This window comes from Myxococcus sp. XM-1-1-1, assembly GCF_020037095.1.
Classification (GTDB): domain Bacteria; phylum Myxococcota; class Myxococcia; order Myxococcales; family Myxococcaceae; genus Myxococcus; species Myxococcus fulvus.
The window spans coordinates 57,672-104,603 of the sequence record NZ_JAIQDH010000030.1; the positions used below are offsets into that span (position 1 = coordinate 57,672).

Here is a 46,932-nt window from a genome sequence, read left to right on the forward strand (position 1 = left end):
GGAAGCTCCACTGCCGCTCCCCGGCCGTCACCCACGCGTGGTCCAAGAGCCAGTCCGCCGCGATGCCTCCGGTGTTGCCGAAGCGCAGCAGCACGAGCTCCCCCACGTCGTCCGGGGCCTGCACGGAATAGACATCCTCCGCGCCCGCCTCGAAGTCGTTGTGGAAGGGCTTGTCCAGCACGTGCGGGCCACTCTCACCTCGCGTGCCCACCAGGACGACGGAGATGTTCGCATCGGTTCCCGCGCCGAGCTTCGTGCTCGTCCGAATCCTGAGCTTGTACTCGACAGTCATGAACTCCCCTATGGAACGGGTAGGACCGTAGGACGCGTAAAGCAGGAGCTCAAGCAGTGGTACCCTCCCTGGAGAACGAAACCGGCGTCGCGCAGCGCACGGATGGTCCTGGGCGTGTGGCGAGTGGGCGTGCGAGCGACTCCCGGAGAGGTCGGGCTGATGACAGACACGTGGCCTCGTGGGCCCGTGACATGGGGATGGGGATGATGTTCGCGGTGCTGCGCCGATGGATGGGTTCTCTCGGATTCAAGGGACGCGAGAGCCCACGCAACGAAGTGCTCGACGCCCAGGAGCTGTCCCGGTGGTACGCGGGGCTGGCGCTCGAGGAGCGTCTGGCCATCAGCCGGGAGCTGGGCCCGCGCGTGCGCGCGAGCCATCCCGCGCGGGATGAGGCCGCGCTCCCGGCGGTCGCCGTGGGGCGTCTGGTGTTCGAGCAGGAGGGGCCCGGCGGTCCCAAGGCCCTGCACCACATCAAGGTGGAGCTGTGGGATCGGGACTTCGGCTCGCCGGATGACTTCCTGGGCGAGGGCTTCACGGACCCGGAGGGGTATTTCCGTGTGCGTTATGACCCGGCCGACGCGGGCGAAGGGGACCTGCCGGACCTGGAGGTGCGTTTCTTCGAGCCCCAGCACAGCTTCCGTCCGGATGGGCAGGTGGTGGAGACGTGGCGGCGCATCGGCTCGGAGAAAGGGCCGGATGACCATGGTGGGCTCCACCACGACTTCGGCACGCTGAAGCTGCCGTACTGGGAATACGACACCTCCACGCCGCTGGCGCGGCTGCTCGTCACGGAGGAGGGCACGCCGCCCACGGCGTACGCGCCGGGCCGCGCGCTGGCGATGCTCAAGGCGGTGGCGCCCATCGAGCTCGTCAAGCGACGCCACCTGCTCCAGGGGAAGCTGGGACAGGCGCCGGGGCTGGACAAAATCCAGGCGGACTACCCGGAGGCGATGACGGTGCGGATGGAGCGCGAGTCACCGGGGTCCACGCGCACGGATGCGTTTTTCGGTGAGCGATTGCTCAACGGCATGTTCTCCACGCTCATGGATGGAGACCCGGAGGCGCCGGGGGACAAGGCGGCCTTCCGGCTGTACTTCCCATGGAACGCGTACGAGCAGGATGGCGAGCACTGCCTCCCCGACGTGGACGTGCGTCTGCGATTGGAGGAGGGGCGGCTTCTGCCCACGCGCATCATCCTGGGCATGCGTGAGCCGGGCGTGAAGCAGGCGGGCGCGCCGGTGACGCGGCGGAGCTACACGCCCGCGGATGGCCCGGGCTGGGAGGCCGCGAAGCGGATGGCGCGGGTGAGCGCGACGCTGGAGACGGAGCTGGGCAACCACCTGGGCCAGTGCCACTTCAACGTGGAGCAGTACGCCATCGCCGCGCATCGCAACCTGCGGCGCAGCCCGCTGCGCTGGCTCTTGATGCCGCACCTGCGGGAGGTGGTGCTCATCAACCACTCCGCCAATGGCTTCCTCGTGGGACCCCGGGGCTACATCACCCGCGCCAGCGCGCTCACCGAGCGGAGCGTGGAGACTCGGCTCCTTCACCTGATGGGCAGCTACGACTGGAGGGGCTTCGCGCCCGCGCCGCCCATCTGCGAGTCGCACCGCTACGCCCGCGCGGCGAACCTGTTCTGGCGCTTGCTGGGCGAGCACGTGAGCGCCTTCTTCGCGGAGCATGCCCAGGCGCTCGCGGCCGAGTGGCTCGAGGTGCGGCGCTTCTCCGACGACCTGGTGGCGCACTCGGCCCCCGCCTTCGTGTGCCGCTACCTGCGCGCGACGGTGCCGGGCAAGAGCGCGCCGTGGTTCGTGCGCTCCGAGCGCATGGACCTGGACGCGAAGGCCGCCGAGCCCGTGGCGAAGGCCGTCAGCCCGGTGACGCTCACGGACACGCCCCAGTCCGGCGAGCTGGAGGCGCTCCAGCAACTGTGCCGCTACGTCATCTTCTTCGCGACCTTCCGCCACGCGTGGGCCAACAACCTCCAGTGGGACGACGCGGGCGAGGTGCTCTACGCGTGCCTGGGCCTGCGCTGGGGCAGGGACGGCGCGCTGTCGACGGAGGCGGACCACGACGTGGCGCCGCCTCCCGAGGAGGCCACGGAGATGCTGTGGATTTCGTGGATGCTGTCCAAGACGAGCTACGGCTACCTGCTGTCGAACGAGGAGGCGGACGTGCATCCGCGCTTCGTGGAGCTGTTGCGCGCGCACGCCGCCGACTTCGCCGCGCTGGGCCTGGACATCCGCACCGTCAGCTCCCGCATCAACATCTGAGCGGGCGCCGACGGGGCGGGTGGCCAGTCCGGCTCACTCCTCGGGGGTGAGCCACTCCATGGTCTCGTCGGACGCGAACTGGACGTAGCCATAGATGGTCATGCGGGCGCCGAACCTCCCGAGCATCACTCCGAATCGGGAGAGGCGACCCATGGCATCGGCGACCCCGTCGGCGAGGGTCCCAGCCCCACCGGCGAGGTTCGACGCCGTGCTGAGGGGACTGGAATCCTCGGTGATGATCTGCGTCCCGACGCCGACCCCCACGCTGGAGAGCCCGAAGCCGAGCGCCAGGAGCCCTCCTCCGGAGCCCACGCTGGCGAGGCCCAGGCCCAGGCCCAGCCAGCGCGTTCCGTGCGCGAATTTGCGATTGAACCGTCGGCGCTCCCGGGCCCGCTCCTTCTGCCGGATGGCGCGCTCCTCCCTCGCTTTCTCCTCCCTGGCGCTGAGCTGATGGGCCGCGCCCTGGAGCTCGAGCACGCGCTCGTCGAACCGCTCGACGTCGAGCGTGAGCCCCCGCATGGATTGCTCCAGCCGCGCCTGTGCGATGGATTGGTCATACACGCTCCGGGTCAGGTCATATGCCCGCCGGGCCAGCGCCAGCGCCGCGGAGGCCTTCCGCTGGCGCTTGGACGACGACGTGTCGCGCTGGACCTGCACCGGCCCCGCCGCCGCCTCTCCGGAGGGCACGGGGACCGAATCGACGTTCGGGCTCGACCCGGCGTACTCGTGCTCGGGGTTGCCCGGCGTGAGCGAGGGGGAGCCGTTGCCGCCACCCCCGCCGCCCGAGCCGGGCCCGCCGTCGCCGCCGTGCTCGGGGATGAGGGGGTCGCTGCTCCCGGTGCCCGCGCCGCACCCCCAGGGGATGGAGAAAGGGACGGCAATCCCAGCGCCTCCGGAGACGCCCGGTCCGCTCCAGTCACCGCCGCCCTTCTCGCACAGGCCCGTGGGGTCGGTCACGCTCACCGGGTTGTTCCAGGCGTAGCTGTAGCGGTTGAGGTCCGCGAGCATGAAGGGCGCCTGGACGATGGGGTCGGGGCTGATGAAGCGCCCCACCGACGCGTCGTACATCCGCCCTCGCATGAACGTGAAGCCGCCGTCGTCGCGGCCCTCATGGCCCGTGAAGCCCTGGGTGACCAGGGAGGCGGTGCTGAACAGCGTGGACTGCGTCCAGTCGAGCGGGTCCCTGGGCTGGCCCCAGGCGGTGTAGCTGCGCCGCTCCACCACGGCGCCCGTGTGGTCCGTCACGACCGCTGTCGACCCCAGCTCGTCCGGCAGCAGGAAGTGCTGGGTCGAGGTGACGACGCCGCCCTGGCCGTTGTAGGTGCGCGTCAGCTCCGCGATGGTCTCGGCGCCGACCTTGACCAGGTGCGTGTGCCGCGCCGGCGTCAGCGGCGTGTTCACGTTCCGCTCGCGCCGGTACCACCCGCCGAGAGTGAGTGTCTCCAGCCCGCTCTGGGCGTCGAAGCGGCGCACCCGCTCGCCATCCGCGTCGTAGCCGAACTTCAGCTCGTAGGTGGGCAGGCTGAAGATGGACGTGACGCGGCCGTGGGGGTCATGCGTCAGGGCCGTGTTGATGCCATTGACCGAACGGGCAATCAGCGCGCCGTTGTCGTTGTACCAGAACGCGGTGGTCCCGGCGGTCTGCAGGCGCTCGTCCTGATAGGTGTAGGTGCCGACGTCCGGGCGGTCCAGCAGGTTGCCGAAGGCGTCATAGACGAAGGTCGCGTCCTGGGTGACGGCGCCCTTCTTGGCCTGGGTGCCGAGGAGCTGGTGCTTCGCGTCGTACCGGAAGGACTCGCTCTGGTTGTTGATGGCGTCCAGCCGCTTGCGCAGGTCCAGGGCCTTCGTCCACTCCAGCCGCAGGTCCTGCACCGTGGTGGCGGCGCCCTGGGGTTGGAGGACGGAGCGGATCGACTCGAGCCTCCCCGTGTGCGTATCGAACGTGCGCGTGGTGACGATGCCGTTGCCGAAGAGCGCCTCATGGACGCCGCCGTAGGGGTCCGCCCGGAGCTGCTCCCACAGGGGGAAGCCCACGCTGGCGTTGTCGAAGCCCGTGAGGCGCAGCAGGTTGCCGAAGTCGTCGTACTGCATTCCCACCGTGAGGCCCGTCGGGTATCTCAGGCTCTGGGGCCTGCCGAACGCGTCGTAGAACGTCTGCATCCGGAAGACCTCGCCGTTGAGGGTCCAATCCGTGGCGCTCGGCCTGCCGAACACGTCGTACACGTGGGTCTTCGCGTGTCCGTCGCGGGAGACGGACTGGTGCAGGAAGCCCGGGCGGCTCACGTCGTAGGCCCACGTCGTGCTCCCGCCCCCCGAGTCCACGATGGCGATGGGGCGACCCAGAGCGTCGTACTCGTACTGCAGCGTCTGGCCCTGCGCGTCGATGGAGCTGCGCAGCTGTCCGAGCGGGTCGTAGTCGAAGGTCTGCAACCCCGTCTGCTTCTCGTTCATCGCCAGCCGCCGGTTGTAGAGGTCCAGCACGAACTGGGTCGGGGCGCGCAGGGGCGTCGGTGTGCAGGGCTCCAGCCGGTTCAGGCCCTCGAAGTGGCCGTAGCGGTAGCACATCTGCGTCGCCGTGCCCGGGGCGTCTGGCCTGTGGCCATCCGCCGAGCGCACGACGTTGCCGCGCGTGTCGGACAACAGCCACGTCTGGTTGCCGTCGGGGTCGACCTGCGTCGTCTTCAGGCCCTCGTGAATCCAGCGCGTCGTGATGACGCCCTCGATGTCGCCGGGCGTGGAGCGCTCGATGAGGCGGTTGCGGACGTCATACGTCAGGTGGGTCCACAAGGTGGACTCGCCCGTCTTCACCGGCTGGGAGACGCGCACCAGGCGGCCGCGGTCGTCGTACTGGGCATAGTTGAAGACCTCGTATCCGCCCTTGAAGCCCTTGCTGACGGACTGGACCGGACGGCCCAGCGTGTCGAACGTGGTCTCCGAAATGCCCAGGCCGGGGGCCTCGACGATGACCCTGGGGGGCATGAAGGGCAGGGGCTCATAGGTGATGGACGTGCCCGGCGTCATCGCCGTGTTCTGGCTCCAGACCTGGCTGAACGTCGGACGTCCGAAGCCGTCGAAGTCGCTGATGGACTTCACGCCATCGGGTGAGGTGGAGGAGAGGACCAGCCCCATGCCCGGCTCCCAGCGGCGCGTGGCGGTGTGCCCCAGCCCGTTCGTGAAGGAGATGGGGAAGACGCCGTCCGGGCCATATTGGAGGGTGAGGTTGCGGTCATTGCCCTCGGCGTCCGACACCTGGAGGGCCGTCTCGTTGCCGAACGTGTCGTACCCATGGCGCGTGGTGTAGCGGTACTCGGCCTGGGTGGGCTCCACCGTGACGACGTCGGGCTCGCCCGTGGCGGTGTACGTGGTCTGGACCGTGCGCGTCCTGGCCTCTGGCAGGGCGCCGGGGAGCCGATGGGTGACCTTCTCCTCGAGCACGAGGCCCAGCTGCCAGACGCCGAGCCGGTGGTCGTACTTCAAGTCGGTCTCGTAGCGCGCCCCGGAGCTCACGTCCTCCGAGTAGAAGCGCGTCGGGAAGCCCATCTCGTCATAGTCGTGATGGATGTTAGGGTCCTGGGCGTCGGGGAACGTGGAGTAGCCCCGCCGGGTGTGCTTCAGCGGGAGGATGCCTTGCAGGGCATCCGCGTGGGCCATGTCCGCGAACTGCGCGGGCGTCAGCGCCGTCCACTCCAGCCCGCCATACGTCCAGAGCCAGGAGTTGAACTGCTCGAAGGCCCGCACCTCCGTGGAGCGCGTCAGGGAGGAGAAGAAGTAGGACGAGCACATGCCCTGGTTGACCAGGTAGCCGCAGGGGCCGAACCATTCGGGGCCGACCTGCCAGTCCGGGTCCCCATGGAAGTCCGCTCGGGGGACGAACGTGTAGCGGTTCTCGGTGAGGACCGCGAGCGCGCCGTCCTGGCTGTCTTTCAGTTTGCGCAGGGAGAGGGATTGGAGCAGCTTGCCGGCATGGGGCGCGACGCGGCCGTTGTGGTTGATGTTCGCGCTGCGCGTCGAATACGTCTCGAGGCGCAGGTCCAGGAAGTCCAGGGGCGGCGCGTCCGGGCCCGTGGCCGCGTCGTTCTTGATGTTGCGGTGCTCGAAGCCCAGGAACTGGTGTCCCTGGAGCAGCTGCTGCGCGTTCTTGTAGAAGTAATCGGTCTTGCGCGAGCCGACCGTCGGAGAGATGCCCGTGGGGGAGAGCAGGCTCGAGACCAGGGGACGGGTGTCGAAGACCCGTCGGCTGTCCACGGCATCCTCCAGTCCGGGGAACGCGACGAAGGCCTCGCGGTAGACGTCCCGGTCGGACATGGGCTTGTAGAGCGCCATCCAGCTCGCGCCGTTGCCGTTGGTGAGGCGCTGCATCAGGTCGGGCACGTCGCCCTGGCGGACGTGGAAGTCGAGCAGCCAGGGGTCGTTGAGCGGGTCGCCGTCGTTGTCGGGGTTGCGGGTGCGCACCAGCACGTCGAGCAGGCCGTCGGCGTTGTAGTCACCGAGCGACAGGCCGCGCTCGTCCATCGACCAGGGCAAGGGCGGCAGCGTCGTCATGCTCCACTCGAGCGTGCCTCCGCCCTGGCGTGGATACTCGATGATCATGGGCTGGGCGTTGCTGTCCGTCGGGACGCCGTTGCGAATCAAGAGCTCGTCGCTGCCGTCGCGGTCCCAGTCGACGAGGTGCGCGGACAGGAACTGCGCATGGAACGAGGTGGCGCCGAGCGTCTGCATCCAGTCATGGCTGCGCACGAAGAAGCCGCCGATGTTGAGCCACACCTCGATGCGCCCCGCCCACGCCGCGCCCACGTCCGGCAGCAGCGTGTCGCTCCCCGGCGTCACGAAGGGGCTCAGCCCGTTGGACTCGAGCGTGGCCTCGGACTCGAAGCGGACCACGTCCGGGAACCCGTCGCCGTTGACGTCACCGACCTTGTCGGCGCCGAAGCCATTGCCCCGGCACAGCGCGCCGTACTGGTCCAGGCAGGCGCGGTTGCCGCCGTTGCCCGCGTGCAGGCGCTGGTAGTAGTCGAACGGCAGGCCCGTGTTGCGCGTGTAGAAGTCCGACTCCTGGGCGTGCCCGCCGAGGCCCGTGTGGAAGATGAGGGCCTGGTAGGTCCTGCCTCGCAACTGCGCCGGGCTGAACCAGGAGCCGTTCTCCCACAGGGGAGGCCAGTCGCCCGGCGGGGAGACCTGGTGGGCGCCGCTGCGGTCATAGCCGCGGATGGTCAGCAGGTTGTCCGTGCCGTCGCCGTCGAAATCCATGACGTGGATCTTGTCCAGGGCGGAGCAGGGGTGCTCCGTCAGCGTCAGCGGCGTGAAGGTGTAGGGATTGAGGTAGCTCCTGTTCTCCAGATAGACCCAGTGGCCCTGATACAGGCTCGAACCCTCCAGGTCCGGGGGCAGCGTCTTGGAGCCGTTCTGGGGGTCGAAGAACCCATGGCGGTCCTCGTTCTCTGCGCACACCATCAGGTCGGAGAGCCCGTCGCCGTTGAAGTCGCCCGGGGCGACCAGCAGAGCGGAGTTGGGGTAGGGGATGTACGCGCCCGCGGTGGCGAAGCCCTGGGGCAGTCCCGGGGTCTGCTTAAGGACCTGGAGCCCCTGGCCGAAGCCCCACTTCAAGGGGAGGTCCGCGTGCTCACCCATGGGCACCAGGACGTCCGTGCGGTCGTCGCCGTCCAGCTCGAAGGTCGTGCTGGAGAGGGCATCTCCGGGCAGCAGGAAGGTGCGGCAGTTCTTGGTGTAATCACAGACCTCGACCGGGGTCTGCGGAATCGGCTGCGGGGCCCTCACGGGGATGCCGGTGTCGACGATGCTCGACTCCTGGGGCGACGGACGGATGGCCCAGAAGCTCCAGTTCTGGGCCTGGTTGCCGCCCTCCCACCAGGGGGCGACCAGGATGTCCGTGGTCCCGTCCTGGTTGCCGTCGAGCTCGAGCAGCTGGAAGACGGCCTCGTGGTCCTGCTCGGGGATGCCGTGCACGGGGAACAGCTTCTGGTCGAAGGCGAAGTCGCCCGCCTTGTCGTCCAGGAGGATGTTCCCGGAGAAGCCCCCGGCCTGCCAGGTGAACTCGGTGGCGCGCTTGCACACCGCGGCGCCGCTCTCCTGGACGCACTCCTGGAGGCTCTGGAGCAGGGAGCGCTTCGTCGTCGACGTGTTGTTGGCGTAGGTGAAGACATACTGTCTCACCAGGCGCTGGCCCTCGGTCGCGATGGCGGAGGGGGCGAAGGTCGAGATGCCCTTGAGCCGGAAGGAGTGACGGTAGCGGGTCATCGAGAAGAAGCCGTTGAAGACCTCGTGCTCCGGCAGGCGCTCGTACTGGAAGGTGACGCGGCGGGTGTTGTTGACGTACCGGATCTCAGTCAACCGGTGGTCCAGGCGCGAGTGCGTGCCCAGCGGGTCGGTGAAGTTGTCGGTGAAGGCATAGTGGTACGTCATCACGTTGCCGTGCGGGTCCCGGACCCGGGTCAGCTTCCATTCGTATGGCAGCTTGATGGGCGCCCCCGTGAGGTCCATGTCGAAGCTGTAGACGCGGCTCGGGTCGTCCGTGCCGTAGAAGTGGCTGCTGCCGTCCGGCAGCTGCAGCTCGAAGCCGGGCAGCCCGTCGGATGAGGCCTTCGCCAGGACGCGGCTGCCGTCGTCGTTGTACTTGCGGTAGACGCGGCCCACCTTCAGGCTGTTCTTCAAGCCGATGAGCCGCATGCCATCCAGGCAGAGCCAGTCCGCCGGGAACTGGGGTGGGCTCTCGTTCGCCTCGTTCCGGAAGGTGATGGGGTGGAGCGTGGCGTCGTCGCTCATGATGCGGCCACAGCGCTTGATGCTCGAGGTGGCGGCGAGTGAGAACCCCACGCCGAGCTCTCCGTTCTCGGTGTGGCTGCTGTAGTTGACGCTGAGGGAGGGGGACAGGGCCCCGATGCCAGGAGGGACCTGGAGGGGGATGGAGGTCACGGCCTGGCCCGTCGCCGTCACGGCCAGGGCTCCGCCGGTGTTGCCCGTGGGGGCTGTCTGACTCAGGTGCCCATCCGGGCCGTTGGCGCTGGCCGCTCCGACGGCCAGGAGCACGGGTAAGAGGAACAGAGGGTGTCTCATCGAGAAGTCTCCAGGCCCCCAGGGGGAGGGGGTGTGGAGATGACGCGCGAGGGGGACGAACTCCCTCACCCGCTCGCGTCGCTCCGCTGTCATCCAGCTGGTGTAGGGTCCCTGGACGCAGAGGCCGACAGCCCTGCCTCGATGATTTCAGTGAGGAAGAGACGCCATGTCTGGAGACGCGCCGAAGAAGGAAGCCACCGAGACCATCGTGGACCGGCTCAAGCGGGTGGAGTCCGTCCTTCCTCCCGAAGGGCAGGCGTACCATGTCCTCGAGGCGCAGAACGACGCGGGGGAGCGCGCCGGGTTGTGGATGACCGGGCCCAAGGGCGGCATCCCCGTGTTCCAGACCCGCGAGTCGGCGACCGACGCGCTCCGGTTCGTCCCCTCGCCGCAGGCGCTCGGGTACGCCGCGTCGGCCGTGCGCTGGGCGGTGCACTCCCTGTCGTCCGATGAGTTCCGCAACCTGTTCCTCAACCCGGGCCTGACGCTCTTCGTCGTCCACTCGATGAACGACGCTGGCATCGAGGCCCAGCCGCTGTGAGCTAGGGCGACAGGCTCCCCGTCTCCAGGGGCGGCAGCGTGAGCACCTGGATGGGCGGGAAGGCGCGGCGCTGCGTGCGCTCCGCGAGCGACAGGGCCCACAGCGGGAAGGTGCGCAGGTACGTGTCGTAGTGGATGCCGCCGGTGCGGTTGAAGACGCCCGCCAGCGGCTCCCGAGGCCAGCGGCCATCGGCGCCCTGACGCGCGCGCAGCCACGCGACGCCCCGGCGCGTGGCCCTCGAGTCGGCCTCGCCGCAGGCGAAGAGCGCCAGCAGGGCCCACGACGTCGTCACCGCGTGTCCGGTGGGGCCGTCCACCCAGCGCCGCTCCCGGCAGCTCTGGAGGACCTCACTCCAGGAGCCGTCCTCCCGCTGGTGCTCCTCCAGGAAGCGCACGGCCCGGCGCAGCGCCGGGTCCTCCGGGGAGGCCCCTCCGGCCACGAGTCCCGTCACGCCGAACCACGTGCCATAGCTGAAGCACACGCCCCACGCGCCCTCCCAGCTCCCGTCCTCGCGCTGCGTGCGCCGAAGGAACCCCAGCCCCCGGGTGATGGCCTCCTCCACGGGGGCCTCGGGCTGGACCTTCCTCCAGGCGACGAGGGCCTGGACACAGGCGGAGGTGCACTCGACGTGGCTCAGGTCCACCATCGTGTTGGCGAACACGTCCGAGGCGTTGATGCGCTCGAGCCACCGCGGCGCACGCGTCGGCTCATAGGTGGCCCAGCCTCCGTCGCGGTTCTGCAAGGAGAGGATGAACTCCACGGCCTGGGCCAGCCGCTCGCGCGGCACGCGGTTGAGCCCCAGCGGCTCCAGCAGGAGACACGCCTTGACGGCCTCCGCGGTGCAGTCGCTGATGGGCCAGCCGTGCTCGCGCGTGCTGAAGGGCCAGGCGCCGCGGCTCGGGTGGCGGTAGAAGCGCTCGGGCTGGGGCGAGTCCTCCAGCAGTTGCTGCGACGCCACGAAGCGGCTCGCGCGCGCGAGCGTCTCGCGGGCGTGGTCCGCGCCCGAGGCCACCAGCGCCTGGATGGCGAACGCGGTGTCCCAGAGCTGGGAGGAGTTGTAGCCGTTGAGCGTCACGCCCTCGGGGGTGCGCTGCAGATAGTCCGGCAGACGCTCCAGATGGGCGCGCACCTCCGGACCGTCGGGCCGGGCCAGATGCCAGACCACGGTGTCGAGCACCTTGTTGATGGGGGCGATGCAGATGAAGTGCGTGGCCACGTCCTCACCGCGAATCTGCTCGAGCGACTCCTCCAGCGCGCGGGCCCTCAGGCGCTTGGAGTGCAGCCGCTCATAGAGCCCGAGCACGCGGCTCGCGGCGCGCAGCCAGGGACTGCGCGGGGTGTACGCGTCGGTGTCGGCCACCCGCTGGCGCGCCGCCTTCCAGTCCACGTGCTCATAGGGTTCGGGATACAGCTCTCGCTTGAGCTCGGCCAGCAGGGGCGTCTGCCGCACGCGCGCCTTGCGTCCATAGAGCCAGCCCATGGGCAGGTACACCATGCGGCAGTGGCACCACATCCTGGAGGGGTGGAACGGCAGCGCCTTGGGCAGCAGCCACAGCTCCGGTGGGGTGGGGGTGAGCCCCTCGTATTCGTAGAGGCCCAGCAGCGCGAGGATGGCCTTGCCCCAGGAGCCGCTGCCCAGCGGTCCGCCGCGAGGCAGGAGCCAGGCCCGCGCGCGCACGAGGTCCGGGTCGTCGGCTTCGACGCCGAGCAGTCGCTGCGCCACGTAGGTGAGCACCGTCGTGAAGACCATGCTCGGTGATTCCGGCGAGAGCCCCCAGCCACCGTCCTCGTTCTGGTGGGCTCGGAAGTAGGAGAGCAGCCCGTCTGCCAGCGGCGCGTCGGGCGCCCGCTCCATCGCGTAAAGGCCGATGATGTACAGCGGGCTCAGGAACAGCGGGCCGCTGTAGTCACCCTTCCAGGAGCCATCCGCCTCCTGGGTCCGCATCAGCACCTCGCGCGCCTGTCGCGTCATCTCGCCGCCTCCACCTCCGAGGGCACGCGCGAGCACTCCGCGAAGAGCGCCCGCAGCGCCGAGTCCGAGGCCACCCGCTCCTGCGTGAGCAGCATGAGCCGCAGCACCACCTCCCGGCTGAGCTTCAAGGGCGTGGTGTCGAACACCGCGGGGTTGCCATCCACGAGGTTGAGCGTCGTCACCGCGAAGAACAGGGGATAGAGGCAGAACAGCCGGAGGCCCGGCTCGCTCTGCGGGAGCGCCAGCGTGTACTCGAGCGCCTCGTCCAACGCCCTGCGCGCTATCACCACCAGCTCCGAGTGCAGCGCCATCGCCTGGGCGCGCAGCTCGGGGCGGGCCAGCGTCGCGGGCTCCAGGCCGTGCAGCGCCATCCGGTCCAGCGGCAGCCAGCAGCGCCCCTGGTCCAGGTCCTCGCGCACGTCCTTCAGGATGTTGGTGAGCTGCAGCGCCTCGCCGAACATGATGGCCCTGGAGCGCAGCTGCGCCCGCGCGCGCTCGTCGAGGGTGGGGGCGTGCGCGATGAAGAGCTCCGTCAGCATCTCGCCCACCACGCCCGCCACGTAGTAGCAGTAGGCGAGCGTCGTCTGGAGGTCGGGCAACCCCAGCACCGACTCGCCGCCACCGTGCCTGCGCTGAACCTGGCTCATCCCGTGGGTCATGATGCGCACGCAGCGGCGCAGGGGCGCCTGGGCCCAGGGAGGGAGCGAGGCCAGGGTCTTCAGCACGGAGAAGGTCCCCGCGATGAGCTCCACCTCCGCTTCGGGCGCGTCGGGCAGGAACTCGTCTCCCGCCAGGCGGGCGAAGGCCTGGGCGCGAGCCTCCCAGCCCGGCTCCAGTCGCACCAGGTCCTCCAGCGCTGCGAACAGCTCCTCCTGCCGGGGCCGTTGGATTTCATCCTCCACCGTGTCCGCGATGCGGGTGAGCAGGTAGGCCACTGTGACGACGAGGTCCAGGGGAGGAGGTAGCAAGGGGATGTTCAGCGCGAACGTCCGGGAGACCCGGGGCAGCACCGCTCGGCAGAACGACTCTTCATGGGCGACCATGGTTGCTCCTCTGCGTCGGGCCGGGGCCATGCGCAGTTGTTGCGTCATGGGAGGCCCTTGGGACTTCGATGTGGTGGTGGTGGGCGGCGGCCCCGCGGGGTGCGCGGCGGCGGCGGCGCTCGCCGAACTGGGGCGGTCCGTCCTGCTGGTGGACGCGGGCGTGGACCGGCACCGACAACTGTCGGGGGAGCTCTTGCACCCCACCGCCGTGAGCGCGCTGCGGGAGCTGGGCTTCGGTGACGTCGTCGAAGGCTGGACGTCGCGCCCCGTGCGAGGCTTCGCCGTCTTCTTCGCCGCGCCCGCCCGCACCGTCGTCCTGCCCTATGCGCGGGGCGCCACGGGCATGTCGCTCGAGCACGCCGAGCTCACCGAGCCGCTGCTGCGGGCCGTGGCCCGGCGGCCGGGCGTCACCGTCCAGGCCCGCTCCCGCGTGACGTCGGTGGCGCACAACGACGCGCGCGGTGTCCGGCTGCGCTTCCTCCACGAAGGCGTCGAGCACGCGGTGGGCGCCCGGATGCTGGTGGCCGCGGACGGGCGCGCGTCGCCCGTGCGGCGGATGCTGGGCATCTCCGAGCGCTTCACGCGCATCTCCACCATGCTGGGGCTCACCGTGGACAGCGCCTGCCTGCCGCGTCCCGACCATGGACATCAGTTCGTCGGAGGGCCGCTGTACGCGCTGGCCTATGCCATCCAGCCGGACGTGGCGCGGGTGATGGTGGACCTCCCCCTGGGCAGCACCGCCCAGACCCTGCGGGAGCGCCCGGAATGGCTGGCCACGTTGCCATCCGCGCTGAGCGCGGAGGTCCGACGGGCGCTGGACGCGAGCGCGACACCCCGCATGGCCTCCAACGACGACCGGTTGTCGCGGACGGTGTGGAAGGGGAGCGCCGTGCTCGTGGGCGACGCCGCGTCCTGCTGCCACCCGCTCACCGGGAGCGGCATGGCCTCGTGCTTCGATGACGCGCGAGCGCTCCAGCGGGCGCTGCGCCACCACCCCGAGGACATCCCCCGGGCCCTGGAGCGCTATGCCTGCGAGCGGCGGCCCGCGCAGCGCACCCGCGTCCAGCTCGCCGCGTCGCTCTACGACGCCTGCGCGGGGCAGGACGCGGGCATGAGGGCCCTGCGGCGAGGGCTCCTGCGCTACTGGGAGCACAGCCCGCGAGGTGCCCGCGTCTCCATGTCCCTGCTCTCGTCCGAGGAGTCGCGCATGCGGGTGCTCGCGCGCGAATACCTCTGCGTCGTCGGCCACGCGCTGGTGACGTTGCGGCCGGGGCGGCGGCGGGACGTCCGTGCCCGCGCGGCCGTGCCGCTGCTTCGCTCCGCCGGGCCACCGCTGCGGGGCGCCGTGGCGAGTACGCTGGAGCAGGTGGGAAGTTGGTGGCATCGCCGCGTCCGCCGTTCCGCCTAGGGGCTCGTCCGCGCGGGCAGCGCGCCACCCAGGGCCGCTCGCGCGTCCAGCCGGTAGCTCCGGCCGCGCCAGTCCACGTCGCGTGACACCCTCGCGGACAGCGCCACGCCCGCGCCCAGCAGCGGCAGCACCGCCGGCACCCAGTAGTGTCGGGGGGAGACGCGCGGCCCATGGCAGGCCCGCTGCAGCCGCAGCTGGCTCCACACGGAGAAGCCGATGGGCAGCGCCGCCGCGGCCGCGTGTCCCCAGGCCCGACGACTGACGGCCGCCGCCAGGCCCCCCCACGAAAGCCAACCCATCACCCCGCGCACCCAGTTGGGGCGCGCGAAGCTCCAGGGGAGCCCCGCCTCCGAGAAGAGCACCCAGCGCCGGAAGATGCGCAGGAAGGCCTTCAGCTCCAGGTTCCCCGTGACGATGCGCAGGGGCGCGTGGATGACGCGGTTCTTCCACCCCGCCTCGTGGAGCCTGCGCCCCAGGTACATGTCATCCACGAACTGGCCGGCGGCCGAGCCCACGCCGCCGATGTCCTGGAGCGCCTCCCGACGGAACACCATCAGCTGGCCCATGATGAAGGGCAGGGCGCCGTCGGGCTCCGCCGCGCGCGCCACGGACGCGCCGTACCAGGCATTCACCAGCAGCCCGTAGCCCACGTCCCCCGCGAGGGGTGCCCTGGCCGCCGCGTACACGGGCGCGAACGTGGCGCCCGTCCGCGCGTCCTCCAGCAGCGCGCCCACCAGCGCCGTGAGCACGCCCGGCTCGGGCCGCGTGTCGGAGTCGCTGAAGGCCAAGAGCGTGCCCCGGGCGCGTGACACGCCCAGCTGCATGGCGTTGAGCTTCCCCGTCATCCCCGGCGGCGGCTCTCCCGCCACGAGCAGCTCCACCCGCTTCGCGCGCGTCGGATGACGACCCAGCTCGTCCTGGGTGATGGCGAAGGCGGGGTCCTCGGCGCTGTCGAAGACGAGGAGCACCTCCCACTCGCCCGGGTAGTCCAGGGCGAGCAACGCGCGGACGTTCTCGCGCGCCTCCACATCCAGTCCCCGGATGGGACGGATGAGCGTCACCGACGGTGGCTCGAAGGGGGCGGTGGGGGGCGCGCGGCGCCGTCGCACGCCCGCCATCAGTCCCCGGTGTCCGTGGGCCAGCACGCCCAGCGCCGCCGCTCCCGCCGCCACCCACGCGATGTCCCGTGCGCTCATCGCCTCTCCCCCCGTCCCCTCGCTCCGGGCGCCCACCAGTTCCAGTCCCCCATCAGCCGCATCATCGCGGGGACGATGAGCACCCGGACCAGCGTGGCATCCAGCGCCACGGCGATGGCCATGCCCAACCCCATCGCCTTCACCACCACCACCGAGGCCAGCGCGAACGCCGCGAAGACGGCCACCATGATGGCCGCCGCGCTGGTGATGAGCCCACCGGTGCGCTCCAGGCCCTCGGCCACCGCGTGGGTGTTGTCACCCGTGCGCAGCCACTCCTCGCGGATGCGGCTGAGCAGCAGCACCTCGTAGTCCATGGACAGCCCGAACAAGGCGCAGAACAACAGGATGGGCAGCGACGGCTCGATGGGCCCGGGCTCGAAGCGCAGGAGCCGGTGCAGGTGCCCCTCCTGGAATATCCACACCAGCGCGCCGAACGAGCCCGCCAGCGACAGCAGGTTCATCAGCAGCGCCTTGAGCGGCAGCACCACGGAGCGCAGCAGCACGTAGAGCACGATGCACGTCATCCCCATCACGAAGCCCACCGCGGCCGGCGTGTTCTCCTTGAGGAACTCCGTCGCGTCCACGTCCGTGGCCGTCTGTCCGCCCACGAGGAGCGTCCCGTCCCCCACCGTGCGCTCCTGGCGCAGCGCCCGGACCAGCTCGCGCGCCTGGTGGCTGCTGGGCGGCGCGGACGTGAGCACCTGGAGCACGGCGACGCTGCCCGCGCGGTACGCCTCGCGAGCGGCGCGCACCTCGGCGGGCAGCAGCTCCGGGGGCGCGGCGGCCATCTGCTGATAGGTGGCCTTGTCCAGGCCGGGCGACAGGTCCACCGCGCTCTCCACGCCCACCACGCCGGGCAGCGCGGCCATGCGCCGGCTCGCGTCGAAGAGGGCGGCGCTTCGCTCGGGCGTGAGCGCATCCCCGGAAGGGAACTCCACCGCCACCAGCACGCGCGTGGCGGCCTCGCGTGGGAACAGCCGCGCCAGCGTCTGCGCGCCCTGCCGGGCCTCGGTGCCAGGAGGCAGCGCGGTGATGTCCGTCGCGGCCAGCTCCAGACGTCGGAAGGGCAACCCCATGGCGAGCAGCAGCGCGAGCGTGGGCAGCAGCACCAGCCACGGATGCTTCATCACCCAGGTGGCCAGCGCGTGCCACACGCCGACGGGCCCCGTGCCGCGCCCGAAGGGCAGCCGCCCCTTGTCCACCCGGGGCCCCAGCCAGGACAAGAGCGCGGGCAGCACGGTGAGCGCGAAGAGCACCGCGAAGGCCACGACGAGCGCGCCGCCCAGGCCCATGGCGCTCAGGTACGAGCCGTGGAAGAAGAGCAGCCCCGCCAGGCCCACCGTGACGGCCAGGCCCGAGAACGCCACCGCGCGCCCGGCCGTGTCCAGCGTGCGCACCAGCGCGGCCTGCGTCGACAGCCCCTCGGCGAGCTCGCCCCGGAAGCGGCTCACGATGAAGAGCGAGTAGTCGATGGCCACGCCCAGCCCGATGAGCGACACCACGTTGAGCGTGTACTGCGCCATGTTCGTGACGCGCGAGAGCAGCAGCACCCCCGCCACGCCGCAGAGCACCGCGAGCCCGCCCACCACCAGCGGCAGCATCGCGGCCACCACCGTGCGGAACACCCACAGGAGCACCAGCAGCGCCAGCGGGAACGAGATGAGCTCCGCGCGCAGCAGGTCGTGCTCCAGCAGTTGGTTGAGCGCGGCGAGGAAGGCCACCTTGCCCGTCAGCGTCGTCTCCAGCCGCGGGTCATCCAGGGCCGCGCGCACGGTGGGGAACGCGGCCACGGCCTCGCGCTCCCCGCCCTTCAAGCGCACCAGCGCCAGCACGTCGTGCCCCGTGGCCGACACGAAGCGCGCGCCCAGCGCCTCGGGCGCGCCCACCGGGGACACCACCGACTCCACCTCCGGCAGCCGCCGCACGCGCTCGAGCACGTCCGTCATCGCCTGGGTGAAGCGCGGCTGCTTCGCCGTCCAGGTGTCGTGGTGGAAGATGACGGCCAGCGTCTGGTCCGTGGAGCCCGCCGTGGCGGGCCGGGCCAGGGCCTCGGCGCGCGCGGCCTCGATGCCGTCGATGGTGCCGGTGGTGAGGTGACCGCCTCGGCTCAGCACCCAGATGGCCGCGAGCAGGAACACGACAGCGCCCACCAGCACCGCCCGCCGGTGCCGATGCACGCCCAGGGCGAGCCGGGCGAACAGGGAGGGGGACGTCGTCTCCGCGCTCATGGGGGCGAGGGGACCTGGAGGGAGGCGAGGATTTCGCGCGCCGTCTCCACCTTGATGTTGCCGCGCTCCATCAGCAGCCGGACCACCTTCTCCACGTCCGCGCCGCGAGCGCCCGCCGTCACCGCGACGCACCGGGCGTGCATGGCCATGTGGCCCTTCTGGATGCCCACCGAGCCCAGCGCGCGCACCGCCGCCAGGTTCTGTGCCAGGCCCACCGCCGCGAACACCATGGCCAGCTCGCGCACGGTGCTCACGCCCAGCAGCTTCAGCCCCAGCTGCGCGCCGGGGTGCACCTTGATGGGGCCCCCCACCAGGCCCAGCGCCAGCGGCAGCTCGATGCGGCCCACCAGGTGCCCATCCTCCATCGTCCAGTTCGTCAGGGGCCCGTAGTGGCCCTCCCGGCATGCATAGGCGTGCGCACCGGCTTCGATGGCGCGCCAGTCCTGCCCCGTGGCGATGGCCACCGCGTCGATGCCGTTCATCACGCCCTTGTTGTGCGTCGCGGCGCGGTAGGGGTCGGCCCGGGCGAAGCGACCCGCCTGGAGGATGCCCTCCGCGATGTCCTCGCCGGACATGCCCAGCCCCGACAGCGACGCCACGGGGAGGCGGCAGGAGGCCCGCGCCAGTCGCTGGTCGGCGAGGTTGGAGAGGATGCGCAGATACACCCGTCCCCCCGTGAGCTGCTCGACGAGCGGCGCGATGCCCTCCGCCATGGTGTTGATGAGGTTGGCGCCCATGGCCTCCTGGGTGTCCACCAGCAGGTGGACGATGAGGAGCGGCTCCGCGTGGGGGCCCTCGGGCGCGGGGAGGATGCGGACCTGCAGGTCACACGCGCCACCGCCGCGCTTCACGAGCGAGGGATGGAAGCTGTTGGCGAGCGCGAGCAGCTGCTCCCTCCCCGCGAGCAGCCGGGCGCGAGCGAGCTCCGGGTCGCCGTAGCCGGTCAGCTGCACCTGGCCAATCATCATCGAGGTGTTCGCCTCGGCGAGGAACCCGCCTGCGTCGCGCACCAGCTTCGAGGCGAGGGATACCGCGGCGATGACGGACGGCTCCTCCACGACCATGGGCACCAGGTGGTCGCGCCCGTTGACGGTGAGGTTCAGCCCCAGGCCCAGGGGCAGGGCGAACACGCCGACGGCGTTCTCGATCATCTGGTTGACGACGTCGAGGTGCGGCGCGTCCAGCGCGCACAGCACGCGCAGCTCCTCGGGCGTGAGGTCTCCGCGCAGCGCCAGCTCGCGCCAGCGCTCCTCCATGCTGCGTTGGTGGAAGCCCGGCAGGCGAGAAGACCGCGTCGCCGATGGCACCTGCACCGACTCGTCGTTGACTTCCCCCATGCCCCCCCCTGTGGCTCCGGCCATCGAGCACCATGGGAACTGGTGACGACCGGAGCGGTTGGGCAGGGCACCCAGTCCTTGGGGCCGCGTGGAATCCGGCAGTGGACTTGCGTGGCGAGGGCGATGCCGCGCCCGTCGCCCGCCTGCCCCTCCTCATGGGGCGATGGCCGTGCTCAGTGGGCGAGCATCAGCCACACTCCCACGGCCACCATCCATCCGAACACGAGCGCCTCCACCGCGCGCTGGAGGAGCCCTCGCACCGGGGAGTCGAAGGACAGGCCCACCATGCCGAGCAGCACGAGCTTGCCCAGCGCGCCCGTCACCGGGGTGAGCGAGGTGAGCGCCGGCACGTCCTCGAACACGCGCTCCATTTCGATGAGGCCGCCGCCCGCGCCGAAGTAGCCCAGGCCCGCCACCAGGTGGTGCATCTGGTTCTTCCACGTGCCCCAGAACGGCGCGCCCGCGTCACAAGGGAACACGGCGGCGCCCACGTAGCTGACGCCCAGCAGCGACAGCAGCACGGCCCCGGTGCCCCCCTCGCCCTGGGCGGTGAGGTACGCGTGGAGCAGGGCGCAGAAACCCAGGACGGCCAGGCCCGCGGGCGCGAAGCCGAGCCACCCCGCGCGGGCGGCCCCCGGGGCGCCCGTCTCACCCAGCTCGCTGATGGTGTTCCTCACGTGGCTGTAGCCGGGCCTGTTCCGCGCGAACCAGAAGGGCGGCAGGACGCCGAGAGCCACGACGAGCAACGCGCTGGGGAGAATCCACGGGACCATTGAAGGAGTATCAAGGCGGCGGCGTCCCGGACGAAAGCCGGCGGGGGTAGACCGGTGCCTGGGGCGTTGTCAGATTGCGCGGGAACCTCATCGAGCGGAGGGCGTCATGGCGCACCGCAGTCGTCTCTCGGGACTCATCATCGATTGCGAGACGGGGGAGCTGCTCTCCGCCGCCACCTTCTGGAGCCAGGCGCTGGGGCTCCAGGTGGGGGGGGCACGAAGTCGGGGAGACCTCCGAGTACGTGGGCCTCGAGGGCACTGCCGCGGGGCTGAGCGTCGGGCTGCAGCGGGTCACCCACCCCTCCCGTGTCCACCTGGACATCGAGGCGGATGACCAGGACGCCGAGGCCGCGCGCCTGGAGGCCTTGGGAGCGAAGCGCATCGGCTGGGTGAAGCGCTGGTGGGTCATGGAGGCGCCCACGGGCCATCGCTTCTGCATCGTGAAGATGGACAAACCCGACGAAGGTCCGCCGCCGACCGTCTGGAAGTGAGGCGGGCTAGCGTCCTTCGTGGAGCCGCGCCCGGAGGCGCCGGAGCCCCTCGTCGATGCGCTCCACCGTCACGCGGCCGTAGCCCAGCACCCAGCCATGGCGGGTGGGGGCTCCCATGAAGTAGCGCGAGAGCGACTCCACGCCGACGCCCGCCGCGTGAGCCCTGGCGGTGAGCTCCTTCTCCAGCCGCGCGCCGCCCCGCGTGAAGGTGGCGCACAGGTGCAGACCGGCGACGGAGGGGAGCAGCTCGAGCGTGTCCGCGAAGTGGCGCGCGAGGCCCTCGGCCAGTCGGGTGTGTCGCTGCTCGTACTCGCGCCGCGTCTTGCGCAGGTGCCTTGCCAGCGCGCCCGTGTCGATGAAGCGCGCGAGCGCCCCCTGCGCGGGGAGCTGGCTGTGCCAGTCCGTCACCTGCTTGGCCAGCCGCAGCTCCCGCCGGAGCGAGGGCGGCGCGACGAGGAAGCCCAGCCGTAGCGAGGGCAGCAGCACCTTGGAGAACGAGCCGACGTAGAGCACCCGGCCCGAGCGGTCCAGGCCGTGGAGCGTCTCCAGCGGACGGCCGCCGAAGCGGAACTCGCTGTCGTAGTCATCCTCGATGACCACCGCGTCGCGGCGCCGGGCCCAGTCGAGCAGCGCCTTGCGACGCGCCGGGGACATGACGATGCCCAGCGGGAACTGGTGGGACGGGGTGACGTAGACGGCGCGCGTGTCGTCCGGCAGGCGGCTCACGTCGAGCCCCTCCGCGTCCACGGGCACCGGCACCACGCTCGCGCCGAGCGACTGGAACAACGCGCGCGCGGGCGGATAGCCGGGCTCCTCCATGGCGACGCAATCCCCGGGCTCGAGCAGCACCCGGCCGACCAGGTCCAGGGCCTGCTGCGCGCCGTGGGTGATGAGCACGTCGGACGCGTCCGCGGTGACGCCTCGCGAGACACCCACGTGGCGGGCCACCGCCTCGCGCAGCTCCGGATGGCCGGCCGGGTCCGCGTACGCGGGGCCCGCCGCGGAGGCGCGCCACTGTCGGGCCATGAGCCGGCGCCAGGCGTCGAAGGGGAACAGCGACGCATCCGGATAGCCCACCCGGAAGTCGTACGGCGTCTCGGGGACGGGCACGGGGGGCGCGGGCAGCCCGCGCCAGACCGCGCGAGGCCGCAACTCCACGCCCTGGGAGGCCCTCGCGCGCGCGCCGCGCTCCCGAGGTGCGTTCTGGATGAAGCTCCCGGCGCGACCCCGGCTCACGAGCAGGCCCTCCGCCATCAACCACTCGTAGGCCACGCTCACCGTGTTGCGGGAGATGCCCAGCCGCCGGGCCAGCTCCCGCGAGGGGGGCACCTGCTCACCGTCCCGCAGCCGTCCGTCGAGGACCCGCGCTCGCAGGCCCCGGTAGACCTGCCCCGCGAGGTCCCTTCGCTCCGTCAGGTCGACATGCAGGTCCATGGCCCAGGCCTACCACGGATTGGCCCAACGAGATTCGTCGGTCCTGGCACCGTGAGAGGGCCAGGGACGGGGCACCCTGTCGGCACTTCCTCAAGGAGACCGCATGAGCCCCACGCCTTCGTCCTCGTACGCCTCGCAGCCGGTCCACGCCGAGCGCATGCCCTGGATTCCCATGACCTCCCCGGGCCTCTCCTTCAAGCCGCTGCGCTTCTTCAAGGACGACGCGGGCTGGATGTACCTCTTTCGCCTGGAGCCCGGCACCGTCATCCCCCCGCACCGCCACACCGGCGAGTCGCACGCCTTCAACCTCTCCGGCTCCCGCGAGCTGCTGGACACGGGCGAGGTGATTGGCCCGGGGGGCTACGTCTACGAGCCGGCCGGCAACGTCGACAGCTGGCGGGTGACGGGCCCCGAGCCGCTCGTGCTGCTCATCCACACGCGCGGCGGCGTGGAGTACCTGACGGCGGACGGCCAGGTCTCGCGGCACGTCACGCCCGCGGACCGGCTGGAGTCCTACCGCCAGTGGTGCGAGGCGAACGGCCAGCCGTTCCTGGCCACCCTGGAGTGACTGGGGGCCCTGTCAGTGCCGCAGGTGGGCCTGCACCGTGTCCACCACCTCGCCGCCGTCGCCGTTGAAGACGAGCTTCGTCATGGCCAGCGCGAAGCCCGCCGCCTGCTTGATGGTGACGCGAGGCGGGAGCGAGAGCGCGTGCGGGTCCGTGACCACGTCGACCAGCGCTGGCCCCGGGTGGGCGAGCGCGCGCTCGAAGGCGCCCCGGAGGTCCTCGGGCGCCTCCACGCGCTGGCCCATGACGCCCACCGCCTCCGCCAGCTTCGCGAAGTTGGGGTTCACCAGGTCCGTCTGCGTGTCCGGGTAGCCCGACACCTGCATCTCCAGCTTCACCATGCCCAGCGAGCTGTTGTTGAAGATGACGACCTTCACCGGCAGCTCGTACTGCGCCAGCGTGAGGAAGTCCCCCATCAGCATCGCGAAGCCGCCGTCGCCGGACATGGAGATGACCTGCCGGCCCGGGTACAGGAGCTGCGCGCCGATGGCCTGGGGCAGCGCGTTGGCCATGGAGCCGTGGGTGAAGGAGCCGATGATGCGCCGCTCGGCCGTGGCGTGGAGGTAGCGCGCCGACCACACGTTGCACATGCCCGTGTCCACGGTGAAGACGGCGTCCTCGGCGGCCACCTCGTCCAGCACCGACGCCACCAGCTCCGGATGCAGCGGGCGGTGCGAGCCGACGTTGCGCACGTGCGTGTCCAGCTTGCGCCGCGCCTTGGCCAGCTCCTCCAGCGCGCCCTCGAGATGCCGCCGGTCCTCCTTCTGCTCCAGGCGGGGCAGCAGCGCGCGCAGCGTCTCGCGCACGTCGCCGCAGACGCCCAGGTCCAACCGCGAGCGGCGCCCCAGGTGCTCCGGCCGCACGTCGACCTGGGCAATCTGGGGTTTGACGGGCATGAACGCGTCGTAGGGGAAGTCGGTGCCCAGCAGCAGCAGGACGTCGCAGGCGTGCATGGCCTCGTACGCGGCGCCGAAGCCGAGCAGGCCCGTCATGCCCACGTCGTAGGGGTTGTCGTAGGCCACCCACTCCTTGCCCCGGTACGCGTGGCCCACGGGCGACTGGAGCCGCTTCGCCAGCGCGAGCACCTCCGCGTGGGCGCCCCGGCAGCCGCTGCCGCAGAACACCGTCACGCGCGAGGCGGAGTTGAGCAGCTCGGCGAGCCGGTCCAGCTCCGCGTCGGCCGGGCGCACCACGGGGCGCTCGGTGGCGAAGGTGGAGGGCACGTCCTCGCCGGCCTCGAGCGCGGCCACGTCCCCGGGCACCACCACCGCGGACACGCCGCCCTTCGCGAGCGCCGTCTGCGCGGCGAGCCGGAACAGGCGCGGGGCCTGCTTGGGGTTGGCCACCATCTCGCAGAAGTGGCTGCACTCGCGGAAGAGCAGCTCCGGGTGCGTCTCCTGGAAGTAGGACGTGCCGATCTGCTCGCTGGGGATGTGCGAGACGAGCGCGAGCACGGGCGCGTAGCTGCGGTGCGCGTCGTAGAGGCCATTGATGAGGTGCAGGTGGCCCGGGCCGCAGCTGCCCGCGCACACCGCCAGCTTGCCGCTCAGCTGCGCCTCGGCGGACGCGGCGAAGGCCCCCGCCTCCTCGTGGCGCACGTGGACCCACCGCAGCTTTCCGTCGCTGCGCCGCACGGCGTCGGTGATGGGGTTGAGGCTGTCGCCCACGACGCCGTAGATGCGCTCGGCCCCCGCCTCGATGAGCACACGAACGAGCGCTTCCGCCACGGTGAGAGAGCTCATGGGCTCAAAGCTGGGCGGGGTGACAGCGGGGGACAACCCAGGGGAGCGGGGTGACGGGCGCTCCCGTGGGTGTGGGGCGTGGGAGCGTGCTCCCTCTCGCCGGTGACGCGGGGGGCTACTCGAAACAGCTGTTCGCGATCTCGCGCAGCTCGACGATGCCCCAGTCGCTCATGGGACACATGTGGGCATATTCGAGCGCCTCGTCGCGGCTCTTGCAGTTGAGCAGGAAGAAGCCGCCGATGATCTCCTTCGACTCGGTGAAGGGGCCATCGCTCACGGTCCGCCGCCCATTGATGCTCTCGATGCGGATGGCGTTGTCGTCCGGCTTGAGGGCCTCTCCGGCGACGAGCACGCCCTTGTCCTGGAGCGTCTTCTGGAAGGCCATCATCCGTGCGTAGGCCTTCTGGCCCTCCTCGAGCGGCCGCTCCTGTCGCTTCCCGGGTGCCTCCATCATCAGCAGCATGAAAGACATCGCGCTCCCTCCTTTTTGGGGACGGCGATACTACGACGCGGCCGTGACACGCCGTCGAGGGGGCCCGGGTGGGAGTTGCTCGGTCCTGGTCGCTCGCGAGCCAACGCCACGGTGTGATTTCCGCGCGGATGGACGGGCGCGCGCGGCGTGTCCGCTTTCCGACGGCTGTGGAATGCGCTCCGCACCATGGGTGAGGGTTGACCGCGCGCTTCGGAGAGGGGAGCTTGCGGTGCGATGAGCGCCGGCCCCGACCTGTTCTCCGCCTCCGTGGATGTGAACCGCTTCGCGCCGCTCGCCGAGCGGATGCGGCCGCGCACGCCCGACGAGTTCATCGGGCAGGCGCACCTGCTGGGCCCCGGAGGTCCGCTGCGCGGGCTGATGGAGCGCAAGCAGCTGGTGTCCTCCCTCTTCTGGGGGCCGCCCGGGGTGGGCAAGACGACGCTGGCGCGGATGCTGGCGGCCAACGTCGACGCGGAGCTGGTCATCCTGTCGGCCGTGTCGGACGGAATCCCGCGCATCCGCGAGGTGGTGGCCGAGGCCGAGCGCGCGCGCAACCAGTACTCGCGCCGCACGGTGCTCTTCGTGGACGAAATCCACCGCTGGGCGAAGAACGTCCAGGAGCAGGCGCTGCCCCACGTGGAGAGCGGGCTGTTCATCCTGCTGGGCGCCACGACGGAGAACGTCAGCTTCGAGGTGCGGCCCGCGCTCGTCAGCCGGTGTCGCGTCTTCCAGCTCCAGGAGCTGACGCTCGCGGACATCCAGGGCGCGCTGCGCCGGGCGCTCACCGACGAGAAGCGCGGGCTGGGCAAGCGCCGGCTGACGGTGGGGGAGGAGGCCCTGGCGCTGCTCGCGCGGGGCGGCGCGGGGGACGTGCGCAAGGCGCTGGGCGCGCTGGAGATGGCGGCGGGGCTGACGGCCGACGGCGGCGAAATCACCGTGGACGTCGCGCGCGAGTCGGTGGGCGTGGGCCTGTCGCGCCACGACAAGGACGGGGACCAGCACTTCGACCTGCTCAGCGCGCTGCAGAAGTCCTGTCGGGGCTCCAACGCGCAGGGCGCCATCTTCTGGGCGGCGAAGCTCTTGCAGACCGGCGACGTGGTGTCGCTGTGGCGCAGGCTCAAGGTCATCGCGGTGGAGGACGTGGGCATGGCCATGCCGGAGGCCATCACCATCGTCCGCGCGTGCGAGGAGGGCTTCCACTCCACGGGCATGCCGGAGGGCCGGCTGTTCGTCGCGCACGCCGTCATCACCCTGGCCACGGCGCGCAAGAGCAACCGCGCCTATGCCGCCATGAACGCGGCGCTGGAGGCGCTGGAGGCGAACCCCAACGTCGGGCCGCCGTTGAACCTGCGCAACGCGCCCACGGACCTGCTCAAGGAGCTGGGGCACGGCAAGGGCTACCATCCGCCGTGGGACTTCAAGGACCACTACGCGCCGGGACAGACGTACCTGCCCCCGCCGCTGGAGCGCGCCGTGTTCTACCGCCCGAGCAAGGAGGGCTACGAGGCGGAGGTCCACGAGCGCATGACGCACTGGTGGCGCGAGGACAAGGCGAGCAAGGGCGAGTAGGGCGCTCCGGCCCATGTGGGCCTCCCCCTCCACCCAGGCGACATCCTCGTCGTCGGCCGACACGCGACGTGCGCATCGACCTTGCATCGTGAAGCGGGGGTGCTCTAGTCCGGCGCCGTGACGTCCCCCGAGAGACACCGCGCCATCGAAGCCGTGTGGCGGATTGAATCCGCGCGCCTCATCGCGGGCCTGACGCGCATGGTGCGCGACGTCGGGCTCGCGGAGGAGCTCGCGCAGGATGCCCTGGTCGCGGCGATGGAGCGCTGGCCCGACAGCGGCATCCCGGACAACCCGGGCGCGTGGCTGATGGCGACCGCCAAGCGCCGCGCCATCGACGAGCTGCGCCGGGGCAAGCGCGTCGAGCGCAAGCACGAGGAGCTGGGACACGAGCTCGAGTCCGACCAGGCCCACGGGCAGCCGGACCTGGACACGGCGCTCGACAACGACGTGGGCGATGACCTGCTGCGGCTGATGTTCATCGCCTGCCACCCCATCCTCTCCACGGAGGCGCGCGTCGCGCTCACGCTCCGGCTGCTCGGTGGGTTGACGACGGAGGAGATCGCCCGCGCGTTCCTGGTGCCCGGGCCCACCGTCGCGCAGCGCATCGTGCGCGCCAAGCGCACGCTGTCCGAGGAGAAGGTGCCCTTCGAGCTGCCCCACGGCGAGGCGCTCGCGGCGCGGCTGTCGTCGGTCCTGGAGGTCATCTACCTCATCTTCAACGAGGGCTACTCGGCGACGGCGGGCGATGACTGGATGCGGCCGGAGCTGTGCGCGGACGCGCTGCGGCTGGGGCGCATCCTCGCCGAGCTGGCGCCCCTGGAGCCGGAGGTGCACGGCCTGGTCGCGCTGATGGAGATCCAGGCGTCGCGCTCGCGGGCGCGCGTGGGCCCCTCCGGGGAGCCGGTGCTGCTGCTCGAGCAGAACCGGGGCCTGTGGGACCAGCTGCTGATTCGCCGCGGGCTCGCGGCGCTGGAGCGGGCGGAGAAGCTGGGCGGCGCGCAGGGCCCGTACGCGCTGCAGGCCGCGCTCGCCGCCTGCCACGCGCGGGCACGCACGGCGGAGGAGACGGACTGGGCGCGCATCGCGTCGCTGTATGGCGTGCTGGTGCGGCTGTCGCCCTCGCCGGTGGTGGAGCTCAACCGCGCGGTGGCCCTGTCCATGGCCTATGGCCCCGCGGCGGGCCTGGCCGTGGTCGACACGCTGACGTCGGAGCCCACGCTCGCGAACTACCACCTGCTGCCGAGCGTGCGCGGAGACCTGCTGCGCAAGCTGGGGCGCTTCGACGAGGCACGCAAGGAGTTCGAGCGGGCGGCCTCGCTGACCCGGAATGCCCGCGAGCAGGCGCTGCTCCTGGAGCGCGCCCAGGACTGCTCCCGCCGCAGGGCGTGAGCGTGGGGCGGCAGTCCCGCGGGAATCTTCCGCGCTCCATGCAGCGCAAGCGTCGACCAGCGAGCGTCCGTGCTCGCCGCGAGGGATGGAGGCCGTCCTGGAGCACGCGTGCGGGGTGGACCCGCACCGGGATGGTCTACCCTGGGCGCATGTGCCGGAACATCAAGCCCCTCTTCAACTTCACCCCGCCCGCCACGGATGACGACATCCGCGCGGCGGCGCTCCAGTTCGTCCGGAAGATCGCCGGGACCCGCAAGCCGTCGAAGCAGAACACGGACGCGTTCGACGTCGCCGTCGAGGAGATCTACCAGAGCTCGAAGCGGATGCTGGACGGGCTGGTGGCCACGACGCCCCCCAGAGACAGGGTGCGGTTCGAGGCACTCAAGCGCCTGCGCTACAAGAAGGCCGCCGACGCGGGCTGAGGCCCCGGGCGCTCCGAAGCGCTGACCGACTGTTCCCACGCAGTGCACACACGGCGCGCGGTGCCGAGGTGGCCCGTCGTGCCCTGGAGGTCGTCCGATGAAGCGGTCCCCGTGGTGGTCCGTCGTTGGCTGTCTCTCCTTCGTCCTGTCCTTCGGCGCGGGCTGTGGCGCCGAAGCGCCCCAGGACGCCCAGGCCCCGGAGCAATCCCGCGCGGCCCTGGCCTGCTCCACGCGCATCACCTACGGCGACCGCTGGATTCGTCCCGCCAACCATCCCAACCAATACGACGTGGCCTCGGACCTGGTGACGTGGGACGGCGCCTGCGTCAACGAGGGCTCCAACTCCTACGCCGTGCTCTCCAACGGCTGGAAGCCGTACTTCACCGGCAACAACGCCTGTGTCATCGCGCTGGACACGGACTGTCCCGGCGCCTCCGCGTGCGCGACGCGCGTCACCTACGGCCCGGCGTGGATCCACCCCGCGAACCACCCCGCCCAGCACGACGACACCGGCGGGCGCGTGTTCTGGGATCGCGCCTGCGTGAATGCGTCGCCCAACTCGTACGCGGTGCTGTCGAACGGGTGGGGGCCGTACTTCACGGGCACCAACGCCTGCGGCATGTCCTTCCGCTACACGGGCTGCGGCGGGCTCTACCAGAACCCCGTCGTCCCCACGGACTGCGCGGACCCGGGCGTCATCCACGACGGCACGCGCTACGTGGCGGCGTGCACCTCCGGCGGCGCGGCCAGCGCCTTCCCGCTGCGAGTCTCCACGGACCTGGTGACGTGGACGAGCGCCGGCTCCATCTTCCCCTCCGGTACGCGGCCGTCGTGGGCCACCGGTGACTTCTGGGCGCCCGAAATCCACCGCGTGGGCGGCCGCTTCGTCGCGTACTACACGGCGCGGCACTCCAGCGGGAAGCTGGCCATCGGCGCCGCCACGGCCACGAGCGCGCTCGGTCCCTTCACCGACCTGGGCCGCCCCCTCATCCTGGATTCGGGCATGGGGATGATCGACGCGACGTTCTTCACGGACGCCGCGGGGACGGGCTACCTGGTGTGGAAGGCGGACGGCAACGCGGTGGGCCAGCCCACGCCCATCTACGGGCAGGCGCTCTCCGCGGACGGCCTGTCTCTGGTGGGCACGCGCCGCACGCTCATCACCAACAACCTGGGCTGGGAGGGCGGCGTGGTGGAGGCGCCGTGGGTCGTCGCGCGCGGCGGCTACTACTACCTCTTCTACAGTGGTAACGCGTACTACAACAGCACCTACGCTGTCGGGGTGGCGCGGGCCACGAGCCCCCTGGGGCCGTACACCAAGGCGGGCGCGCCGATTCTCGCGACGGGCGGAGGCTGGGTGGGGCCGGGCCACAACTCGGTGGTCAACGGGCCGGGCGGAGACACGTACATGGTCTACCACGCCTGGAACAGCGCCCACACCGCGCGGGTCATGCTGGTGGACGCCATCACGTGGCCCAACGGCTGGCCCGCGGTGCCGGAGGCGCCCTCGGCCGGCTCGCGTCCCCGGCCGTAGCGCGTGAGGTCCTCGGGGGCACGGGGTTTGTCCGTGCCCCCGGTGGACGTCAGGGCGTTCCGGTGGACGCCTGGAGCGAGGGCTCCGGCGCCTCGAACTTCTGCGGCCCCAGGGCGGAGCGCTGGAACCAGCCGGCGAGCCCCAGCAGCACGAGCCCGGACGTGCGCAGCGTGCGCAAGAGCTCCGCGCCCAGCGCCTCGTCACCGGGCAGGAGCGCCGCCAGCCACACGCGCGCGTCGTAGAGCAGCCACGTGGCGCCCGACAGGCCCATGGCCCACCACACCCAGGCGAGCCTGCCGCCGCGCAGCATGTACGCGACGCGCAGGATGGGGGCGACCAGGAAGATGGTCGTCATGTCCGCCAGCGTGGAGGCCAGGCTGATGACGACCGACGGCGCCGGGCTCTGGCCGGACAGCAGGTTGCGCACCTCGGTGACCAGCGACGGCACGCCGACGGCCAGCGCCGCCAGCGCCGTCACCGCCCACAGCGCGCGCGAGCGCGGGCTGGACGGAGGCTGCAGCCCGGACTGCTGATAGGTCATGGCCAGGAGCACGAGCGCGTACGTGGTGGCGATGTTGGCCAGCACGACGACGACCATCCGGTACGGCAGCAGGGGGGACGCCGTGAAGGGGACGTCCGGCACGGTGTGCAGCCAGTAGCTGCGCATCGCCGCGCTGACCAGCGACAGCACGGCCCCCGCCGTGAGCCCGCCCCAGACCTTGCGCAGGTAGTCGCCGGAGACGAACGCGCTGGCCGCCGCGAGCGTGCCGCCCACGGCGAGCAGCCCGCTCAACCAGCCGGCCACGTCGTGCACCAGCCCCAGCTTCGCGGGCTCGGAGCTGGCCACCGCGAACAGGTGCGCGGCCTGGAGCACCACGACGGCGCCGAACCAGGGCGCCACGGACGAGGAACGCGAGGACGCCGTCATCGCGCCTTCTCCAGCGACGTGGCGATTTCCGCGAGGATGACCTTGGCGTGCAGCGCGCCAATGAAGGTGTTGAGCATCGGCTTGAGGCCTTCGAGCAGTTGCGGGAGGTCCTGGGGGGTGACCTGCTCGGGCGGACGCTTGAGGGCGCGCAACGCGGCCGTATGGATGGCCATCTTGGCGGTGAAGCCTCCGAGCAGGGGTTCGAGGTGACGCACGAGGATGTCGTGCCAGCCGGCGGGGGCGGTCTGGGAGGACGGGTTCAGAATCGCGAACACTCCTGTTGGGGAGGCACACGCTAGAGCGATTTCTCAAGACATACGAGAGGCCCGTCCGTCCCCCGCGTCGATTGCCGCTCGTTCCGCAAGGAATTCCGGGAGGCCCTGGCTTTGTCGCCACGACAGGTGTAGGGGCCGCTGACGCGGCGTGCAGCATGCCCGGCCGCCGGGCGAGCAGGTGCGCCGGCGGCGGGCGTCATCCAACGGGTATCAGGCCTTGATGTAGCGCTCGAACACGGCGCCGAAGTCCTTCACCCAGTACTTCTGCTGGGCGCCGGTGAGCCAGGCGAAGGCGGCCTGGTTGAGCTCCTTGAAGGACTCGACGACGGGCGCGCCGCCGGACGAGCCGCGGCCGAGCGTGGTGGAGGCGACGTCCAGGCTCGTCTTGGCGTGGGCGAGCGACAGCTCGTTCTCGTGCTGCATCTCCGAGATGCGGAACAGGGCCTTGTAGAGGTCCTTCACCTGCTCCAGCTGCTTCTTGTGCACGTCGATGGAGTAGTCGCGGTTGCCCAGGCGGAACTTGATCTCCACGTCCATGTCGATGGTGCCGGCCGTCTCCAGCATGACGTTGGAGATGGGATTGGCGGCGTACGTGAAGCGACGCAGCATGCGCTTCTTGCTGGCGGCGCTGGTGCCGTCCAGGTGGATGAGCGCCCGGTTCGTGAAACAGTACTCGTCGGACTTGGACTTGATGAGGAAGTAGATCTTCTCCTGGTCCTCGTGATTCACATAGTCATCCGCGTCGACCTTGTCGTAGTCGGCCGGAGCGATGACCGAGCCGACGTCACTGAGGCCGAGTGCGTCCGCGGCGAGCTTCCCGAACATGCTGTGTCTCCCTGTGTGTACCGCCGGGCCCCCAAGGCCCGGCGGGAGCATAGGGGAGAGCCCCTCACAGGTCGAAGCGAATCCCTTGCGCCAGCGGCAGCGCGTCCGAGTAGTTCAGCGTGTTGGTCTGCCGCCGCATATAGGCCTTCCACGCGTCGGAGCCGGACTCGCGGCCGCCGCCGGTGTCCTTTTCACCCCCGAAGGCGCCGCCAATCTCCGCGCCGGACGTGCCGATGTTGACGTTGGCGATGCCGCAGTCGGAGCCGGAGGCGGACAGGAAGCGCTCGGCGACCTGCAGGTCCTTGGTGAACACCGATGACGACAGGCCCTGGGGCACGCCGTTCTGGATGACGATGGCGTCCTCGAGCGTGCGGTAGGGCATGACGTAGAGGATGGGCGCGAAGGTCTCCTCCTGGACCCACGCGTCGGTGGGCTCCACGTCGGTGACCAGCGTGGGCTGCACGTAGTGGCCGGGGCGCTCCAGCGCCTTGCCGCCGCTCACCACGCGGGCCCCCGCGGCGCGCGCCTTCTCGAGCGTGGCCTCGAAGCGCTGCACCGCGGCCCGGTCGATGAGCGGGCCCATCAGCGTGCCGGCCTCCAGCGGGTCTCCGATGCGCTTCTCCACCTGGGCGTAGGCGCTGGCGAGCTTGTTCAGCACGTCGTCGACGATGGACTCGTGGACGATGAGCCGGCGGGTGGTGGTGCAGCGCTGGCCCGCGGTGCCCACCGCGCCGAAGACGATGGCGGGGATGGCCAGCTTCAGGTCCGCGGTGGCGTCCACGATGATGGCGTTGTTGCCACCCAGCTCCAGCAGGCTGCGGCCCAGTCGCTGCGCGACGCGCACGCCCACCTGACGCCCGACGGCGGACGAGCCGGTGAAGCTCACCAGCGCGACGCGCGAATCGTCCACCAGCCGCTCGGCGCGCGCGGTGCCCGCGGCGTTGAGCAGGAAGAACACCTCCGGGAAGCCGCCGGCCTTCAGCGCCGCGTTGCAGATGCGCGTGGCGGCGATGGACGTCAGCGGCGTCTTGGGGGAGGGCTTCCAGATGGACACGTCGCCGCACACCGCGGCGATGAACGCGTTCCAGGACCAGACGGCCACCGGGAAGTTGAAGGCGCTGATGATGCCGACGAGGCCCAGCGGATGCCACTGCTCGTACATCCGGTGGCCGGGGCGCTCGGAGTGCATCGTCAGGCCGTAGAGCATGCGCGACTGGCCGACGGCGAAGTCGGCGATGTCGATCATCTCCTGCACCTCGCCGTCGCCCTCGGCCTTCACCTTGCCCATCTCCAGCGACACGAGCGAGCCGAGCGCGTCCTTGTGGCGGCGCAGCGCCTCGCCGCACAGGCGGATGGCCTCGCCCCGACGCGGCGCGGGCAGGGCCCTCCACGCGACGAAGGCCTGGGCCGCGGCGTGCATCATCCGCTCGTACTCGTCCGCCGTCGCCGACGACACGGTGGCGAGCTGCTGTCCGTTGGAGGGATTGAGGACCTCCAGCAAGGGCTCGGAGCGGGACTCCGCCCACTCGCCGTCGCCGAGGTAGCTGCCGGGGTTGTGCTCGCCGAGGCCGAGCGCGTCGAGAATGGGATGGAGCATGGCGTTTGGGGCTGCTTACAACGTCGGGGGCTTCGTGGCGACCCGCGTCGGGGCGGGGCGTCCGGGCTGGGTCAGCAGCCAGTCCATGAAGGCGCGTGCCGCAGTGCGCAGTCGGCGGTGGGAGGGGTACACGACGAAGTAGGAGTAGCGGGTGGGCAGCGCGGGGCCGGGCAGTCGCAGGAGGCTGCCGTCGGCGAGGAAGGTCTCGCAGACGCGCTCCCGGGCGAGCGCCGCGCCCAGGCCCCACACGGCGGCCTGCATCGCGTTGGTGGTGTCGCTGAAGCTGTGGCGCACGTCCAGCGTGGCACCATGGACGTCCGCGGCGCGCAGCCAGTCCGGCCACGACTGTCGCGCCAGGTCCTCGACCAGCGGCAGCCGGGGGATGTCCGCCGGCGTGCGCACCGCGTCGACGCCGGGCAGGCGAGGGGAGGCCACCGGGAACATGGCGTCGGGCATCAGCGCGTGGGCGGTCATCCCGGGCCAGTGGCCCAGGCCGTAGCGGATGCCCAGGTCCGGGCCGCCCTCCTCGAAGCGCGACAGCGCCGTCTCCGAGTCGATGCGCACGCGCAGGCGGGGATGCTGGGCGTTGAAGTCCGCCAGCCGGGGCACCACCCACGTGTGCGCCAGGGAGTGCATGGTGGTCACGCGCACCAGGTGGCGCTCGCTCCGGGCATCCGAGAGCTCGCGCACCACGTCATGGATGTCCGTCAGCGCGCCGCTCGCCGCGTCCGCCAGCTGGCGCCCCTCGACGGTGAGCTCCACGCCGCGCGCGTGGCGCTGGAAGAGGGTGACGCCGAGCATCCCCTCCAGCTTGCGCACGTGGTGGCTGACGGCGCTGGCCGTCAGGTGCAGCTCCTGGCCCGCGCGGGCGAAGTTCTGGTGCCGCGCGGCCGCCTCGAAGGCCGCCAGGGCCGGCAGCCACGCCGTGGGAAGAGTCATGGGAGCCTCAAATCATACGCGTGGCTGACCGCAAAACCATGCGGTTGTGACTCCCGTGCCAGAGGCGCAGATAAGGGAGCGACCGGAGTCAGATTCGTGCCTCGCTCCACCTGGTGAACCGCCCATGACCACTCCCTCGCTTGTCCGTCCCGTCGTCCCGACGTTGTCCGGTGCCTGGCTGACCTTCCTGGAGCTGGGGCTCCTGGGGGCCCTGTGGGGCTCGTCCTTCATGTTCATGCGCATCGCGGCGCCGGACTTCGGGCCCCTGCCGCTCGTGGTGGTGCGGCTGGTGCTCGGCTCGCTGGTGCTGCTGCCCCTGCTGCTGCGCGCGCGCGCCTCCATCACCCCGTCGCACTGGCCCAAGCTCGCGCTGGTGGGGACGCTCAACGCGGCGGTGCCCTTCGCGCTCTTCGCCTGGGCGGCGCAGCGCGTGCCCGCGGGCATCAGCGCCATCAGCAACAGCATGACCGTGCTCTTCACCGCGCTGGTGGCCTTCCTCTTCTACGGCGAGCGCATCGGCTCGCGTCGTGGGGTGGCGCTGGTGGTGGGCTTCGCGGGCGTGGTGGTGCTCGCCAGCGGGAAGATCGAGGGCGCCAGCCCCGGGCTGGGTGTGGCCGCGGCGCTGACGGCCGCCTTCTTCTACGGCATCTCGGCGAACCTGGTGCGCAGGCACCTGCAGGGTGTGCCGGCGGGCGCCGTCGCGGCGGCCACGCTGGGCTGCGCGGCGCTCCTGACGCTGCCGTTCGCCATCGCGACCTGGCCCGTGCAGCCCATCCGCGGCGTGTCCTGGCTGTCGGCCGCGGCGCTGGGGATGCTCTGCACGGGGCTGGGCTACGCCATGTACTACCGGCTCATCCAGCGCATCGGCGCTTCCCGCGCCGTCACCGTCACCTACCTGTTGCCCCTGTTCGGCGTGGCCTGGGCGTGGCTCCTGCTCGGCGAGCCGGTGACGCTGTCCATGGCGGTCGCCGGCGCGCTCATCCTGGGCAGCGTCGCGCTGAGCCAGCGGCAGTCCGCGTGAGCGTGCGCGCGGACCGCCGCCGGGGCGCCAACGGCTCTCAAGGACAGCCGGAGCTGACCTGGAGCGCGTCGTAGGCCATCCAGCCGTTGCGCTTGGTGCCGGTGGCCGCGATGACGTAGCCGTAGAGGAACTTCATCTCCCCCGACTGCTGGCGGTAGCGGCCCGCGCTGTCCTGGACCCAGAGGGGGATGTCGATGGAGGGCACGCCGTGCTCGGTGGGCACGTCCAGGCGCTGGAACTTGGTGCCCGCGGGGAAGTGGTCCACCGCGGGGCCGCCCAGCGCCATGCCGGGCACGTTGAAGACCAGGTTGACGGAGCGCTGCCCGTTGGCGCGCACCAGCGGCAGGTAGTCTCCGGCGCGCTCGTGGGTGGCGTCGCTGTCGTAGACGACCTTCTTGAACTCGAGCACCGGGTCATGCGTGTTGCGCACGGCGTAGCAGCCCAGCTTCGCCAGCCCCGCGCCCAGGGCGGAGACATGGCCCACCTTCTGCTCGAAGGACGTGCGCCCCAGGATGCTGGAGATGGGCAGCCACCCCGCGCTCGAATTGGACGTGGAGACGGCGAACGCGTGCAGCTCCCCGGCGAACGTGCGCGTCTGGCCGTGGTTGAAGGCGGCGCTCGAGCGCGTGTTGGTGCCCACCACGGTGCCGTTGCCGTCGCGGATGGGCACGCCCGTCACCAGCCCCCAGTTGTCGTCCGCCGGGTCGTTGGTGGGGACGCGGTTGCCCCCGCTCACCTGCAGCTTGCAGTTGTACGCGCTCACCAGACAGTACTCGCCGTTGACGCCAGAGAAGGCCGCCTGCTCGCGCGTCTGGAGCGCGCCGTCGTCGGGCTCGAGGCCCCCTCCACACGCGGTGACGAGCAATCCGAGGGATGCAATCGAGATGGTCGTGATTTTCATGCTTAGCATGAGAAAGCGACCAGCGCGGACCCGTCAACGCGAGCCTCGTCGAGAGGCCGGAGGGCGAGCGAGGGATGTTGAGCCCCGGTCAAAGGGACGGGTGCCAACGCACCGCGTCCTGAGGTGCCGCGTCGAGGTACGCTGCCGGCGCGATGTCCCGCCACCCCGATGCCCTGCTCCCCGCGCGCCGCTTCCACGACGAGCCGCTCATCGTCATCCTCCGCCACCTGAAGGCCGGGCTCACGGAGGCGGGCCGGGTGCGCATCGAGGTGCCGGACCCGGACCTCGGGGCCGGGCGCTATCCGGGCGAGCGGGTGGGGCCGGAGGGGGGCCTGGTGCACCGTCCGCTGCGCCACTGGTGTGATCTGGCGGAGGGGCTGGGCTGCCGGCTGCGCACGCCGCGCGGCGTGGATGCGACGCACGTGTCGCTGACCTTCGAGTCCCTGGGCGCGGAGGCCTCGTGGCACGCGGGGAGCGCGAGGGCGGAGGCGGCGGTGCCCGCGGAGGAGCGATATGGGGCGGACTCCGCCTTCGCGCGCGTGCGCAAGCTGGAGGACGCGGGCTTCCTGTTGCCGTGGTTGGAGGCGCTGGGGCGCGTGAGGTTGCCCGCGGGCGCGAGGGTGTTGGACCTGGGCGTCAATCGCGGGGACGAACTGGACGCGTTCTCCTGGTTGGACGAGGTGCCCGACGTCTCCTTCGTGGGCGTGGACCACAGCGCCTCCGCGATTGCCCAGGCGCGCGCCCGCTTCCCGGACGCGCGTCACGCCTTCCACGTGGCGGACCTCAACGCGCTGCCCGCCGCGCTGGGGCGCTTCCACCTGGTGGTGTCCGTGGGCACGTTGCAGAGCCCCGGGGTGGATGACCACGCGTTGTTGCGGACGCTGGTCCAGGAGCATCTGGAGTCCGAGGCGACGCTCGTGCTCGGCTTTCCCAACTCGCGCTTCCGCGACGGCGAGGTCGTCTACGGTGCCCGCGTGCGCAACCTGCGCGAGTCGGACCTGTCCCTGCTCGTGAAGGACCTGTCGTTCTACCGCCGCTACCTGCACCAGCACGGCTTCCGCACGTTCCTCGGCGGGAAGTTCGACCTGCTGCTCACGGCGGTGCGCGGCGGGGCTCAGTCCTCCGACTGAACGTCCCCGGGCTTGACGCCCCAGTCCGCGAGCACCTGGGCCTCGTCCTCGGGGCTCTTGGTCTTCTTGAAGCGCGCGTCGGAGACGCCCTTGACGCGGCGCTCGCACGCGGCCCACGTGGCGTGGCGCTTCACGCTGCGGCCCACCTGGCTCAGGTACGAGTGCGCCTTGGCCGCGGGCTGTCGGGGCTTCTCCTCGGGGAGCGAGGTGTCCTCGGGGACGTCGTAGACGTCCACGTCGTACGTGGACAGCGCGCCCGAGTAGAGCCGCACGCCCTTGCCGCGCGAGTAGCCCACGGCGATTTCATCGACCCGCTCGTTGCCGGGCACGCCCACGTGGCCGCGCACGTAGTGCCACTCGACGGCGGCGGCCTCGCCGGAGTGGGTCTGCTTGCGCTGGGCGAGCAGCGCCATCAGCCGCCTCCAGTAAGGGGCGTTGGCCACCTCCTTGCCCTCGGCCGTCTTCCAGCCGCGCTTGCTCCAGCCGAACGCCCACTTCGTGATTCCCTGAATCACATAGGTGGAGTCGGTGTGGATGCGCAGCGGGCCCGCCGTGGCCTCCAGGTGGCGCAGCGCCATGCCCACGGCCGTGAGCTCCATCCGGTTGTTGGTGGTCTCCCGCTCGTGGCCGCCCAGCTCCGTCACCTGTCCGTCGGGCGTGGCGATGATGACGCCCCAGCCCCCGGGGCCCGGGTTGCCGGAGCAGGCTCCGTCGGCGAAGACGACCGTGGCGTGGCTCTTCATGCGGCGCACCCTAGGCGGCCTCGGGGCGGGGCGGCCAGGACGACTCGCGACACAGGCGTCCTCGGGCTGACATGAAAGTCATGATTCCACCGGGAGCCCGAGTCCTCCTCACCTGGAGGCGTGAGCGTGGTACGTGGCTTGCTCAAGCCGCGAGGGCTCGGGCGGGAGCGCCGGTGCCCGAGGGAAAGCCATCCACACCACCATGTCGACCGAGCACTCCATGTCCTCCCAGAGCGATTCCAGGCCCGTCTCCTCGCGCGGCAGGGCGTGGGCCGCCAGGCTCGCGCTGCTGGTGGCGGCGGCCGCCTCGGTGGCCACGTCGCGCAGCGCGCCGAGCCCCCGCGTCGAGGAGTCGGCGCCGGGCGTGCTGAGGCTGACGGCGGACGCGCCCTCGGCCAGCGTGGTGTTGCCGGTGCGGCTGGCGGTGCCGAACGGCTCCACGCAGACGGTATGGGCCACGATGCGCGCGCCGCTCTCCGCCCGTTGGACGCACGACGAGGGGGGCTCACGGACGGCGCCGAGTCTCACGGCGACGCTGCGCTTCGGGCCCCATCCGCTCAAGCCGAGGACGCAGGAACTGGGGGTGTCGGAGGGGGCGGCGGTGACGTTCGACGCGGAATCGGACGGGGATGTCTGCCGGCTCCAGCAGCCGTGCGAGTGGGCGGCGACGCTCGACGTGGCGTTCGCGGAGGGCTCGCCGGTCCACGGCGTGGTGGAGGTGGACTGGAAGATGGTGGGTGAGGTGAGCTTCGACGAGACGGTGGACGAGGAGCCGCAGGGGCTCGAGTTCACCGTGGGGCCTCGCTGACCGCGTGAGGACCTCGCGTGCCACCGCGTGCGTGCCGGGTGACACGCTGCTGCATCCGCTGGTGTTCTGCGCGGTGTTGGTGCTCGTGCTGAACGACCATGTGTTCAAGGCGCGCTGGCCGTCCTGGTGGACGGGCAAGCTGTCGGACGTGGCGGGGCTGGCGATGTTCCCGCTGCTCCTGCAGGGACTCTGGGAGCAGGCGCGGGGACGAAGCGCGCGGGGCGGCTTCCGGCCGTCGCTCGCGGTGCTGACGGCGTGCGTGGTGCTGACGGCGTGCGTGTTCACCGCCATCAAGGTCTGGGAGCCCGCGGCCGAGGCCTGGCGCTGGGGGCTCGGTGGGTTGCAGTGGCCCGTGCGAGCGGCGTGGGCGGTGCTCTCCAGTCGCGCGGTCCCCGCCGTGGCGCCGGTGGCGCACACGATGGACGTGACGGACCTGCTCGCGTTGCCAGCGCTGGGCGTCTCGTACGCGCTGGGGCGCAAGCGCTGCGCGAGTCACGAGCCGGCGCGGCAGCCCGCCTGACTCGCGGGCCGCGGACGTCCCACGCGGCGACTTGGGAGACGTCGCCTTCGCGTTGAGTCGCGCTCCATCGCGGACGGGTGCATGGCCGGCTCATGCGACGTGGGCCGTAAGCCCACGCGCCATGCCGCTCCCGCTCAGAGCGAGCCGAGGAACGCGAGCAGCGCCTCACGGTCCTCACGGGGCAGCCGCGTGTAGCGGGTCTGCGCGGGGGCCGCCTCGCCGCCGTGCCACAGCACGGCCTCCTCGAGGTTCCTCGCGCGTCCGTCATGCAGGAAGCGCGTGTGACCGTTCACCGTCGCCGTCAGGCCGATGCCCCACAGGGGCGGCGTGCGCCACTCCTGGCCGGTGGCCAGTCCGTCCGGTCGTCCATCCGCCAGCGCCTCGCCCATGTCGTGCAGCAGCAGGTCCGAGTACGGGTAGATGACCTGCCGCGACAGCTCCGGGAAGCCAGGCACCTCCCCCGTCTCCATCGGCTCGTCGACATGACACGCGGCACACCCGATGGCGCGGAACACCGCCTTGCCACGCAGCACCGCGGGCGCATCCCAGTCCCGTCGCTTCGGCACCGCGAGCAGGCGCGTGTAGAACATCAGCTGCTCCAGGTCGTAGGCCCGCACGTCGACGGCCTCCGGCGCCGCTCTGGCCTCCGCCTCCTGCGCGCGCGGATAGAGCTCGTTCGTCAGCCCCATGTCCGCCACCAGCGCATGCGCCACCTGCTGGAGCAGGGTGGGCTGATTCGCCTTCCACCCGAACCGCCCCATGCGTGTGCCGCGCGTCCGCACATCCTCGACCCGGTTGGCGCGTCCGGAGATGCCATCCTGGTCGCGGTCCTCGGCATCCTCCCGGACGAGCAGCGTCTCCTCGGGGAGGGCCTCCAGCAGCCCCAGCCCGAAGTTCGCCGGCGCCACGCGAGGCGAGAAGGGCGTGCCTTCACCCAGCGGCCCCTGGGCCAGGTGCTCGAACTGGTAGACGGGCCGCGCGAGCACGTAGGGCTCACCGGAGGAGAATCGGCCGGAGAACTCCTCGTGGCGCACCACCACGGTGCCCTCGCCCCGGAGCCCGCCCAACCGGTGCAGGTCGAGCTGCTCTCCATACACGGGATGCGGTCCCGGACCGTCAGGCGAGCCCAGCTGGAACGCGATGGACACGACGGGCTCGGAAGGGGACTCGGGTGGACGCCCGCGCCCGTCCTTCACGTGGCACGTCATGCACGAGCTGGCGCTGAACAGCGGCCCCAACCCCGGTCCGTGCGCAGGGTCGCTCCAGTCGCGGTCGAACACCCGCTTGCCGATGTGGAACTGGGGCCAGCGCGCGCGGTCCAGGTTCGGCGGCGAGCGACCGAAGGCGTTGCGCCCCGTGTCCTTCACCGTCGCACCGCCACCGGACAGCTCCTCGCCGGGCACCGACACGAGCGGCAGCTCGCCGAGCACGAGGGGAGGGGGCGGCGGAGGCCGGCCTGCCCGGGCCCACACGGCCGTGAGCATCATCGCTCCAAGGGGGATGCCCAGCAGGTACAGCCGCCGTCTCATCGCGAGCTCTCCAGGAACATCGATGAAGACGCCGGGCGGCGAAGGTGCTGCCACGCGCCGCCCGGCGCCAGCCCCATGCCTTGCGCGGCATGGGACCCGGAACTACTTCGCGGCCGGGACGAAGGTCTCGCTCAGGATGCTGAGCCCCTTGCCCGTCGCCTTCACGTCCATGCCCGTGAAGCCGTTGTACGGATAGTGGCCGTCGCCGATCTCCTCGACGAACTCGAAGGAGTCACCGGTGACCACCTTGCCGTCCGCCAGCGTCACGGAGAACGTGTTGCCCGGCGTGGTCATCTGCCAGCCGCAGGCGCCCACGTTGCTCTCGGCCGTGGCCTCACCCGTCTTGGTCCAGATGATGTCCAGCTCGTAGAAGTCGGCGACCGCCACCAGCCAGCGGAAGAAGTCCCGCCAGTTGGTGAAGACGATCATCGCGTTCGGGCTGTGGGTGGACGTGCCCTGCAGCACGCCCTCGCGGTAGATGTTCATGCGGAAGCCGGAGCCGCCCGGCGAACCGGTGAACGTCGGCGTCACGAAGGCCGAGTCCACGTCGCGGCCCGGCGTCACGCGCAGCGTGCTGACCACCTGGTCACCCGAGCGCGCCTCCAGCTGCAGCTGGCCCGTGGATCCCAGCGCCACCGACGTCGTCTGCGACCAGCGGGCCGCGCGGCCGAAGCTGCTCGACACGCCGTCCGTGCGGGCGCTGCGCAGGCCCGTCACGTTCAGGCCCTTGTCCGTCGCGGACAGCTGCGCGTTGCCCAGCGCGCAGCTCGTGATGCCGTCGAAACGCGTCATGCACTGCGTCTTCGCACCGGCCTCCTGGGCGGCGACCTCTCCCTCGGTGGACGTGGGCTCCTCGCCCTGGCAGCCCGACAAAACACTCAGGAGCGCGGCCGCCATCAGACGGCTCATCATCTTCAGCTGCATGGAATGACCTACCTCTTCAATAGGGGGAATGCGCTGCTCCGCCAGTGGCCTTCCGCATCCGGTGCCGGCCCTGCCCGGATGCCACCCTCCGGCGGCGCTCCTGTCCATTGCACCCCGCACGCCAACGCCTCCGGCCGTGTTTCACCTCCTCTGTATCAGCAAGCCTTTGCACCTCCGCGGCCCGCCCCTCTGTAGCGCCCACCGTCACAGGCGACGGGCGCCATGTATCGCGGCTTGCTACACACCCACGATTCTCACCGGATGAGGCATTCACCCAGGGTGATGGGCATTCGCTCCATGTCTGGTCATGCGAATGGCTCGCATTCCTAGAAGGGCTGTCAGGGCCGTGGAGCCGGGTACCCTGGACAGGGCGCGTCATCGGGTTTAGCGCGCCCACCCAGTGAGGTCGTTCCAATCCGCGAGCGATTACTACCCGGATATTACGCTGAGGCTGGAAGTGCACCCTGGGTCGAGGCCGCCTGGACAGGAATAATGCGGAACCGGTATAAAACTGTCCGTCAGACTGGAGACACTGGTGATTCCGCCAACCTCATACAAGTCCTGACGCTCTGAGAAGGGGGCATTCTCTATGGCTCGTTCGTCGTGGTCCCGCGGAGTGAGTGGTTGGTTGAACCGCGGCCTTTTCTCGTCTGCTCTGGCGGTTTCCTTGTCGGCGTGTGAGCCGGCCGGACAGGTCGAGCCTCCCAAGCCCTCCCCCGCCGAGAATGAGGAAGTGGCGGTGGATGCGAAGGCCCTGCTGGACAGCATGGCCGTGTTCTCGCTGCGTCCGCTGTCTCATGAGCCGGTGCCGCAGCCGGTGGGCAGCCGCATCATCAACAAGGCCGCGGCCATCCGGCTGGGCAAGGCCTTCTTCTGGGACATCCAGTCGAGCGGTGACGGCGAGACGGCGTGCGCCAGCTGTCACTTCGCCGCGGGCGCGGATGACCGCAAGAACAACACCATCCACCCGGGCTTCGACAACACGTTCGACAGCATCGCGGGGCCCGGCCAGGACTTCACGCTGGCGAAGATCACCAGCGATGACCGCGTGGGCTCGCAGGGCCCGTTCCGCGCCGCGTTCCTCGGCCTGGACATGGACAACCTGGACAACCCGGCGGACCAGTGCGTGGTGGTGCCGGCCGAGCCGTTCAACGAGTTCCGGCTGGTGGGCCCGCGCCACACGCCGACCGTGGTGGGCTCCGGCTTCTACCGCAACCAGTTCTGGGGCGGCGAGGCGAACGTCCTCTTCAACGGCGTGAACATCTGGGGTGACTCGGGCAACAACGGCCAGGGCTTCCTGGTGCGCATCGAGGGCGCGTCGCTGGCGTCGCAGGCCACCGGCCCCGTGACGAACTTCAGCGAGCAGGGCTGCTCGGGCCGTCAGATTCTCGGCCCCGACAGCCTGGGCACGAAGCTGATTCCGCGTCAGCCGCTGCGCCACCAGCGCGTGTCCGTCAACGACAGCGTGCTGGGCGCCATGGCGAACCCGGACGGCCCGGGCCTGCTCTGCAACGGCGTGCCGTGCACGTACGACCGGATGATTCGCGACGCGTTCGGCGACGCGCTGGCGAACGTCGGCGAGAACGCCTTCTCGCTCTTCTGGGGCGAGGCGCTCCAGGCCTACCAGGCCACGCTCATCCCGGACCAGACGCCGTTCGACCGCTTCCTGGGCGGCAACCTCTCCGCGCTCACGCCCAAGCAGCTCAAGGGCCTGTCCGTGTTCGTGGGCAAGGGCGAGTGCATCAACTGCCACACCGGCGCCATGCTGACCGACGCCACGGTGTCCTGGTACGAGATCGCCGGCCCGCTCAACCGCGACGGCGGCGACACGGGCTTCCACAACATCGGCGTGCGTCCCACCGAGGACGACCTGGCGCGCGGCGACCTGGGCGTCTTCGGCGGCGTGCCCAACTCCGTCAGCCTCTCCCCGTTCGACATGGGCGCGTTCAAGACGCCCACCCTGCGCAACGTGGGCCTCAACCCGCCGTACTTCCACAACGGCGGCTACCCCACGCTCGAGGACGTGGTGGACTTCTACGAGCGCGGCGGTGACTTCGCCAACCCGGAGAAGTCGCTGGACATCGTCCCGCGCACCTTCACCGCGAGCGAGCGCTCCGCGCTGGTGGACTTCCTGCGCAACGCCCTCACGGACTGCCGCGTCAAGACCTACCGCGCCCCGTTCGACCACCCGGAGCTGACGTTCCCCAACCGCGAGACGCTGCCCGTCACGGGCCGCGCCGGGCTCGGCGTCTGCAACTGACGCGAGGCCACCTCCCGTAACACGCCAGGCCACCCACGGGAGACTTGAGTCCCCTGGGTGGCCTCGCCCTTTCTGGCACTCCCGGACGCAAGGTTTGCGCGGGAGGCCCTGGCTACCCGGCTGGAACGCGGATGTCAGGGCTCGTGTCAAAATGGGCGCTGTCTCGACTCCCGGGGCTCGCTTGATGCTCCGGGGGCCTCGTGGAAGAGTTCCTGACCTTTGCGTCAGGTCTGAACAACGGGTTTCTCCCCAGGAGCAGTCGCATGAGTCAGCAAGCCGTGCCCATCGACCCGCATGAGACGCTGTACCTGCCCATGCGGCGCCGGTTCATGAGTGAGTACGTGCAGACGGAAGAGGGCACCACCGAGCTGCGCATCTACTACGGGCTCAAGGAGATCAGCATCGAGGAGCCCGAGCTGCACGCCTTCGGCGAGAACCTGCTCAAGCAGGACAGCTTCATGGCGGGCGTGGCCACGGGCTGGTCCACCGGTGAGCCGCTGCCGTGGGAGCGGGTGAAGGAGCTGCTCGAGCACCTGCTGTCGGAGAACATCCTGTCGCGCGAGGCGCCGAAGCTCGCGGCGGAGACCGACTACCACAAGATGGTCATGGCGGCGGAGGCCAAGCGCCCCGCGCCCGAGTCCCCCCTGTGGTGGAACCCCGACACGGAGGGCGTGCTCAAGCAGCTGGTGGGCCGGCCCATGGAGTTCGGCTTCCTGGAGGCGATGCTGCCGGTGCACCGCGCGGCGCACGCGGCGCTGGACGCGGAAGGGCGGCACATCGGCGAGAACAACGTCTTCCCGGACTCGATGCGCATGCGCATGGAGACCGAGTGGCGCATGTGCCCGTACCCGGGCAGCCGCTTCCGCGACGACGCGCTGATGAACGTCACGGCGCTCAAGTCCATGACCAAGGTCTGGAAGCCCTCGCTGCAGGCGATGCTCATCCTGCGCGACGAGTTCCTCAAGCGCTACCCGCTGCTGCCGGACGGCCAGTGGCGCATCGGCGACCTGCACGCGTTCAGCTGCGCGGTGCTCGCGCTGCCGTCGATGATGCTGCTCCGGGGGGAGAACCCCGTCCCCAACGGGACGCTGGACCCGCTGCTGTCGTCGGTGTTCCGCGTCACCGACGGCGTGCGCATGGTGAGCATCTACCTGATGTTCCTGCCCGAGCAGCCCATGCCGTACGAGACGCCCATCAACCCGGCGTCGCTGCTGCACCTGACGGAGCGCGACAACCACTTCCTGTCCACGCGCGGCGTGTGCGCCGGCCCGCCGCACATGGTCGAGGAGTTCTTCGCGACCATGCTGGACGGAAAGCCCCTGGCGGGCGAGCCGCTGCCCCCGCCGACGTGGCTGGAGGAGATTCCCGCCGCGTTCGACTATGGCCTGCGCGGCCTGCAGCTGTACTCGCTCCAGTTCACGCTCTGGGCGCACATGTGTCACACCTACGAGCGGCTGCGCGACATCATCCTCCAGGCCGAGGCCCCGAAGACGACCGGCTGGGGCCGGCTGCGCGAGCGGCTGGAGAAGGACTGGAAGATCATCCAGCCCACCCGTCAGCACACCGAGGTCCAGCGCGCCTGGGCCAAGGCGCGCTACGTGGAGATGTACGACCGCGCCCAGCGCGGCCTGCGCGGCTTCTCCGAGGACAAGCTGCAGCACATCTCCGACGTGTTCTCGCCGGCCAAGGACGCCGTGCACGAGGAGACGGTCCAGCAGCTGCGCGCGCTGTTCCGCGAGCGGGCCCCGGCGCCCGAGGGCGCCAACCCCGAGCTGACGGACCGGCTGGCGGACGTGCTCGCCGACTACATCACCATCGAGCGCTCCGCGGTGGGCACGCTGGACAACGTGCAGCGTGAGGTCAACAAGCTGCTCAAGCGCGAGCACCCCCAGCGCCACTTCACCAACCTGGACCTCTCCATCCACCACCGGCTGCGGTTCGCCACCATCGGCGTGCTGCCCTACCTGATGGAGGTGTTCCGTGAGGAGCTCGGGCTGACCATCCAGGACGACGTCGCGTCCGTCACCATCACCCAGGGCAACCCCCGCGCCGTGGCCGCGTGAGATGACGCGGTGTTTCACTCCCGGGCCTGGAGCCATGATGGAATGTTTCAGGCCCGGGAAGCTTGACTCACATGTTTCACCGACTTATATCGGAGTAGCCAAAAACGTCAGTTAGCTGAACTGTCGCGATTGGTGCTGATGCCTCGGAGTCCTGGAGGAAGCCCCATGCAGATCAAGACGAAGGTTCGTGGCGGTCCCCGTAGCTGTGGTGGTGGGGTCGTCATCGCTGTCTGAGTCGTTCTGTCGCTGAGGTTCTCACCTCTCACCAGGAGCATGCACATGCAGATCAAGACCAAGGTTCGTGGCGGTCCCCGTAGCTGTGGTGGCGGCGTTCTCGTCAAGGCTGTCTGAGCTGTGCAGTAGCTGAGGTCCTCAACCTCTCACCAGGAGCAAGCACATGCAGATCAAGACCAAGGTCCGTGGCGGTCCCCGTGGCTGTGGCGGCGTCATCGCTGTCTGAGCTGTGTTGTCGCTGAACCGCTGAACCCGTTCTCTCTTTCACCAGGAGCAATCCAGATGAAGATCAAGACCAAGGTTCGTGGTGGCCCTCGCGGCTGTGGCCCCGGTGGCATCAGCTACGAAGTGCTGGAGTAGTCGTCGCCCGGAGTCGTCGTTCACGCATCACACACCAGGAGCAAGCACCATGAAGATCAAGACCAAGGTTCGTGGCGGTCCCCGTGGCTGTGGTCCCGGCGGCATCAGCATCTACTACGAGC

At 70.7% G+C, this 46,932-nt stretch carries 35 protein-coding genes (1 of these 35 cut by a window edge); 15 read left to right on the forward strand and 20 right to left on the reverse strand.

Features of this window, described 5'->3' with window-relative positions:
* A protein-coding gene (locus K8640_RS37690) for a lipoxygenase family protein (RefSeq protein WP_305070712.1) crosses the window boundary here: on the reverse strand, positions 1 to 292 show its start. 1,739 nt of this gene lie to the left of the window's left edge; 292 of the gene's 2,031 nt are visible here — the first part of the coding sequence; it begins with the start codon at positions 290 to 292; its stop codon lies off the left edge, out of view.
* A gap of 230 nt (positions 293 to 522) precedes the next feature.
* Between K8640_RS37690 and K8640_RS37700 the strand changes: the two genes are divergently transcribed.
* The gene (locus K8640_RS37700; protein WP_223751520.1) at positions 523 to 2,565 is read left to right on the forward strand and encodes a transthyretin-like family protein; all 2,043 of its coding nucleotides are present in this window, start codon (positions 523 to 525) and stop codon (positions 2,563 to 2,565) included.
* 33 nt (positions 2,566 to 2,598) lie between these two features.
* On the opposite strand, the gene K8640_RS37705 is transcribed toward K8640_RS37700, so the two are convergent.
* Positions 2,599 to 9,636 carry an RHS repeat-associated core domain-containing protein gene (locus K8640_RS37705; RefSeq protein ID WP_223751521.1) on the reverse strand — a complete coding sequence of 2,346 codons (7,038 nt, stop codon included), beginning with the start codon at positions 9,634 to 9,636 and terminating at the stop codon, positions 2,599 to 2,601.
* Between the two features lie 166 nt (positions 9,637 to 9,802).
* Here K8640_RS37705 and K8640_RS37710 point away from each other — a divergent pair, with 166 nt between their 5' ends.
* Positions 9,803 to 10,177, forward strand: a complete 375-nt coding sequence (locus K8640_RS37710; protein ID WP_223751522.1) for a hypothetical protein — start codon at positions 9,803 to 9,805, stop codon at positions 10,175 to 10,177.
* A gap of 1 nt (position 10,178) precedes the next feature.
* Here the strand turns inward: K8640_RS37710 and K8640_RS37715 are convergent, their stop codons facing one another.
* The gene (locus tag K8640_RS37715) at positions 10,179 to 12,149 is read right to left on the reverse strand and encodes a 2,3-oxidosqualene cyclase (protein WP_223751523.1); all 1,971 of its coding nucleotides are present in this window, start codon (positions 12,147 to 12,149) and stop codon (positions 10,179 to 10,181) included.
* A complete protein-coding gene (locus K8640_RS37720; RefSeq protein ID WP_223751524.1) occupies positions 12,146 to 13,192 on the reverse strand; it encodes a squalene/phytoene synthase family protein in 1,047 nt (348 codons plus the stop codon). Before K8640_RS37720 ends, K8640_RS37715 begins: the two co-directional genes overlap by 4 nt.
* 46 nt (positions 13,193 to 13,238) lie before the next feature.
* Between K8640_RS37720 and K8640_RS37725 the strand changes: the two genes are divergently transcribed.
* On the forward strand, positions 13,239 to 14,600 hold the full coding sequence (locus K8640_RS37725) for an NAD(P)/FAD-dependent oxidoreductase (protein ID WP_223751525.1): 1,362 nt from the start codon (positions 13,239 to 13,241) through the stop codon (positions 14,598 to 14,600).
* On the opposite strand, the gene K8640_RS37730 is transcribed toward K8640_RS37725, so the two are convergent.
* From K8640_RS37730 to K8640_RS37745, 4 genes are all read right to left on the reverse strand, one after another.
* Complete coding sequence (locus K8640_RS37730) at positions 14,597 to 15,796, reverse strand: glycosyltransferase family 2 protein (RefSeq protein ID WP_223751526.1); 1,200 nt, start codon at positions 15,794 to 15,796, stop codon at positions 14,597 to 14,599. The genes K8640_RS37725 and K8640_RS37730 overlap by 4 nt on opposite strands.
* Positions 15,793 to 18,024: an MMPL family transporter gene (locus K8640_RS37735; protein WP_223751527.1), complete on the reverse strand. Its 2,232-nt coding sequence runs from the start codon at positions 18,022 to 18,024 to the stop codon at positions 15,793 to 15,795. Before K8640_RS37735 ends, K8640_RS37730 begins: the two co-directional genes overlap by 4 nt.
* The gene (locus tag K8640_RS37740; protein WP_223751528.1) at positions 18,021 to 19,361 is read right to left on the reverse strand and encodes a hydroxymethylglutaryl-CoA reductase, degradative; all 1,341 of its coding nucleotides are present in this window, start codon (positions 19,359 to 19,361) and stop codon (positions 18,021 to 18,023) included. Before K8640_RS37740 ends, K8640_RS37735 begins: the two co-directional genes overlap by 4 nt.
* A gap of 173 nt (positions 19,362 to 19,534) precedes the next feature.
* A complete protein-coding gene (locus tag K8640_RS37745; RefSeq protein WP_223751529.1) occupies positions 19,535 to 20,134 on the reverse strand; it encodes a DUF998 domain-containing protein in 600 nt (199 codons plus the stop codon).
* Between the two features lie 242 nt (positions 20,135 to 20,376).
* Here K8640_RS37745 and K8640_RS43365 point away from each other — a divergent pair, with 242 nt between their 5' ends.
* A complete protein-coding gene (locus K8640_RS43365) occupies positions 20,377 to 20,625 on the forward strand; it encodes a VOC family protein (RefSeq protein WP_223751530.1) in 249 nt (82 codons plus the stop codon).
* A 6-nt stretch (positions 20,626 to 20,631) separates the two neighbouring features.
* Here K8640_RS43365 and K8640_RS37755 read toward each other — a convergent pair whose 3' ends face one another.
* Positions 20,632 to 22,059, reverse strand: coding sequence for a PLP-dependent aminotransferase family protein (locus K8640_RS37755; RefSeq protein ID WP_223751531.1), 1,428 nt, complete (start codon positions 22,057 to 22,059; stop codon positions 20,632 to 20,634).
* Between the two features lie 103 nt (positions 22,060 to 22,162).
* Here K8640_RS37755 and K8640_RS37760 point away from each other — a divergent pair, with 103 nt between their 5' ends.
* Complete coding sequence (locus K8640_RS37760) at positions 22,163 to 22,627, forward strand: cupin domain-containing protein (RefSeq protein WP_223751532.1); 465 nt, start codon at positions 22,163 to 22,165, stop codon at positions 22,625 to 22,627.
* A 12-nt stretch (positions 22,628 to 22,639) separates the two neighbouring features.
* Here K8640_RS37760 and poxB read toward each other — a convergent pair whose 3' ends face one another.
* A complete protein-coding gene (poxB, locus tag K8640_RS37765) occupies positions 22,640 to 24,367 on the reverse strand; it encodes a ubiquinone-dependent pyruvate dehydrogenase (RefSeq protein WP_223751533.1) in 1,728 nt (575 codons plus the stop codon).
* 115 nt (positions 24,368 to 24,482) lie between these two features.
* On the reverse strand, positions 24,483 to 24,839 hold the full coding sequence (locus K8640_RS37770; RefSeq protein WP_223751534.1) for a YciI family protein: 357 nt from the start codon (positions 24,837 to 24,839) through the stop codon (positions 24,483 to 24,485).
* A 234-nt stretch (positions 24,840 to 25,073) separates the two neighbouring features.
* On the opposite strand from K8640_RS37770, the gene K8640_RS37775 reads away from it, so the two are divergent.
* From K8640_RS37775 to K8640_RS37790, 4 genes are all read left to right on the forward strand, one after another.
* Entirely contained in the window at positions 25,074 to 26,408 is a 1,335-nt protein-coding gene (locus K8640_RS37775; RefSeq protein ID WP_223751535.1) for a replication-associated recombination protein A, read from the forward strand.
* Between the two features lie 117 nt (positions 26,409 to 26,525).
* The gene (locus K8640_RS37780) at positions 26,526 to 27,797 is read left to right on the forward strand and encodes an RNA polymerase sigma factor (RefSeq protein WP_223751536.1); all 1,272 of its coding nucleotides are present in this window, start codon (positions 26,526 to 26,528) and stop codon (positions 27,795 to 27,797) included.
* Between the two features lie 149 nt (positions 27,798 to 27,946).
* Positions 27,947 to 28,219: a DUF2277 domain-containing protein gene (locus K8640_RS37785; RefSeq protein WP_046717748.1), complete on the forward strand. Its 273-nt coding sequence runs from the start codon at positions 27,947 to 27,949 to the stop codon at positions 28,217 to 28,219.
* A 97-nt stretch (positions 28,220 to 28,316) separates the two neighbouring features.
* Complete coding sequence (locus K8640_RS37790) at positions 28,317 to 29,753, forward strand: glycoside hydrolase family 43 protein (RefSeq protein WP_223751537.1); 1,437 nt, start codon at positions 28,317 to 28,319, stop codon at positions 29,751 to 29,753.
* 49 nt (positions 29,754 to 29,802) lie between these two features.
* Here K8640_RS37790 and K8640_RS37795 read toward each other — a convergent pair whose 3' ends face one another.
* The 5 genes from K8640_RS37795 to K8640_RS37815 all read right to left on the reverse strand — a co-directional run bounded on the left by K8640_RS37795 (position 29,803) and on the right by K8640_RS37815 (position 34,317).
* Positions 29,803 to 30,681: a hypothetical protein gene (locus K8640_RS37795; protein ID WP_223751538.1), complete on the reverse strand. Its 879-nt coding sequence runs from the start codon at positions 30,679 to 30,681 to the stop codon at positions 29,803 to 29,805.
* Complete coding sequence (locus K8640_RS37800) at positions 30,678 to 30,896, reverse strand: hypothetical protein (protein ID WP_141331497.1); 219 nt, start codon at positions 30,894 to 30,896, stop codon at positions 30,678 to 30,680. The genes K8640_RS37795 and K8640_RS37800 overlap by 4 nt, the downstream gene beginning before the upstream one ends.
* Positions 30,897 to 31,166: 270 nt before the next feature.
* Positions 31,167 to 31,781: a PH domain-containing protein gene (locus tag K8640_RS37805; RefSeq protein ID WP_223751539.1), complete on the reverse strand. Its 615-nt coding sequence runs from the start codon at positions 31,779 to 31,781 to the stop codon at positions 31,167 to 31,169.
* A gap of 64 nt (positions 31,782 to 31,845) precedes the next feature.
* Positions 31,846 to 33,378 (reverse strand): aldehyde dehydrogenase family protein, encoded by a 1,533-nt coding sequence (locus tag K8640_RS37810; RefSeq protein ID WP_223751540.1) that lies wholly within the window; start codon positions 33,376 to 33,378, stop codon positions 31,846 to 31,848.
* Between the two features lie 15 nt (positions 33,379 to 33,393).
* On the reverse strand, positions 33,394 to 34,317 hold the full coding sequence (locus K8640_RS37815) for a LysR substrate-binding domain-containing protein (protein WP_223751541.1): 924 nt from the start codon (positions 34,315 to 34,317) through the stop codon (positions 33,394 to 33,396).
* 124 nt (positions 34,318 to 34,441) lie between these two features.
* On the opposite strand from K8640_RS37815, the gene K8640_RS37820 reads away from it, so the two are divergent.
* The gene (locus K8640_RS37820) at positions 34,442 to 35,338 is read left to right on the forward strand and encodes a DMT family transporter (protein WP_223751542.1); all 897 of its coding nucleotides are present in this window, start codon (positions 34,442 to 34,444) and stop codon (positions 35,336 to 35,338) included.
* A 37-nt stretch (positions 35,339 to 35,375) separates the two neighbouring features.
* Here K8640_RS37820 and K8640_RS37825 read toward each other — a convergent pair whose 3' ends face one another.
* Positions 35,376 to 36,239, reverse strand: a complete 864-nt coding sequence (locus K8640_RS37825; protein WP_223751543.1) for a hypothetical protein — start codon at positions 36,237 to 36,239, stop codon at positions 35,376 to 35,378.
* Positions 36,240 to 36,391: 152 nt separating this feature from the next.
* Between K8640_RS37825 and K8640_RS37830 the strand changes: the two genes are divergently transcribed.
* Positions 36,392 to 37,369, forward strand: coding sequence for a bifunctional 2-polyprenyl-6-hydroxyphenol methylase/3-demethylubiquinol 3-O-methyltransferase UbiG (locus K8640_RS37830; protein WP_223751544.1), 978 nt, complete (start codon positions 36,392 to 36,394; stop codon positions 37,367 to 37,369).
* On the opposite strand, the gene K8640_RS37835 is transcribed toward K8640_RS37830, so the two are convergent.
* Positions 37,354 to 38,112 (reverse strand): RNase H family protein, encoded by a 759-nt coding sequence (locus K8640_RS37835; protein WP_223751545.1) that lies wholly within the window; start codon positions 38,110 to 38,112, stop codon positions 37,354 to 37,356. The two genes, K8640_RS37830 and K8640_RS37835, sit on opposite strands and share 16 nt — an antisense overlap.
* Positions 38,113 to 38,332: 220 nt before the next feature.
* Here K8640_RS37835 and K8640_RS37840 point away from each other — a divergent pair, with 220 nt between their 5' ends.
* Together K8640_RS37840 and K8640_RS37845 are read left to right on the forward strand one after the other, a co-directional pair.
* Positions 38,333 to 38,920, forward strand: coding sequence for a hypothetical protein (locus K8640_RS37840; RefSeq protein WP_223751546.1), 588 nt, complete (start codon positions 38,333 to 38,335; stop codon positions 38,918 to 38,920).
* Between the two features lie 4 nt (positions 38,921 to 38,924).
* On the forward strand, positions 38,925 to 39,440 hold the full coding sequence (locus K8640_RS37845; RefSeq protein ID WP_223751547.1) for a hypothetical protein: 516 nt from the start codon (positions 38,925 to 38,927) through the stop codon (positions 39,438 to 39,440).
* Positions 39,441 to 39,574: 134 nt separating this feature from the next.
* Here K8640_RS37845 and K8640_RS37850 read toward each other — a convergent pair whose 3' ends face one another.
* Positions 39,575 to 40,969, reverse strand: coding sequence for a di-heme oxidoredictase family protein (locus K8640_RS37850; protein ID WP_223751548.1), 1,395 nt, complete (start codon positions 40,967 to 40,969; stop codon positions 39,575 to 39,577).
* Positions 40,970 to 41,071: 102 nt separating this feature from the next.
* The gene (locus K8640_RS37855; protein ID WP_223751549.1) at positions 41,072 to 41,893 is read right to left on the reverse strand and encodes a hypothetical protein; all 822 of its coding nucleotides are present in this window, start codon (positions 41,891 to 41,893) and stop codon (positions 41,072 to 41,074) included.
* Positions 41,894 to 42,632: 739 nt separating this feature from the next.
* On the opposite strand from K8640_RS37855, the gene K8640_RS37860 reads away from it, so the two are divergent.
* The gene (locus K8640_RS37860) at positions 42,633 to 44,153 is read left to right on the forward strand and encodes a cytochrome c peroxidase (RefSeq protein ID WP_223751550.1); all 1,521 of its coding nucleotides are present in this window, start codon (positions 42,633 to 42,635) and stop codon (positions 44,151 to 44,153) included.
* 263 nt (positions 44,154 to 44,416) lie between these two features.
* A complete protein-coding gene (locus tag K8640_RS37865) occupies positions 44,417 to 46,216 on the forward strand; it encodes a hypothetical protein (protein ID WP_223751551.1) in 1,800 nt (599 codons plus the stop codon).
* Positions 46,217 to 46,932 lie beyond the last annotated feature (716 nt).

Excerpts from the sequence above, each read along its gene's own strand:
- K8640_RS37720 (WP_223751524.1), bottom strand. The coding sequence starts at position 13,192 with ATGGTCGCCCATGAAGAGTCGTTCTGCCGAGCGGTGCTGCCCCGGGTC.
- K8640_RS37730 (WP_223751526.1), bottom strand. The coding sequence starts at position 15,796 with ATGAGCGCACGGGACATCGCGTGGGTGGCGGCGGGAGCGGCGGCGCTG.
- K8640_RS37810 (WP_223751540.1), bottom strand. The coding sequence starts at position 33,378 with ATGCTCCATCCCATTCTCGACGCGCTCGGCCTCGGCGAGCACAACCCC.
- K8640_RS37745 (WP_223751529.1), bottom strand. The coding sequence starts at position 20,134 with ATGGTCCCGTGGATTCTCCCCAGCGCGTTGCTCGTCGTGGCTCTCGGC.
- K8640_RS37830 (WP_223751544.1), top strand. The coding sequence starts at position 36,392 with ATGTCCCGCCACCCCGATGCCCTGCTCCCCGCGCGCCGCTTCCACGAC.
- poxB (WP_223751533.1), bottom strand. The coding sequence starts at position 24,367 with ATGAGCTCTCTCACCGTGGCGGAAGCGCTCGTTCGTGTGCTCATCGAG.
- K8640_RS37700 (WP_223751520.1), top strand. The coding sequence starts at position 523 with ATGGGTTCTCTCGGATTCAAGGGACGCGAGAGCCCACGCAACGAAGTG.
- K8640_RS37865 (WP_223751551.1), top strand. The coding sequence starts at position 44,417 with ATGAGTCAGCAAGCCGTGCCCATCGACCCGCATGAGACGCTGTACCTG.
- K8640_RS37805 (WP_223751539.1), bottom strand. The coding sequence starts at position 31,781 with ATGTTCGGGAAGCTCGCCGCGGACGCACTCGGCCTCAGTGACGTCGGC.
- K8640_RS37790 (WP_223751537.1), top strand. The coding sequence starts at position 28,317 with ATGAAGCGGTCCCCGTGGTGGTCCGTCGTTGGCTGTCTCTCCTTCGTC.
- K8640_RS37820 (WP_223751542.1), top strand. The coding sequence starts at position 34,442 with ATGACCACTCCCTCGCTTGTCCGTCCCGTCGTCCCGACGTTGTCCGGT.
- K8640_RS37740 (WP_223751528.1), bottom strand. The coding sequence starts at position 19,361 with ATGGGGGAAGTCAACGACGAGTCGGTGCAGGTGCCATCGGCGACGCGG.
- K8640_RS37705 (WP_223751521.1), bottom strand. The coding sequence starts at position 9,636 with ATGAGACACCCTCTGTTCCTCTTACCCGTGCTCCTGGCCGTCGGAGCG.
- K8640_RS37840 (WP_223751546.1), top strand. The coding sequence starts at position 38,333 with ATGTCCTCCCAGAGCGATTCCAGGCCCGTCTCCTCGCGCGGCAGGGCG.
- K8640_RS37760 (WP_223751532.1), top strand. The coding sequence starts at position 22,163 with ATGAGCCCCACGCCTTCGTCCTCGTACGCCTCGCAGCCGGTCCACGCC.
- K8640_RS37795 (WP_223751538.1), bottom strand. The coding sequence starts at position 30,681 with ATGACGGCGTCCTCGCGTTCCTCGTCCGTGGCGCCCTGGTTCGGCGCC.
- K8640_RS37835 (WP_223751545.1), bottom strand. The coding sequence starts at position 38,112 with ATGAAGAGCCACGCCACGGTCGTCTTCGCCGACGGAGCCTGCTCCGGC.
- K8640_RS37710 (WP_223751522.1), top strand. The coding sequence starts at position 9,803 with ATGTCTGGAGACGCGCCGAAGAAGGAAGCCACCGAGACCATCGTGGAC.
- K8640_RS37855 (WP_223751549.1), bottom strand. The coding sequence starts at position 41,893 with ATGCAGCTGAAGATGATGAGCCGTCTGATGGCGGCCGCGCTCCTGAGT.
- K8640_RS37815 (WP_223751541.1), bottom strand. The coding sequence starts at position 34,317 with ATGACTCTTCCCACGGCGTGGCTGCCGGCCCTGGCGGCCTTCGAGGCG.
- K8640_RS37735 (WP_223751527.1), bottom strand. The coding sequence starts at position 18,024 with ATGAGCGCGGAGACGACGTCCCCCTCCCTGTTCGCCCGGCTCGCCCTG.
- K8640_RS37755 (WP_223751531.1), bottom strand. The coding sequence starts at position 22,059 with ATGGACCTGCATGTCGACCTGACGGAGCGAAGGGACCTCGCGGGGCAG.
- K8640_RS37785 (WP_046717748.1), top strand. The coding sequence starts at position 27,947 with ATGTGCCGGAACATCAAGCCCCTCTTCAACTTCACCCCGCCCGCCACG.
- K8640_RS37715 (WP_223751523.1), bottom strand. The coding sequence starts at position 12,149 with ATGACGCGACAGGCGCGCGAGGTGCTGATGCGGACCCAGGAGGCGGAT.
- K8640_RS37725 (WP_223751525.1), top strand. The coding sequence starts at position 13,239 with ATGGGAGGCCCTTGGGACTTCGATGTGGTGGTGGTGGGCGGCGGCCCC.
- K8640_RS37825 (WP_223751543.1), bottom strand. The coding sequence starts at position 36,239 with ATGAAAATCACGACCATCTCGATTGCATCCCTCGGATTGCTCGTCACC.
- K8640_RS37775 (WP_223751535.1), top strand. The coding sequence starts at position 25,074 with ATGAGCGCCGGCCCCGACCTGTTCTCCGCCTCCGTGGATGTGAACCGC.
- K8640_RS37850 (WP_223751548.1), bottom strand. The coding sequence starts at position 40,969 with ATGAGACGGCGGCTGTACCTGCTGGGCATCCCCCTTGGAGCGATGATG.
- K8640_RS37770 (WP_223751534.1), bottom strand. The coding sequence starts at position 24,839 with ATGTCTTTCATGCTGCTGATGATGGAGGCACCCGGGAAGCGACAGGAG.